The organism is Halomonas sp. TP35 (genome assembly GCF_052375975.1).
In the GTDB taxonomy this organism is placed as follows: domain Bacteria; phylum Pseudomonadota; class Gammaproteobacteria; order Pseudomonadales; family Halomonadaceae; genus Vreelandella; species Vreelandella citrativorans.
In genome coordinates, this window is sequence record NZ_JBQSUZ010000001.1 from 517066 (window position 1) to 573373 (window position 56308).

Consider the following 56308-nt stretch of genomic DNA (forward strand, 5'->3'; position numbering starts at 1 on the left):
CGCATGCCGCCGCGTACCAGGTTATTGGCAAGGTCAGTGGCGCCGGTGAAATCGTCGGCGATAGCGCCCAGTACGATGGTCATAGCATTCTCCAGGATACGGGCTTCAGGTAGTGGCCTTACGACGTGCGCGTTTGATCAGCGGCGTAATCAGCGTGACGGCCAGCAAAAGGAAAGCAATACTCAGTAGCGTGGCGCTAATAGGACGCTCAATAAAGATGCTGAAGTCGCCTTGTGACATGGATAGCGCACGGCGCAGCTCGCTTTCTGCGATAGGGCCCAATACCAGTCCCAAAATGATGGATACCAGAGGGAAGTTGATCTTCTCAAGCAGATAGCCCAGTACGCCAAAGCCCATCATCAACCATACATCAAACATGGAGTTGCGCACCGAATAGGTACCCACGATGCAGCACATGATAATAATGGGGCCGAGTGCGGAATAAGGTACATTCAGCAGCTTGGTAAACAGCACGATGAACGGCTTTGAGAAAAGCAGAATCATGAAATTGACGATAAATAGCCCGGCAAACACCGCATAGATTAAGTCACTGCTAGTCAGCATAAACATTGGTCCAGGCTGCAGGCCGTGCATGATAAACGCGCCCAAAATAACGGCCGTAGTGCCGCTACCCGGAATACCCAGTGCAAAAAGCGGTACCAGTGCACCCATGGCCGCTGCGTTATTGGCAGACTCAGGGGCGGCAATACCTTCCGGCGCACCCTTGCCAAATTTCTCGGGATGCTTGGACCAGCGGACCGTTTCGCTATAACTCACCATCGCCGCGGTGCTGGCCCCGATACCCGGCAGGATACCGATGACGACCCCGATAATAGATGAACGCGACAGGGTCATGCCGATCTGGCGCAGGATAGGAAGATCGAAAATCTTGACCTTCACCTTTTTCAAGGGCTGATGGCTTTCATGGTCCAGTGTACGTTTCATGACTTCTGAAACGGCAAACAGACCCACAATGACCGGAATCAAGCCCACGCCTTCGGTCAGATTAAGATTGCCAAAGGTAAAGCGGCTGGTGCCGGTGAGCGGGTCAATACCAATGGTCGCAATGAATAGGCCTAGCGCCGCACCAATCAAGCCAAATATGAGGCGACCGCCTAGTGAAGCCACCACTGTTAAACCGAGTACCGCCAAGGCAAAGTACTCAGGAGATGAAAACTTCAAGGCCATCTTGGCAAGCATGGGCGTGAATATAATAAGCGCGACGGTACCCACAAGCCCGCCGATAGCCGAGCTTAAAACGCCGATGCCCAAGGCTTTGCCTGCCTCTCCACGCTGAGTCATGGGATAGCCATCAAACGCCGTCATTACCGCTTCAGGCGTGCCTGGGGCACGGTATAGAATGGCCGTAATCAAACCTGAAAAGACCGTTGCGCCATAGATGGCGGTCAGCACCATAAAGGCTGTGGTCGGCTCCATGCCATAAGTAACTGGCAGCAGGATAACCACTAGAATAACGCCGCTAACGCCGGGCAGTGCACCACCGATAAAGCCGATAAACACGGCAGAGGTTAAGAGCAGTAGATTGAGTGGCTGCATCACCACGGCTAACCCGGCCAAAAAATGTTCTAGCATGGTCGACTCCCTGGAAGGTTGGGTCTGTTATGGATCAGCCTTACGGCATGGGAATGCCAAGCAGCGACACGAAAACGCCCTGCATCAGTACAGCGGCAAGAACTAACGTAATGGCAATGTTCGTCCACGAACGGGCGCCCAGCAACAGCGTACCGATAAACGTAAATATCAGGCTGGCGATTAAAAAGCCGATGCTTTGTATCAATAGCGTGTAGGTGATAGCCGCTGCTATAAACCACCAATGGCGGGTGCGGCCAAGGGAGAAGCATGATGAGATTGGTGCCGTTTCAGTTGGGGGGGGCGAATCAGCTTGGGGGTCGCTGACCAGTGCCTGTTTGCGGTCACGCCACGTAATGGCGAGCAGGACAATTCCCAGCACAAACAGAACGATCAGCAGGGTCAGCGGCCAAACGCGAGGGCCGATAAACGTGGACACCTGCGCAGAGCTTGGGAATTGCAGCGTGGGATAAAGACTCACCATCGCGAGTGACACGACCCCAAGCGCAAAAAGAGTGATCCTAGCGTGCATGGTAAACCTTGATGGGGATAGTGGAAGAACGGCCCCGCGAGGCCGATCTTTCAGATGGATATAGGAGGGGACATGCCCTTCCACCAACCAGTAGCTGCTGGTTTAGTCGTTTTGCAGCAAACGCGAGTAAAGCTCGTAGTTGTTCTCAAGCCGCTGACGATACTCGTCGCTACTCATCCAGCCTTCACGGTAATCAAGGTTTACGCGCTCTGCGTAGCTTTGGTACTCCTCAGAGTCATATACGTCTTTAAAGGCATCTTCCAGACGCTTCATGATCGGCGCAGGCGTATCAGCATGCACAAATATGGCGCGATCGTTACCGTCTGTCAGGTCCCAGTCGTTTTCAACCGTGGTCGGCACATCTGGGTAGTCTTCAAGGCGTTCATCGCTGAAGACCAAAATTGGCATCATCTGGCCGGCTTCGATGTAGCTTAATAGCGGGCTTAGCGAGGTGGTGGTCGCATCAATATTGCCGCCCAGCACATTGGCAGTGGCGTTGCCGGTACTGTCGTAAGGGATAAAATTTATGTCTAGCCCAGACGCATCACGCAGCGACAGGAAAGCTACATGATCTGGGCTTGCCGTATGGGTGCCCCCAACGGTGACTTTACCGGGGTTTTCCTCAGCGTATTTCACGAAAGAATCAAAATCAGGAAAACGCTCAGGATTAACAAAAAGCGCCATTACGTCAGACTGCATGCGCGCAACCGGCGTTAACTGATCCAGACCCACGGGGTTTTGGCCCGCCGCAAGTGAGGTCACAAGCGTAGTGGACGCAAAGTCTAGAGTGTGGCCATCAGCCTCGCTCGTGGCGGCACGCTGATGGGCTAAAGCACCGGACGCGGCTGGCAGGTTAACCACTGTAATACTCGCGCCGCCAATGGCTTCTTCAAACATCGGGCGAACGACCCGAGCAAAGTTATCAGTACCACCGCCAGCACCTGCGGCTACCAGGAACTGGATTGGCTTGCTGGGGAAGTTGTCGGCATCGCTGGCGCTGGCACTGGTAGCCGCGCCGAGCATGGCAAGACCTAAAGTGGCGTATTTAACATTATGTTTGATAAGCATAATTTTCTCCAAGGTGATTATTGTTGCTTTTAGGGTCCATCAATATGCGAAGTAGAGCACCTTAAAGGCACTCTACCGTTAGTTACTGGCTGTCGCCTGCGTAAAACAGCTTGTCCTGTTTAAGTCGCAGCTTATGTAGTCGAGAAGGTGGTAACGTGACATCGGCTAAAGTAATGGGTTGGTTAGGTGCGATATCGCGAATAACTTCGGCGCCTGGTAACAGATAAAAAGGGACTTTGGCGTCATCTGAAAGCGCCGCAGCGGGGTGAATCTCCGGACGCAGCCCTTCGATGTGCCGATGATGGCCCTTCATCTCGAGCCGCTGGCCCGCCTTGATCGCTTGGGTGGCGCGCGCAGTCAGGTCGAATTTAGGGGTGGTGGCATGGCCGCCACCGGACGTTAAGCCGTTGAGTACCACATCCAGCAGCGAGATGGGCGCTTCCAGGCCTAGCAAATGGCGTGGCAGATATACCATGGCGCTATTGCCGCTGCGGCTTAGTACGTGACCTTTATCGCGCAGCAGTGTCCAGACATGCGGGTCTTCACAGCGCACCACTACAAACACACCGCCAGCAAAGCTCAGCTCATCTGGGCGGCGCAGGCAGTTAAAGACTTCAAGGCGCTCATTACCTTTTAGAACACCGCCTTCTGCTTGGGTATCCAGAAGCGTGGGCACTTCTATGGTTCTGAGCACCATGGCATGAAATTCAGGCAGATCTGGCTGTAGGCCTGTAGCGTTGGCAACATTGACCATCTCACACAGGTCAGGCACGGAAATCTGCGGAATAGCTGACAAGGCCTCGCCGCGGGATTTGACTGTGGTGCGTGCATCGCTATCGTCAAGCTTCCAGAGGGCGGCAATTTCAGTGGCATCGTACTGGGTGCCATTACAGGTCACGGTGCCTTGCGCTTCATCCCAGATAAAGTCGTATTCGCTACTCTTGCCAGCAGAAATGATCTCAAACCCCAGCGTTTTGGCCCATGTGACAAGGCCAATCAGCAGGCTTGGCTGGTCGCCATCCAGCGGCGTGAAAAGGCGTCCTTGGTCTTCGGCCAGGCGAGTCAGGTAGGGTCCGACAACCGACTCGGTTTCCTTGGTGGCAATACCGACATGCTTACCCGCCAGTAAGGCCGCTTCTGCATAATGGGCGCCGACATCAGGAATGCCGGTAGACTCAACCAGAATATCGAACGGAAGTGCCGCGACCGTATCGAAAGAAGCTGTGGCAATGAAAAAGCCTTTCTGCCAAGCGTCTTCGGCATCGCTCGTAGAGTGGCATACCATTATTTTTGTGCTGGGAAAACCCGCGTGGCGAAAGGCTTCAGCCGCCTTTTCAGGATTGATGTCGATCGCAATACGCGCTGACAATCCTGGCATCTGGCGGGCTTGACGCAATACGCCACGACCAAAATCACCAGCGCCCGCGATACAGACTTCAACTATTTTGGTCGTATGAAAGTGTTGTAAGTAATTCATAAATAATGGCATTCCATGTTTGGCAAAAGTATTTTTACAGTGGCCATGAACTTATAGATGCTTCTTTTTTCAACGTAGGCGTAATATATAGATGTGAAATTTAGTGGTATACCATTAGAGAGGTCAACGCTAGAAGGATGATACTTTAGTCGTTGGTAGATTTGTTTTTCTTTAAATCAATGGCTTAAGTGTTATTGAGGGAGTGTTTTTTTATATGTGATTATTTGAAAAGAGTTTTTTGGTATGCCATTATTAATAGACGCTAATCAAAGTGAACAACTCCATGGAAGATATCGCTCCAACCCATAACGCCGGGCTTGTTGAAAAAGTCGCGCATTATTTGCGCGAACATATCGTCATGGATCATTTCCAACCGGGACAGCGGTTACCCGAGCGCACGCTGGCAGTTGAGTTACAAGTGTCGCGTACGCCGCTACGCGAGGCGCTCAAGATTCTTGCGACAGAAGGTTTAGTGGTGATTTCCCCCAACCGCGGGGCTGTGGTTGCGGATGTCAGCGCTGCGGATATGAAAGAAAAGGCCTATGTATTAAGCGTCCTTGAGCAGTCAGCCGCGCAACTGGCGTGTGTCAGGGCTAGCGACGAAGATATTGCTGAGTTACAGGCGCTGCATTACGAAATGAAAGCTTCGTTCTTAAGAAGGGATCGGCAGAACTACTTTCGGCTTAACCAGGATATCCACAACCGGATCGTGGCGCTTTCGGGGAACACGACCCTAATTGATATACACGCCAACCTCAGTCGGCAGCTTTATCGGGTGCGCTATCTGTCCAATCAAAAGAACGATAAATGGGCGAAAGCCATGGAGGAGCACGAGGCCATCATGGCGGCCTTGGAGGCCCGCGACGCCGCACGCGTCGGCGATGAACTGCGCAACCATCTGGGTAAAACGTGGATAAAGTACACGAACGGTGAGGAAGATATCGGTCAGCCGGAAAACCTGACCCTCTAGTCTCGTCCTGGGCAATCTTTATTGCCACATCAATCCTGCTTGGTGGGCTCTGGGCGCGTTGCCAGCCATACCGCCACCCCGGCCAGCAGTGCGATGATGGCCCAGCGCAACCAGCCTTCCCCCAAATGCCAGAGCAGCAGCATGGCGCTGGCGATGATGCTACTCACCGCCACGTACTTGGCGCGACGTGAAATGGCGCGCTCGCACTCCCAGTTCTTGATCAATGGCCCCACGTAGCGCCGCGAACGAATCCAGGCTTCGAAGCGTGGCGAGCCCTTGGAAGCACAGTAGATCGCCCCGAGCATGAACTCGGTAGTCGGCAGTAGTGGCACGAAAATACCTACGACTCCAATGCCGAAGCTCAGCGCGGCCAGTGCTACCCATAGGGCGCGGGCCAGCGGGCTGCGTGCAGGCTCACGCTGGGGCGATGTCGATGAAGGGGGCGTTTCTTTCATGTGTCGTGGCTCTCTAGGCTTCGGCAGTATCGCCGGAAATCGTTTAGAAATAGTTCGCTACCTGGGCGATATCGCTGTCGTCAAGTTGCCCCGCTTGCCAGCGCAGGCTCAGCCAGGCCACTAGGTAATCGTAGCGAGCCCGCGCCAGATCGCGCAACGCCTCGAAGCGTTGGTGTTCGGCATCCAACACGTCCAGATGGGTACGCTCGCCGCCTTCCAGGCTACGCTGTGTCGCTTCCACGCGCTGGGTGGCGGCCTCGACGGATTGCCGGTACGCCTCTTCGCGCCGCTGGCTGCTACGCACCAGCCGGTACTGGCGTTCTACGTCGTTGAGAATTTCTGCTGTGGTCGCATCCAACTCGTGGCGATGCTGTTCGAAGGTGCTCTGTGCCTGGCGGCTGGCGGCCACGACCCGCCCACCCGAATAGAGCGGCAGGTTGACTTCGACGCCGATGCTGTTGGTATCGTAGCGCTGGCCGATGGTGTTCTCGCTGCTGGAGTCGGAGATCTGGCTGCGGGCATAAAGCTGCACCGTGGGCAAGTGGCCTGCGTACTGGGCATGCACCTGATGGCGCGAGGCATCCAGGGCGCTGCGCTGTGCCGCAAGCTCCGGGTTGTAGGCCAGTGCCAAGGTTTGCCACTCGTCTAACGTGGAGGCACTGGCTTGTGCCTGCTCCGCCAGCACTGCCCAGGCGTCTGGGCGAAGCGGTGCCAGGGGGGAAGCAGGCCGTTGGCCGATGAGCAGGTCGAGTGCGTTGAGTGCGTCCTGCAAGCGGTCCTCGGCTTCGATTAGGCGCGCTTCGACCAGTCGCATCTGTGCGGCAATTTCCAACTGATCGGTACGCGTGCCCTCACCATAGGCGACGAACTGGGTGCTTTTCTCCGACTCCTCTTCCAATGCCCGCAGGTGCGCTTCGGCCAAGGCGATGTCGTCCTCGGCGTAGAGGGTATCGGTATAGGCTTGGAGCACACGAACGGCCAGTGCTTGATAGGCGCGGTCGAGCGTTGCCTCGGCAGCTTCGGCACGCGCCCTGCCTGCCTGATACTGGGCGAAAGCCGCCGCATCCAGTAGCGGCTGGGTCAGAGTCACTGCCGAGGTGTGGCTTGAGTAGCGCATGTCGTTGGTGGTCGTGCCCAGCGGGGTCGACTGCTCTACTTCAGAGTGGTTATGCGCGTAGGAGTAGCGGTAGCCGAGCGTAGGCAGCAGCCGCGAGCGCCCCAGGGCACGCTCCTGCTGCCCGGCATCGCGGGCGTTTTGTGCAGCAAGCCAAGTAGGATCGTATTGGCGGGCGTAGTCGTAAGCGGTCTGGAAATCCAGTGCCTGGGCAGCCAGTGGTAGGCAGAGCCAGCAGCCGATGCTAAGTTTCACCGCCGTTGAACGTAACAACCTCATGCATCCCCCCATGCCATGCGTGCCCGGTCGAACAGGGGCTTGAGCAGATAGTTGAGCAGTGAGCGCTCGCCCGTACGGATGAATGCTTCCACTGGCATGCCCGCCTTTAGCGGCGCTGTGCCCAGCACTGCCAGGTCGTCGTTGGCGACCTCGACCTCCAGGCGGTAGTAAGGCAGGCCGCTGACCTCGTCGACCAAGCGGTCGGCGGAGACCTGCGTAACCGTGCCCGGAACGCGCGGCGTGCTGCTGCGCTCGAACGCGGTGAAGGCAAGCTCTACCGGCAGGCCCGGTGCTACGCGGTCGACCTGGTCGACGGGAAGCTGCCCCTCCACGCGCAATGGCTCGTCTTGCGGGACGATCTCCATCAGCAGACTGCCGGGCTGTGCCACGCCGCCCTCGGTGTGCAAGGCCAAGCCCACCACGCGGCCCGAGCGCGGGGCACGAATCACCGCGTGCGCTTGTTCGTAGGCGTTGTTGGCCATGCGCCCGGCGGCTTCTTGGCCGCGCAGGCGGGCTTGAGCCAGCGCTTCGCCCACTTCGCGCTGATACTCCTCCTGGCGCTGGGTCAGGCGCAGCTCAAGCTCGTCGATCTGGCGTTGGGTTTGCTGCAGGGTGCCGTTGGCGCTGGCAATGTCGCCTTGCAACTGGACGTAACTGCCTTCGAACTCCAGCATTCGGTTGCGTGGTATGTAGCCTCCCGATGCTAGCTCGCTCAGGTTGCGCCGCTGCTCGCTGAGCACGTCAAGGCGTGTTCGCTGCTGACTGAGCGAAGCTTCGAGACCGGTCACTTGAGCGCGTTGCCCGGCAAGGCTGGCCGCAAGCCCCGCGAGTTCGGCGTCGAGGGCACTGCGGCGGCTGGCAAAGAGCAGGCGCTGCTGGCTGACGAGAGTATCAATATCGGCATCGCCCGAGGGCATGAGTTCGGGTGGGAAGGTGATGCTCGCTTGCCCATCGCGCTCGGCTTCCAAGCGCGCCGTTTCCGCCAGCGCCGAGGCGTGCTGCAAGCGCAGCACCTCGGCCTCGTTTTGCAGCTGCGTGGTATCCAGGCTAACCAACGGCCGCCCTTGATCCACTCGATCACCATCGCGCACCCAGAGCCTTTCGACCGTGCCCCCGGTAGGATGCTCGATCGCTTGGCGGTTCCCCGACACCACCACCGTGGCAGGCACGGCGATACCATTATCCAGCGGTGCCCAGGCTGCCCAGGCCACAAACAGTGCTAAGCCTCCCAGTAGCAGCCAACTCCCTATGCGAAGCGGTCGTCGCTTACGGCGCATGGCGAGTGCTTGCCAGTCCGGTATGGCTGAGGAGGTGTGTGGTTTTGCATCAGGTGGCGACTGCGAGATATCGCGAAGGGTCATGCGCGCTGCTCCTGACGATTGATGGAAACATTGCCGTAGCTATAAGCGCTTTGCGCATACGGAGTGGCCATCGCGCCATTGGCAGGAGCTACCGCTTGGCGGGCAGTGTTCAAGGCTTGCAAGATCTCTTCAGTGGGGCCGAACTTCTGCAGGTGGCCTTCACGTAGTACTAGCAAGTGAGAAGTGGCCTTGAGTACCTGAGGGCGGTGGGTAATCAGCACCACCGTAACGTGGCATTCACGCAGTCGCTGTAACGCTTCCAATAGTGCTTTTTCACCGGCGTCATCAAGGTTTGCATTGGGTTCGTCCAACACGACGAGTGCTGGGGGGCCGTAGAGCGCCCTCGCTAGGGCAATACGCTGGCGCTGCCCTCCCGAAAGGCCGATCCCACTATCTCCTAAGTAGGTGTCGTAGCCATTGGGTAGGGCCAGAATCAGTTCGTGTACGCCCGCGGTTTTGGCGGCCTCGACGACCTTCATGGGGTCCGGTTCGCTGAAGCGAGCGATATTCTCCGCCACGCTACCTGCAAACAGCTCGACATCCTGAGGCAGGTAGCCGATATGTGGCCCCAGTAGCGCTCTGTTCCAGCCCTTGATATCGGCACCATCCAGCCGCACGGTGCCGACCTTCGGCTTCCAAACACCCACTAGCAGTTTGGCCAGGGTAGATTTGCCTGACCCCGAAGGCCCGATAACACCGAGCACGCTGCCCGCTTCCAATTGGAAGCCCACTTGAACCAACGTGGGTATCTTTCCGCCTGGCGGCATGGCGCTTACCGGCTCCACATTAAGCTTGCCCAGCGGGGCAGGGAGGTCCATGCCTGGCTGGCGGGCCGGGTGTACTGTTAGCAGGTTACCCAAGCGCTGGTAAGCCAGCCGTGTAGAGGTCCATTGCCGCCAAGCGTTGATCACCTGATCAATAGGGCTGAGCGCACGGCCCATTAAAATAGACCCGGCGATCATCGTACCAGGACTGATCTGCCCGCCAATCGCTAGCCAAGCGCCCAACCCCAATACCAGTGACTGTAACGCAATGCGCAGGCTCTTGGAGATAGAAGTAACCAGCGCGGTACGCTCGCTGGCCAGCCCCTGCAGCGCGACAAAGCCATCGTGCAGGTGCGACCAGCGGCGGGTAAAGGCCAACAGCATACCCATCGACTCGATGGCATCAGCATGGTGCAGTTGCGCTTCTGCCATGGCATTCGCCTGTACGGAAAGCTTGCCTGCTTCACGTAGCGGCGGCTGGGAAAGTCGCTCGTTGAGCCATGCCAGACCGATCAGCACGATGGCACCCACTAGCGCTAGGCAACCAATCCACGGGTGGAACATAAACATCACCAGCAAATACAGTGGGAACCAGGGGGCATCGAAGAACGCAAATACCGCGTGGCCGGTGATAAATTGGCGCAGCGAATCAAGATCCCGCGTGGCTTGCCCCGCCTGGGCTGCCTGGCCGCTTAGCCCGCGCTCGAAGGCCGCCGCGTAAACCCGCTCCCCCAGTTGTTCATCGAAGCGTTCGCCAATATGAATGACTGCCAGGCTGCGTATGTACTCCAAGGCACCCATTAACGCCAACAGCCCCAGCGCCATGCCCGTTAGCATCATTAGCGTGGTGGTATTGCCGGAAGCCAGTACGCGATCATAGACCTGCAGCATATACAGCGGCGGCACTAGCATCAGCAGATTGATAACCGCACTGAACAGCCCTACCGAGCGCAGTGTGCCGCGATAGCGGCCGAGTGCTTGATTTAGTTCATTACCTGACTGGCGGCGAGGGGGCGCGGGCATGGTGGCGTGTCCTGAAAATGACATGACAAAACAACGAATGTGCTTGAACCTTGAGGCCCAGCCATTCGTCTCGAATTCGTTCTCTCATTAGTGCTTTGGTCACGTCTCTGCTTGACTTCTCGTCTTATCTGGCGAGAATGCCGAGGCACCGCGCCAAGGCATAACGCCCCTGACGCGGTGTTTGAACGTTGCGGCAAGGGGATTCCCCTTTCCTTTTTTATTAGGTGTTTATAGCGATGGCGTTGTTCACGCAGCCAGGGCGAAATCGAATTCGCTGGTAGATACGCCAGTGACGGAAGCTGGGATGGCATCGCCGAGAAGGCCTGCATCGTCCAGCACCGCCAATAAGCCGCCGTTGGTGCCAGTGCCAGCGCTGTCATCGGCACCTTCCACCGAGCCGTTCATCAAGCCCCAGATGATGTCGTGCACTTCGTTGCCACGACCGTTATGGCTGGCGACGATGGGATCGTCGAAGGTGAAGGTAATGAAGTCATTGACGACTTCGCCATTGAGGAGATGTGAGCCCAGCGTGAGGCTCTCTAGGGTGCCGGTCAGAGCATGATCAGCGAAGTTATAGGAGAGATCCCCGGTGGCTGAGAAGGCAAACGCACCTTCGTTATTGGCCATGGCATAGGTATCACCCGCTAGGCCCGAGCCTACTCCGTTGGTGAAGAATCCACCTTCATTGATACCGCCCGGGTTATCGTCACTATGCTCGCCGGGTGCGCCTGATTCCTCAAATTCAAGTAGTAGGCTTTCCAATGATGAGCCAGGGATGAAAAGCTCTGGGAAGTTGTTTTCATCGTAGGTATAGCTAATAGACATTTTCAATCTCCTTTATATAACAATGTTGGCCTTGAGGCCGTGAGTTGGCAGGCAAGGTGAGTTACCTGCCCTGTATGCCCGCTTGGCGGGCATATTCGTTAACAGCACAATAGCGCTGTCATGAAATTAAAAACGCAGTTCTGCCCCGGCCATTAGGGTGCGGCCTGCCCCATAGCTCTTGGAGAAAATATCCGAGTAGCCGGTCACGTAGTTGCGGTCGCGGACGTTGAGCATGGTGGCGCGCAGCAGCAGGTTAGGGTTGACCTGATAGCTGGCGTAGAGGTCCCAGGTGACGTAGCTGGGCCACAGGTCAAAGTCGAAATCCTCCGGGCCGCCCGCGGCGCTGTAGTTAAGGCGGGTGCCTACATCCAGGCGCTGGCCGAACCAGCGGGTACCGAAGGTGAGGCTGCCGCGATCCATCGGCAACTGACGGGCGCTGTTCATACCGATCACATCAATGCCGCAATAGGTTTGGTTATCGAGTTGATCCTCGCGGGACTCGTAGCCCGCTTCGATTGCTTCATAGTGAGCGTCAGGGTAGCTGCCATCTTCATTGGGCATATCTTGTTGAATCCATCCGCTTCCCAGCGGGTAGATCCTCTGACAGAAGGCATTGTCGCTGCCCAGAACATGGGTATAGTTGGCCTGCGTGTACCAGCGCTCGGCGTCATAATCGATCTCCAGCTCCAAACCACGGAAGTCCATGGGCAGCAAGTTGGGCACGAACATGGTGTGGCCCAGCCCCGTACCCGGCTGCCCCGGCATTACGTTAACCATGGAGGTAATCAGGTAGTTGTCCACCCGGGTATCGTAGTAGGAGAGCTTGCTGAAGAAACGATCTCCACCCTTAAACAGATCCTGGGCAGTAAAGTTGGCGCCTAGATCCCAACTGCGCGAGGTTTCCGGTTGTGCATGGGGGTTAGGGAATAGCACTGCAAAAGGGTCACCAGGGTGGCTGCCCTGCATCAGAGTTTCGGTGAGTGCCGGTGGTCGCCAGCCTCGGCCCCAGTTGGCAAATAGCTCGATGTTCTCATTAGGACGGTAGGCTGCGGATAGCGTTGGCAGAAGCTTGTCCATGCTGTTATCGACGTCATAGTCATGCAGCACGGTTTCTGATTGCCACATTGGATTGAAGTTGTTGCTGGTCTGATAGTTAGGAAAAGTGGTTGGATCATTGACGTATGCCTGCTCTTGAGGAATTCGATCACACGCTCTTTGGCGTTGCGCCTCTGAAAGATACGGACTGCGACACTTACTTTCTGCGCTATTTAATCTGGACTGCGCGTATCTCAGCGCCATTGCATAGCGATCATTATATGTCCACTCCGCCCCCGGCAGTTGAGTTGAGCCCTTGAGCTTGTAGTAGTCATAGCGCAGCCCCGCTGCCAGAGTAAACGTCTCATCTTCCCACTGTAAGTTGCCAAAGGCGCTGGCAATACTGCGTTCACCGTTGGGCTGCATGGTGTTGTCGTTGGCACCAAACTGCCGCCCGCCGCGTTCTTGCGTCGTCGTCGATTCGCCTTTGTCGATAAAGTATTCGACCCCGTGATTGGAAGAGAAACCATCAATCCCGCCGAGTGCAAAATGTGCAGTATTTTCCAGCGTAAAGCCGTAGGTATCGATTTGAGTGCGGTTATTGTTGTCAAGCCCCGCCCGGCAGGCGCTATATGCATTATCTGGGATGGGATTCTGTTCACAGACGCCCATCATCCAGTTAAGCTCGGTCATATCGGTGCCGTTTAGCACCACGGGCCGGCCAGCTTCGGTATAACGCTGCCCTTCTGTTGAAACGAAGTAAGCGTTAGCCTCCAGGTTGATCAGAGGGGAGGAGGGGTTAAGGTTATAGCGCAGGCTGACCGAGTCGGAGGTTGTACTGGCGTCGCCAAAGCGGCGCCAGGCATCATCGCCGTCGACCACCTCACCAGCCCTCATTATCTGCCGATCCGAGACGTTGTTGTAAGAGAGTTCGGTACCCAGGTAGGAAAACGTCAGTGACTGGTCGTCATCGATATGAAAGCGTGCCTTGAACAGGTTTGAGTCCTGCTCGTTGTCGGTGAAGCGGACTCGGTCGACATCCTGAACGATGTCTTTATGAAACTCATCCTGAACACCTACCGTAAGAAAATCGTAGTTTGGTCGACGGCGGCCGGGGGCGAATTCGCCAAAGTTGCGGTTGCTGCGTGCCGCCAAGAGCTCCAAACGGTCGCCAAAGCGTCCCGCCACGGCTGCGCTGCCGATGAAGTTGACCCCATTGCTGCGGCCACCGACGCCAGTCATGCCGCGTAAGCGCACGCCGATATCTTTACCCGGTAGAAGAACATCATCCACGTCGATGGTGCGGAAGTTGGCACTGCCGGCGATGGCCCCCGCACCATGCACGCCCGTGCTGGCCCCCTTCTCGACCACCACGTCCGAGAGCAGCTCGGAATCGACATACATGGTGCCGTTACGCTGTTGGTGACCGTTGTCGTTGAAGTTCTGGCGCATGCCGTCGACCATCATGTTGACGCGCCCAAAGTCCTGCATGCCCCGAATATTGACCGAGAGCCCCGGGTCCTGGGCGTTGACGGCACTGTAGACACCAGGGGTCTCCTGCAGCATATCGGCGGCGTGGCGCGGCGGCGTGCGATCAATCTGTTCGCGCGTGATCACGCTTACCGAGCGTGGCTCATGATAGACCCAGTCGTCACCGATACGGTCTGCCGATACGGTCAGAGTGCTAAAGGCTGTTTGGTTGCCCACGGTGATTGAGGTGGTTGGTTCCAGTAGTTCTGCCGTTCTGCCATTGCGGTATGAAAAGGTCAGTGATGAGTCGGCTAGCAGTGTGCGAAGTGCTTCATCGGCAGTCATTTCGCCGCGTAAGGCCGGTGCGGTACCGTTGATGGGCTGGCCATCCTGACGGACGACAGCAATCTGCGTGGTAGCGGTAAATTCACCCAGCGAGTAGAGCAGGTGCTGTTCGGGCAGGTCGAACGTGTAGCGCTGCTGCAAAGGATTTTGCTGCAGCGCCTTGGATGAGTTCGGTACAGAGGGCTGGGCCTGTGCCAATACCTGAGTTTGCGCGGCAAGCAGGCCCAGTATCACAGCGGCAGTGATTGGGGATCGGGAAAAAACCTTAAAATGCATTGAAATAAAGCTCCCTTGTTACGCTAATAATAATCGTTTGTATCTTAATTAACGATTGGGATGAGAATTTCCCTCATCTGAAATAAATTTTTTGCCAAATTATTTTGTGGGGCCGTGGTATGGGACGCGATGCGTGGCATGCCATGCATGCAGGTTTCCCTCTGGGCATACGAGCATGCGTTATATACCCCTCGTTCAACTTCGGGGTTAATCATAATCAATTGCAATTGATATTTGCTTATATTTGAGATTGTTTATATTTTATGGTGATCAAATCAAAGGCAGATTAGGTACATTCAAGGGGGGGATGGTATGGCTCAGGAAATCGAGTGGGATGATATCACCGTATGCCTCCCTCCCGGTATGAGGGAGCGGGCATGGTTCAGGCGTTTATCTTGGTGGAGGCTTCACCATAGACGGTATGCGAATGGGTGGCATGGGCGACGATATTTTTGTCATTCATGGCGGAAGTAATTGTATCGTTTTTAACGATGGTGGTTTTATAACTCCCAATGAAGAGGGTATAACACGAAAAGAAGTGCACGGGTTGGTGACTATTCATGAGTCCAAGGTGTTTAATTTCCGCAATTATGTGCCTTATCTCGGCGTACATTACCGCTTGGCTGCAAAAACTGAGTGCAACACCTGAGCATTTCGCTAAGGTGTTGCGCTCAGTTTCTGCAGCCGCCGTTTGTAGTTGAGCGAACTGCATCAGCAGGTTTGTTCGGCGGTCACGGCAATCGTCAATGCAACTGCGATCAGCACGCTATGCAGAAAAACGCCGCTTGCCAAGGCGATCATTAGCGAAATCCATACGCTAGGTGTTTCTGTCATTAGCCCATAGAGTGAGCCTAAACACCCGCTTATCAGTGAAATCATGAATAAGCTGGCTGCCCACCAGTTGAGCAACAGAGAGGCGGCAGGAAAGGCGTATACAAGCAATCTGGACGAGTGTCCCTGTAGAGTCTGGTTCACTAAAATTCCCCGTTATATCGTTTTAGTAACGCTTCTTTTGGCGTTATTTTTGGTTATTAGTTAGTACGTTAGAGGCCAGCGATTTAACGAAAGTAAAGGCCGCTCTGGCGCCGTTTAAGGCTTCGTTTGCCTGTTCTTCAGAGAGCGGGATGGCGTCTAGCTGTGCAGTGAAGCGGCGCCAGTGCAACCCACGTCCTGCATCGCTGGGGGCGAGGTGACGGGCACCAAAATTGATGGAGAGGTTAAGTTGGCTGGCGTATTTGAGCAGAAAAGCCGCACCCAGGTTCGAGCCTTCATTGACATAAAGCCAGCCAACCGCAGCCGCTTGAGATTCGATAGCGGGTACTGAGAGAGCATCGTCAGTCAAGTCATCGAGGTTGAGGGCAAGATCCTGGCAATCTCTGATCACTGCTTGGTAACGACTGCGCTCGGCCAGCCCTTCCAGCCAGTCGTTCAGCTCAGGCTGAAGATAAAGCACTTCAGTGTGACGTTGGAACTGATATTGAACCGTTAGAAATCTCTTGTAGCCTTCCAGGCTGGCAAAAGGGGCGAGTTCCATAATGGCTTTATCAACATGTTCATGAGCAGTATGGGTATCCAACTTTAGACGCTTGCTCAAGGGGAGAGTATTCGTCTCTCTTGAAGGGGAAAGAAGTGTTTCCATGAGTCGTTCTCTTTAGTGAGATGAATGAAATCAGGGACGTAAATGGAGGCGCAATCCCCGTGTGTGCGTGTATTACCTATGAGTACTTCACCCCGTGCGTAGCCACAGTAAATCGCCGGGTAAGCGATGAACCTCAATGTCAGATACATGAGTCAAGGCTGAAAGCAGAGCCTCCGGCTGGTCGACAGGGAAGCTTCCGGAAAGACGTACGTCAGAAAAAGCGTGAGTATCGAGTAGTAGGCGGCCTGGTAGCATGCGTTCCAATTGAGCAACGATCTCACTCATTCCTGCGTCATCGAATACAACTCTTCCTTCCTTCCAGCCAAGTGCTACAGGCAGAGCTACCGGTGAGACAGGGCCAAGTTCGCCATTGATAAGTGCCACTTGCTTACCGCCACCCAACAGGGCTTGGTGTCCTTGACTGTCTGTAATGGCTACTTGCCCCTCTGCCACCGTCACGGTGACACTGTCAGTGCTATGCATCACAGCAAAGTGAGTACCGATAACCTTTATCGATGCTTCGCCAGCGGTAATGGTGAAGGGGCGCTGGGCATCTTGCGTAACATCAACCCATAATCGCCCGCGTCTTAGCGTTAGTCCTCTGTAGGTTTCGTCAAACTCAATGTCCAGCGCGCTATTCCCATCCAGTAAAAGAGACGAGCCGTCTGCCAGTAGAAGTTGTTTCATTTGCCCTGGTGTCGTGACGGCATCGGCTGTCAGTCGATCCCAGTTGGCTGGTTCACGCCATAGTTCAAGGCTCAACAGCAAGCCGAGCATGCATAGGGCAGCGACTGCCCATCCCCACGGTCGTTCATTCCGCCGTTTGGATGGCGTGGCAGACTGTTGAAGGTGAAACAGGCGAATGGGGGCTTCAATATCCTGCCAAAGCTGTTTCGCTTCTTGATACGCAAAGTGGTGAAGCGGGCTTTGTTGTAGCCACGCGTTGAACGCCTGTTGATCATGTTGGGTGACGCTTGCATCCTTGAGTTTAAGATACCAAGCGATGGCATCATCCATGGTGGCGTCATCTATTGCAGGCGATGGCGCTGGCTGGCTCAAAGGTTCGTTTGGTTTAGTCACGGTCTAACCCTTCCTGGGAACGTGGCCTGTTGTTATTAATACAACGAGTGGACTGAATGTTTTCCTCATTGATTGATTGTTTTTTCCATTTACGACACTGGCGCATCGCGTGCATCATGTCTTTTTCAACCGTGCTAACAGAAATGCCCAAGCGCTCGGCAATAGCCTGATAGGTCTCACCGCTAATTCGATTGAGTAGGAATACGCGTTTAGTTCTGGGGGGAAGGGTATTTAATTGATCGATTAGTTTCTGCCACTGTTGAGTCTTATGAGCAATTTGTTCTGGACTTGGCTCCTGAGGGGGCTCATCAATAGTGGCATTAAATTCTTGAGTTTGATGACGCTTACGCACCCCTTGGGATCGTAAATAGTCCAGCGCTAGGTTGTGCGCCGTGCGGTGTAGCAAGCCAGCAGTATCTGTTTCTTTAGAGGGGCGTTGCCACAGCTTAACAAAGGTGTCTTGTGCCAGATCCTCTGCAACACTAGTGCTACCAACAACCTGCTTGATACGTTTTATAAGACGATGCCGCTCGTTAAGAAACATGCGAAGCAGAGCAGAAGAAGTTTTGGTCATGCGAGGCTTGCTCATCTCATTAATAAAAAAATCACGGCGCAAGGGTAATAAGAGGAGCCAACGCCATGTCGCTTTGGATGCAGTAAAGTTCCGCTCCATACACCTTGGCGATGGTCGTAGTCTTTAAAACGTGTCGGGGTTTACCATGCGCTATACGCTGTCCCTTTTGCAGTAACCAAACGCAGTCGGCGTAAGTGCCGGCCAGGTTCAGGTCATGTAGGACGCATACGATGGCCATATGATGCCGTGTGGCCCAAGTGCGTAGTTGACGCATTAGCCGCTGCTGCTGGCCGATATCCAAGGCGCTGGTGGGTTCATCCAGCAGAAGTAGGCCGCCATCCCTGGCAGCGTCTGAGCGCCGCGAGAGTAACTGGCAGGCGCCGCGGGCGATCATCACTCGCTGGCGCTCGCCGCCCGAAAGCGAGAGTACGCTGCGCTTGGCGAGCGGGACGAGGTCCAGGTCATCGAGTAGTTCGGCGATGAGTGCTTTATCGGGGTTGCTCCCCAGACACACCAGTTCTTCCACTCGCCAATCGAAGCCGACAGGCTCCTGCTGAGCGACAAGCGCACGACGGTTGGCGAGCGCGGTGATCTCCCATTTATGTAGCAAGTGGTCATCCAACTGTACGGTGCCCTGCTCGCAGCGGCGATAGCCTGACAGCATGCTGAGCAGCGTGCTCTTGCCTGCGCCATTAGGCCCTACAATCGCGAGCAGTTCGCCTGGATGGATCTCACCATTCATGGGCGCTAGTGCGGGAATTGAGGTTAGCCCCGCGTGATGCAGGGTCAGCATGACGGGCTCCGGCGCATAAGCAGATACAGAAAGTAGGGCCCGCCCAAAAGGCTCGTTAGCAGCCCGACCGGGATCTCGGCAGGAGCGGCTACCGTGCGCGCCAAGGTATCGGCGACCACTAATAACAAAGCACCGCCCAGCATTGAGGCAGGCAGGAGTAACCTGTGTCCGGGCCCTAGCCAAAGCCGTAGGCAGTGGGGAACCAGCAGGCCAAGAAAGCCAATGACACCGGTGAGGGCTACGCACAGCCCGACGCCAAGTGAGGTGGCCACGACAATGCGGCGTTTGAGGCGGTTGGCGTCCAGCCCCGCCGCATGGGCCGTGGTTTCGCCTAGTTGAAGCAGGTCAAGCTCGCTGGCGCTGCGCATTAGCATCCATAGTGCCAAGCTAATCAGTACCAAGGCGATAGCGGTGGTTCGCCATAAGGCATGGGTTAGCGTGCCCATGCCCCACAGGCTCAGTTGGCGCAGCTGTTCATCGCTGGCGATAAACGCAAGGACGCCACCTGCAGCGCCGGCCAGAGTGTTAATCGCCAGGCCCGCTAGCAGCAGGGTCATAACGGCGGCACTCCCACCCTGACGTTTGGCCAAGCCAAACACGATGACACATACGCTCAGCGCGCCCAAAAAGCCAGCAGCAAACTGGCCGTAAAGGCTGTTGACGGCGCTATCCTGAAAAATAACGATCCATAGCGCCACAAATAGCCCGGCACCGCTGGCAAGGCCGAGCAGCGTTGGGTCGGCTAAAGGATTACGAAATAGCCCCTGCATGGCAGCGCCGCTGCCCGCAAGCATGGCGCCTACGACAACCCCCAGCAGCAAGCGCGGTAAGCGCAGCTGCCACCAAACCTGTGTGCTGAGTGTATCGGCATTGCCGCTTAGCAGTGCCCATGGGGAGAGCCCTAACGCTCCCGACGCCGCGCCCCATGCCAAGGCAAGTAATAGCGCAAGCGTTAGACCGATAAGGACTCGTGGGGCGCGCCCCATCGGTTGCATCGTACGCTGACGATAAGCCGTTAAGCTGACCATTACGGCGCAGCCAGTGCAGTGGGCGAGGCGTTGAGCAGCGCTTCAACATCCTGGCGTAAGGCTAACAGCTGGTCGGGCGCCCGTGGCCCAAAGCCCAGCAGTGCCTGATCATCGATAACGATTAACCGCTGCGCTTGGCCTGCCGGAGTAAGAGCCATGCCGGGTAATTGCCATAAGGCTTCTGGGCCACCCATGGCGTCTAAACCGCGCGCTGACATAATGATCAGCTCAGGTGCCTCGCGCACCAACGCCTCGGCGCCAACACTGTGGTAGCCCTCCATCGCTGCAAAGGCGTTTTCCATCCCGACGGCTTCAAGTGCCGTATGCGCCGCGGTTTGGCTTCCGGCAGCGCGCGGCGTTAAGCCACTATGCTGGAGAATAAACATCGCCCGGGTTGAAGGTAAGGGGGGCAAATCGGCCAGGTATTCAAGCTTGTCAGTCAAGGTTTGCGCTAAAGCGTTGGCTTGTTCACGCCGGTCAGTGTAGCTACCCACCGCGCGAACCTTTTCAGCAATGGCCGCTAGCGTCGCGGGTGCGCTAACCACATCCAGCGTAACGCCGACAGCGTTCAGCTGTTCAAGCACTTCTTTAGGGCCGGCATGCTGATTGGCAAGGATACGGTCAGGCTGAACCGACAGTACGCTTTCGGCCGAGAGCTGGCGTAAATAACCCACAGAGGGCAGCGCTGTCAGGGTCTCAGGATAGAGAACCGTATCGTCACGGGCGACCAGGTTAATGTCAGCCTTCAAGGCTGAAAGCGTTTCAGCAATATCGCCGCCCAGCACAACCCAACGTTCGCTGGCGCTTGTTTCCAGGCTGAACAGCAGCGCAAACAAAACGCCGGGCAGCAGTCGAACAGGCTGCTTCATGCCACGGCCTCACGCTGATGCAGCTCATTCAATAACTGTCGCCAGGCGCTGGATTCGGGATTGCCCTCTCGGCGCTCGGCGTATATTTGCAGGACTAATGCGCCTTGTGCGTCAAACGCTTCAATGCTGGTGACGCCTCCATCACGATTGGGTTTAGACACTTGCCACACCTGATCAATGGCGGTGTCGTCCAAGTGCAGGGTAAAGCTATCGCCAAACAGATTCAGCCAACCCCGTGCGCGCTGGGGCGTAGGCAGCGTCCCCGTGCGGATTTGTACGCAGCCGGGGCTGGCGACAAACAGCATGAGCGGCAAGGCGTGTTGGCTTGCCTGATGGAGCAGGTTTTCCAGTATGTTAGCCGGTAGCGCCCGGGTGTAGTGGCCCTCCATCAGCTGGTTGGCCTCAATACGCTCCAGGCGATGGCGCTGCAGCAGAGCGAAGAATTGATGCACGTCCTGCATCGCTCCCCATTCGCTCGCAAGGTCGGGGGCGTTGGGAAGCGGGCGTTTAAGGCGTGGTGCACTCTGGGTGAACGCCGGAGTGTCCTGGGTGCCGAGTGCTGCTAACGCGTCCCAGGCGCTGGGAAGCGGTGTTTCTAGCGCAAAGCATTTGTGCACGGCGCAGCCATGCTGGTTAAATATTTGCAGGCTCCAGCGCCACTCCTCCGAGCCATCTTGTGAAGGCATGGCATCGCGAATCAAGCACACCCAGTGCCAGTGGGAATACAGCAAGCGAAGATCCAAACCGCAGGGGTCGAGCAGTAGTCCCGTTTGGGCTCCACCGCGCAGTTCAGGATAGTCCCCGGTTTGTTCAAGGACGGCCAGGCGCGAGCGGGTCAGCGATTTTACGCGGCCAAGCGTGGGCAGATAGCTTGCGATCTCACTGGGTGGCAGGGGCAGTGTCCATACATCACGCCCCAGGCGAGCCGCCTGTAACTCGCCTTCGCTAATAGCCAGACGCTCGGCAATGTCGATGGCGGGCAGGCGCGGCTGGGCCGCCCGCGCAGCATCAAAGGCTTCCAGAATAGCGATCTGTTGGGATTGCGTCATGAGCTCACCTCCATCGGGTGCATGGTGTGGCATTACCACTGCCAGTTGAGGGTGGCGAACAGGCTGCGCCCATCGCCTAAGCTGCCATCGGGGCGGTACCACACTTTATCGCCCAGGTTGGCCAGGCGTAGCGAGGTATCAATGGCGGGAGTGAGGCGCCAGGCCAGGTGTACATCGTGTAGCCCGTAGCCTGGCAAGCGCTCGTCATCGCCTTGTTTGTCGAAATTACGGGCAAACCGACCTTGCCAGCCCAAGCGAACATTACCGTTGTACAGTGCAATATCACTGCCTAAGGTCGCTTCCAGCGGTGTTTGATTGCCTAGCGGCGCGCTGGTGTCGCGGTCTTTGCCGGAGACCTCGGAAAGGCCTGCAAAACTGGTAAGGAAAGAAAAAGCGCTGGGCTGCCAGAAAACGCGGGCATCATAGCCCCACAGCTGGGCGCGCTGAACGTTCACGGCTTGAGTGGTGCCTGCCATAATATCGACCTGAGTGTCGATAAAGTCATTGGCACGGGTATCAAAGTAGCTGGCACGCACTTGCCAATCTCCCTGATGCCAAACCACGCCGCTCTCCCAGGTATGACTGGTTTCAGGGACAAGATCCGGGTTGGGTATCCAATAGTTGTCGGGCGTACAGAAGAACGGCCCGGCACAGAAACCCGCAAAGTGGCGTTCATTAGCATATAACTCAGAAAGGCTCGGGGCGCGGAAAGCCTCGGCGTATCCGGTAAATAGCATCAATGCGTCGTCGGGCCGCCAGGCAACGCGAAAACGTGGGGAAATCTGGTCATGTACGCTGTTGGCCTCGCCTTGGCCGGTGGCATCGTAACGGTCATAGCGGGCGCCTAGCCCAATGTCGAATGCTCCCGCGCCGCCCTCCGTCAGGTAACGGCCGGCGGTGAGCGTTGTATCCAGGTAGGCTGCTTGCGTATCAATGTTGGCATGTGGGAAACCATTCGCATCGCCTTCAGGACGTTGGCGGGCCTGCTCCAGTTCAGCACCAAATACCAGCGTTTGAGAAAGCCAGCCATGCTCCATTCGGTGATAGCCGTCGCTTTGCAGCCCCGCATGCTCCAGAGTGCGGCTGGCCCTTGGCTCATCAATATCTTGCTGGCTAAAGGTGAGTCGTGAGGTGATCTCGGTAGCCGCATCTGGCTGCCAGCGGTGGCCGAGCTGCACATTGTTGCTCTGAACGTCGCGGTCGCGCAGTGGGTTGCTGGCATCTGTAGAGCGCTGTTGCGGATTAGCGGGTTGGGTGGTGTGCTCGTCGTAATGTTGCCAGCTAACAAACACCCGCTGGTCGTCATCCGGCTGCCAGCCACCTTTTAGTAACAGGCTGTTGAGCGAGGCATCTTCATCGGCCATCTCGCCACCGGCGCGACGAATATCACCGGACTTGCTACGGCCTATGGATAGAAGACCATCGACGCGGCCACTTGATGTATCACGACGACCAAAAGCGGTAAGGCTGCCACGTAACTCGTCACTGGCGCTTGCGCCACCGACAGAAAGCCGTACACCGCTTTCCTCGTCGGGCGCAAGCAGGTCATCGGCATCTACGCTGTTAAAACTAACCACACCGCCCATCGCGTTACTACCGTAAAGGCTAGAGAGCGCTCCGCGAGCAATCTGGACATTTTGAATCAAGGCGGGATCAAGGAAAAAGTTACCGATATGACCCGTGGAAATATCTTGCCGAACACCATCCAGGCGGACCAGTACGCCCTCACGGCCAAAGCCACGCAGGCTCAGCGTTTGGCCGTTGCGGCGCCCTTGTCCTGCAACGTGTAGGCCAGGCTGACGGCTTAGTATGTCTTCCACTCGACTTGCGGTGGCCAACACAGCATCATCGCGCTCAATAATATCGATGATGAGTGGGGCACGGGAAAGATCCGTGGGCGCTCGTGTACCGGTGACAGTGACAGGATCAAAGGAGTGAGGCTCAATCTCTGGTTGCGCCAAGGCAGGTGCTACCAATAGAGGGCAAAACGTAAGATAAAGCGGGCAAAGCGAGTAAGCGCGTTTCATGGGCCAGACCATTCCAGCAAGAAGAAGGTAATAGGTGCTGGCTGGGTGCGTCGGCTACCTGGCTGGCATTAAGCTTGGGACGTACTAATAGCAAATGCTAAGGGGGCGTAACGGTCAGTTGTTAAGCCGTTAAAATAAGTTTTCCGCTTTTGGTAAAACGTAGCAGATAGCGCCGGTTTTCGTGATGAATCACCAACTGGCCTTCTGACCCCAGTAGCTCTCGACTTTCCACTTCACGTGGTGGCGGTGTTTTCTCCCGCGAAGTGCTTTTTTCCATGCTGTACATGAGATGAAATTCCCTATGCTAATGATAGTTATTATCGATAAGATATCAGCCTGCTTGCGTTAACTCAAGCATCGACTATGGGTTGGCTAAGGCCAAACCAGGGCAGGCAGAGATCAAAATGGGAATCGTGCGGAGTTACCCCGCTTTTTTGTTAACGTTGGCTTCTGCCAGTTTCCTTAAGCTTTAAATTGAAAATCAGTTGGTACGTGGTTAAACGTTTTATTGTAGAAATAGTATTAACCTGCGTTAAAACTTCACAGATACTTATTGTATGAAGGGGCTACAAACCACTTATCATCAGTTGGATGGCAACTGTCGACATCATCATCGCAACCCCAATATCGATTAGCCGCCAGGTAAGAGGGCGTGACAGCCAAGGCGCCAGCCAGGCAGCGCCTAGTGCCAAGGCAGTAAACCAGAGTGCTGAGCCACTGGCAGCCCCCATGGCATAGGCGCCGGGAATAGGTTGCTGAGCACCGAGTGAGCCGATCAGCAATACGGTATCAATATAAACATGCGGGTTGAGCAGCGTTACCGCAAGTGTCGCCAGTATGACCGCAGTAAGAGAGCGTGGCGGCGTACCGCCTGCCTCAAGTCCGTTAGGGCGCCAGGCACGGCGTAGTGCCTGACTTGCGTACCAAAGCAGAAATGCAGTCCCGCCCCAGCGAGCAATGGCTAATAGAAGGGGATTTTGAGCCAGCAGATTCGCCAAACCAAACACGCCTGCGGTCACCAGCACGGCATCGCAAACAATGCACAGCAGAGCGACCGGAATATGATGTTCGCGGCGCAGGCTTTGCGAAAGCACAAACGCATTTTGAGCGCCAATCGCCATGATTAACCCCATCCCAACCAGCAGGCCGTTGCTGTAACTCTGCCACATGCTCTCTTTCCTGTTATGAATATCGCTGGCCAGTGTGCAGAGATTACCTGTATAAGAAAAACGAATAATGCTGATGTCTCATTAGGAAAAGTGATTGCTGGATTACAAATTATTGGCGGCGTTGGCCGCCGTCATAGAGCAGGGTGGTTTTGAGCGAGGCGCGCAGGTGCTGGGGTTATCGCAGTCAGCTATCTCCCAGCGAATCAAGCTGCTTGAAGCGCGTATTGGTCAGCCCGTTCTGGTGCGTGCCACACCGCCTGCGCCCACCGAGGTAGGACGCCAACTGCTTAACCATGTGCAGCAGGTGCGCTTACTTGAACGCGACTTAAAGGGTCAGGTGCCGGTATTAAGCGAGGCCGTACCGGAACGCCTGCGCCTGGCGATTAACGCCGATAGCCTGGCGACGTGGTGGGCATCAGCGGTAGGGGATTTCTGTACCAACCAGAACGTGCTGCTGGAGCTGGTGGTGGAGGACCAAGAGGTAGGACTAAAGCGCATGCGCGCTGGTGAAGTAGCAGGATGTGTCTGTGCCGCCGAACGCCCGGTTGCGGGTGCCAATAGCGTAGCGTTAGGTGCCATGCCTTATCTTGCCGTGGCAAGCCCTGCCTTTATTCAGCGCTACTTGGCAAGCGGTATCACTGCCCAGGCGTTAGGCCGCGTACCCGCGATTGTGTTCGGAACCGATGATCAGCTACAGCATCGATTTTTGGCAGAACTTGGCGTAACGGGTGGGTTCGATTACCACCTGTGCCCCTCTTCCGAAGGCTTTGTACGGCTAATGGAGAGCGGTCTCGGTTGGGGGATGGTGCCAGAGCTTCAGGTACGTGATGAATTGACCAAAGGTACACTGGTGGAACTGATGCCGGGGCGCGCCATTAAGGTGCCCCTTTATTGGCACTATTGGCGCAGTGGAGGCCGCCTGCTAACCGGGTTAACGCACCACCTTTGCCGTGAAGCAAAAGAGGCGCTGGTGCCGATTTTATAATCACTAGCGCTGTCAAACGACTGTCATCATTTTTGGTTAGGATAGTTTCCTTTGATGACGGTGCTAACCCTATGCCCATTCCTGCGCTTGCTATTGAAGGTTTGCATAAATCGTTTGGTGATAAAAAAGCGCTGGATGGTATCGACCTTCACCTATCGAGCGGCAAAGTGCTGGCCCTGCTAGGCCCCTCCGGCTGTGGTAAAACGACATTACTGCGCTGTATCGCTGGGCTAACCGGCATCGATAGCGGGCATATTTCCCTGAATGGGCAGCTTGTGGCTCAGCCTCAGCGTCATTTGAGCCCCAACGATCGAAAGCTCGGCATGGTCTTTCAGGATTATGCACTCTGGCCGCATATGAGCGTGGCGCAAAACGTAGCGTTTCCTCTGGAAATGCAAGGCGTTAACCCCAAAGCGCGCGAAGAACAGGTAGCCTGGGCGCTGTCGCTGGTCGGCCTTGGCGACTATGCCGACCGCCAGCCGGGGTCGCTCTCCGGCGGGCAGCAGCAGCGCGTTGCGCTGGCACGCGCCATCGTGGCCAAGCCCAGGCTTTTGCTAATGGATGAGCCGCTCTCCAATCTGGATAAAGGGCTTCGCGACAATCTGGTACTGGAAATCCGAGCCCTAATTGAAGAGCTCGCCCTGACGGCCGTGTTTGTCACCCACGATCAGCACGAAGCCTTTGCTCTGGCCGATGAGGTGGCAGTGTTGCAAGAGGGGCGTTTGCAACAGGTGGCCTCCCCGGAAGCGCTTTATCAAGCGCCCGCTACCCCCTCGATTGCCGCGTTTATCGATGCCGGTGCGGTGCTTGATGGACACTTCGATGCAGATGGCTTTCATGTTGCTGGCCAAACGTTACGCGTCATGGCTCACCGTGATTACACCGGCCTGGCACGCCTTCTGCTACCTCGCCGGGCACTTACACTGACGTCGCCAACTCAGGCTGATGTGATTGCCAAGGTAAAAGGTCGGCTGTTTCAGGGCGACCACACCGCACTAACGCTGTCGCTTAATCAACATACCCATATAAAACTGCGCGTACATGGCACGCTGGTGCCACCGGAATCCGTTGGCCTGACGGTAGACGTCACATCACTACGCGCCTGGCTACCCACTGGCGAGGCGCTTTCCTGTTCCCCTCTGCATGCTGCGGAGCTTTGCTAACACATTTATCCCACTATAAGGAATGTCGCATGCTTTCTCGATTGCTTTCCCGCTCTGGGCTGGTGTCGCTTACGGGCGCCGCAATTTTTAGTCTGGGTAGTCAAGCTCATGCTCAGGCGTTGACGGTCTACTCGGCAGGGCCGAACTCGCTGATTGAACGTCTGGCGGCCGATTTTACCGAGCAAACCAATATCGATGTGAATGTGTTTCAAAGTACGACAGGCCAGGTAATGGCCCGGTTGGAAGCCGAGCGTGCCAATCCGTTGGCAGATGTCGTCATTTCTGCTTCTTGGGATAGCGCTACGTCGCTTTCGGAAGATGGTCTCTTGCACGCTTATCGATCTTCTAATGCGGCCACTGTGCCTGATTTCCTGCAGGCGGATGACTACGTCGCCCAGGGCGTTTCGGCGCTGTCGCTGGTCTGGAACCAAAATAGTGATACGCCGCCACCCAGCGACTGGTCTGATCTGGCTGACCCGGTTTACGCCGACCAGGTAACTATGCCTGATCCCGCTCAGTCGGGGGCCGCTTTTGAGCTGGTGGCCGGCCTTTTGACAGCGACGGGAGAAGACGCAACGTGGTCGCTGCTGGAAGCACTGATGGACAACGGTATGGTGGTGCCCGGGCCTAATGCTCGCGCGCTGAACCCCGTATTGCAGGGCGCCAAGTCTGTTGTGTTTGGCGCCGTCGACTATATTGCGCTTACCCAACAGGAAAGCGGCGAGGCGATTGAGGTCATTTTCCCCGAAAGTGGTACGGTTATCGCGCCGCGCCCGATGATGATTCTCGAATCCAGCGCTATGCAACATGAGGCCGAGCAGTTCATCGATTACGTGCTCTCTGATCAAGGCCAGCAGCGGGTTGCTGAAAGCTACCTGATGCCAGCACGTAGTGATATCGAAGCACAGCGCCCGACGCTGAATGAACTGACGCTGATTGATATCGATAGCGAAGCAATGAACGAGCAGCGTGACGTCATTCTGGAACGCTTTCGTGAGCTGACGGGCGGGTGATGAAATCGATCAAAGCCCTCAACCTGCCTCGTTTGGACGGGGCAGGTATCGTGCTGTTGCTCACGGTGCTGATACTGCTTTTATTAGTGGGCTTGCCGCTACTGTATATCGTTTTGCAGGCCATCTTTCCGCTATGGTCGCGCGGTGATCTCTCTGGTGCTTTTACACTGTTCGTGCCAACGCTTGTCGACCCTGCACTGCTTAAACTGCTGGGCAATACGCTGCGTCTGGGCCTTGCCGTGGTCTTGGTCTGTGCCGTGTTGGCCATACCGCTTGGCGCGCTGCGGGCGCTTACCCGTGTGCCGGGCGGCGCTATTTGGGATCTGATTTTTCTGATTCCGTTTATGATTCCGCCGTATATCGCAGCGCTTTCCTGGATGTTGACGCTTCAGCCGCGCGGCTATGCGCAGCAGTTAATGGGTATCGACGCGAGCCATTTTCTGTTCTCTTTCTACGGCATTGTGTTCGTGATGGTGCTGAACGTCTTTCCCGTGGTCTATTTTGCCGTTTCGCGCACCATGATGAGCGTGGGCGGGCGTTACGCGTCGGCTGCCCGCGTTTGTGGCGCGGGCAAATGGCAGGCGCTTTGGCGCGTCACTCTGCCACTCTCGACGCCCGGTATTGCGGCCAGCCTACTGCTGGTTTTTGCACTCACGATTGAGGAGTTCGGCACGCCAGCCACGCTGGGCGCTCAGGCGGGCTATCACGTTTTAGTGACCGGGATTCATCAGCGCTTTTCCGACTGGCCAATCGATATCCCCGGTGCCGCCGTGCTGTCACTGTTGCTTGTGATGCTGGCGATGGCCGCCTTCTACGTCCAGCACTGGCTGGTAACGCGGCGTTCGTTTATCAGCCAGACCGGCAAGCCAGCGACGGGGGAGCGCGCCGAGCTTGGAAAATGGAAGTGGCCGACCTTAGTGCTTTTTACAGCCGTGGCGTTTATCTCGGTTGCCGTTCCCCTGCTGGCCGTATTGGCGACAGCGCTGACGGGAACGCTGTCGGGCGGACTTACGCTGGATAACCTGTCGCTACGCCACTTCGAGGCGCTGTTTGCCAATCGTGGCGGTGCCATGCAGGCATTGGGGACAAGTTTGAGCCTGGCCGTTGGCGCCGCTTTGCTCACAGGCGTATTGGGAGCCCTGGTTGGCTATATGGTGGTGCGCGCTCAAGTACGTGGCAAAGGGCTGCTCGATTTACTGTCGTTGCTGCCCAACACCCTGCCTGGGGTCGTTGTCGCAGTAGGTTTGATTCTGGCGTGGAACCAGAGCCATTGGCCCATTCAGGTGTACAACACCGGGGCGATGCTGCTGCTGGCGTATGCGTGTCTGCTGCTTCCTTACCCTGTGCGCTATGCCAGTGCGACTTTCCGGCAGATGGGGGAGAGCCTGGAAGCGGCTGCCAGAGTGTGTGGTGCCGGGTTTGTCACGACGTTTCGGCGTATCTTGCTGCCGGCGCTGGCGCCGAGTCTTCTGGTATCCATGCTGCTGGTGTTTGCCATCGCTTCTAGAGAGCTGGTGGCATCACTGATGGTGGCGCCGGCAGGCATGAGCACCGTATCGACATTCGTATTTGGACAATTCGAGCAGGGCTCACCGGGAGTGGGAATGGCGATGAGCGCCGTGGCGATTTTTACCACCACGGCACTATTGGTCGGGCTAACGGCCTTCAGCCGCAAACGGTTGCCCATCGCCAGCTAGATACGCCTTTAAAAAACGGCGCGCACAGCAAGGTACAGCACTGAAGGGGCAAGCAGTGCGCCCAGCCCGGTATAGAAAGTGGCCGTCATGGCACCATAAGGCACCAGTTTCGGGTCGGTGGCAGCAAGGCCTGCCGCCACGCCACTAGTGGTGCCCATCAAGCCACCGAAGATCATCGCAGAGCGCGGGTTGTCCAGACCGATATGGCGGGCAGCGATGGGGGTCAGCACCATCACCAGAATCGATTTGAAAAGGCCTGCTGCAATCGAAAGCGCAATAATGTCGGAAGAGGCGCCAATGGAGGCGCCGGCAATGGGGCCAACAATGTAGGTGACGGTACCGGCACCAATGGTGGTGAGCGAGACCGGGTCCCGATAGCCAAATGCGTAAGCCACGGCCACACCCGCCACGAAGGACACAATGACGCCCAAAAACAGCGCGATGATACCGCTGATTCCCGCTGCACGAATTTCCTGAAAGCGCACCCCGTAAGCTGTGGCGATGATGGCCAGGTCGCGCAGCATCCCGCCACCCATTAGCCCAAGCCCTGCAAACAGGCTGATATCGGCAAGCCCACGGCTACCGCCGGTATGAACGCCGCCAAAATAAGCGAGCGCGAGGCCCACCATAATCGCAATGGCTGAGCCGTGAACGCGGCCCTTGGTCAGCTTGTCGCTGACCAGATAAGAGATATACATTGCACCGCCTACCAGCGCAAAGGCGGCGATTAGGTGCTGTTTTTCGAGCTGAGTGACGAACGATTCAATCATAACGATAGCCTCAGGTTAGCGGGCCGTGCGCGTGCGCGCAGACGCCGGAGAAGATGAAGAGGTTTTGACCCGAGACTTACTGGCCTTACTGGCGCTTGAAGCAGACGCAACCGCTGTCGTGGATGAGGATTTCGGATGACCGAGACGAGTGAGGAAGGGCACCAATGCAAAGCTTGCGGCAACGGCCACCAGGCTTGCCAGGAGCGCGATCATCCCACCATCAAAGGCAGCGGCAACATCTTGACTCGCCGCCATGGCCACCACAATGGGGATATACATGCCGTTCCAGAAGGTGATGCCGCTTTCGGTACCGCTGGGCATTTTTCCCTTGTCCATCAGGTAGCCGCCCAGAAAAATCAGCATCAGCATGGCAATGCCGACGCCGCCTACGTTGGAATTGACGCCCAGCAGCATGCCCAGCACATCACCTGCCCATAGGCCAACCAACATACACCCTGCGAGCAGGGCAACTCCGTAAATCACCATGGCAATCTTCCTGTTTTATCGTTGTTGTATGGAGCTATCTTTAACCGCAGTCAGGGCTTAGCCCTTCCCCTGCGGCGCGGGATCCAGCATCAAGCGTTAGCGGCGGTGTGCTCCTTTTTAAAGGTGTCAGCGTAGGTGTCACGCAACTGATTCTTCTGCACTTTGCCCATAACGTTGCGAGGGAGCGCATCGGCAAAGAAAACCCGCTTGGGCTGTTTGTAGCGTGCTACCTGGTCCTTCAGCGCGGCCAGTACCAGTGCTTCGCTAACGGCGTCTGAAGCACTGGGGACCACCACGGCGACGACCCCTTCGCCCAGGTCGCTATGAGGCACACCAATAACGGCCGACTCCATTACGCCGGGCAGGTCATCAATCAACTGCTCAATCTCTTTCGGGTAGACGTTGTAGCCGCCGGAGATCACCAGGTCCTTATCGCGGCCCACGATATTCAGGTAGCCTTGGTCATCCATCAGGCCTAAATCGCCGGTAATGAAAAAGCCGTCATCACGAAACTCCGCCTTGGTCTTTTCGGGCATGCGCCAATAGCCCTGAAAAATGTTAGGCCCGCGTAGCTCAACCATGCCGGTTTCCCCTTGGGCAAGTGCGGCGCCACTTTCACGGTCGGCAATCCGTACTTCTACGCCTGGCAAGGGCTTGCCCACGGTGCCGGGCCGACGCTTGCCATTGTAGGGGTTGGAGGTGTTCATGTTGGTTTCGGTCATGCCGTAACGCTCAAGAATGGCGTGGCCGGTACGTGCTTCAAACGCTTCATGGGTTTCCGCCAGCAGCGGCGCCGAGCCCGAAATAAACAGGCGCATATTGGCAACGACATCGCGGTTTAAACGCGGCGAAGCGAGCAGGCGGGTATAGAAAGTGGGTACGCCCATTAGCACGCTGGCATGGGGCATCAGGTCAAGCAGCTCATCCACGTCCAACTTGGGTAGGAACGTCATTGACGCGCCGTTAATTAGCGTAATGTTGCACGCTACAAAAAGCCCATGGGTATGGAAAATCGGTAGGGCATGAATCAGGTGATCGTGCTCGGAATAGTGCCACGCCTCGCTCAACGCCTGGCTGTTGGAGGCCAGATTCTGGTGGCTTAGCATGGCGCCCTTGGAGCGCCCGGTGGTACCCGAGGTGTACAGGATGGCCGCCAGGTCGTCGGCCGATACCTCACACACCTGCTCGGTTTCGGAGGCCTTGTCGACCTTCTCCATCAGGCTGCCGTCGGCGTTGGTGCCCAGGCTTTCTACATGGGCAACGCCGCTGGCGATAGCGCGGGCATGTTGCAGCACCTCTGGGCGGCAAACATAAACGTGTGGCTCGGCATCTTCCAGAAAGTAGGCGATTTCGCTGTCGGTATAGGCGGTATTCAGTGGCAAATACACCGCGCCGACCTGAAGGCAGGCAAGATACAGCATCACGATCTCAGGGCTTTTGTCGACCTGTACGGCCACTCGGTCGCCCGGTGAAACGCCCAGCTCAATCAGGGTACTGGCCATTCTTCGACTGGTAGCGAGAACATCGCTGTACCGGTAGCGCTTGCCGTTGAGCGTATCCATCAGCACCTTATTGGGCTGACGTTCAAAATGCGGATAGAACTTGAGATAAAGATTGTGGTTCATGAAAGGGTCCTTTTTATTATCCAAAGCGCTCGCTGTTAGGCGTTCGCTTCACTGTTGAAATACTGGCCTGCCTGATTGGCTAAACGGCGAATGTCATTGGCACATACCACGCTATGGTTGCGAGTATAGGCTTCGTGGTTTTGCTCAATACGCTCCAACTGATAGAGGTAGTTAACCATCAGGCCGTGGGCCTGTTGCAGACCTTTGGATGAGGTGTCACCCAGCCAATTCAGCCGATGAAGGCTGGCACCATTGCCTAAATGAAAACGCGCGACCGGATTGAGCGGTTGGCCACTACGGTGCTTGGCCTCGGTTAAGTAATAGGCGGCCAGGCGCATGAACTCTTTATGCGCGGCGGCGGGCAGCTCGGTTGCTTCATGGTCCTGTAAAAAGGTGCCTAGCGTCTCTGGCAGTACCAGTGACTGCGAGGCACGCTGCTCGGCGAGCCAGTCGGCGAAACCGGGTACCGGCGAAAGCGTGACAAAGTTCTTCAACTGCGGCAGCTCGCGGCTAAGCTCCTGTACGACTTGCTTGATCAAAAAGTTGCCGAACGACACCCCTTTAAGTCCTGCCTGACAGTTGCTGATGCTGTAGAACACCGCAGTGTCGGCTACCTCCAGCGGCACTTCTTCGCCATGTTCCAAAATACGCTGAACGTTGTCGGGGATACCTTTACAAAGCGCCACTTCCACAAAAATAAGCGGCTCGTCGCCGGTGGCCGGGTGGAAAAAGGCGTAACAGCGGCGATCATCTGGATCAAGGCGGCGGCGCAGGTCGCGCCAGTCGCTGATGGCATGCACCGCCTCGTATTGAATGAGCTTTTCCAACACGGCGGCGGGCGTATTCCAGTCGATGCTTTCCAGCACCAGAAACCCCCGGTTAAACCAGGAATTAAACAGATGCGAGAAGTCGCTGTTGAGCGCGGCAAGCTCTGGCGTATGGCGCAATTGCTTGAGCAAGTCGGCACGCATCTTGACCAGCTCGAAGGTGCCGCCTGGGCAAAGGTTCAAACGGCGCAATAAATCCTGACGACGCGGTTCACAAGCGTTAAACAGTTGTTCCAGCGCGGCGTTATCCTCCGACGCACAGTACGCTTTGTAGGCGCTATGGATGGCGCTAGGCTCAGCGGAATAGTCGCTGGCCAGCAGCGAAAAGAACGCCAGTCTCTCTTCAGGCGCCAACTGCTGATAATGAGTGAGCGCACGCTGGGCGGTCATTATCTGGGAGGCTTCACCGCCACGCTCCATCAGCGTTGCACAGGCTGATGAGAGAGCTTGCAAGTGCGCACCACTGCTTTGTGCGGTGTTAGACGCGTTACCCAAGAGACGTGTACGCGTACTGATATTGGAGAGTAGCCCTTGAAGAAACGTCATGTTCACATTCATGCACATCGACCTCTGGATGGGCGGTCCCTTGGCAGGGCACGCTTGACGGCGTAGAGAAATTTATTAGGCGCCTTGTTATATATAACAAATAGAGGTTTAAAATATTTAGGTCAAGCGTGGCAGGGGTAGACATAAGGTGAAGGCTTGGAGAAAAGCGCGTGAGAATAGCGGGTTAGCCAGCAAAAAAGGACAGGCAGAGAAGCCTAATAAAGGGCTGCTGTACGAGTGAATACTGGTGAAGGAGAAGCGTTGTATCACCCGTGCAGCAGCATAAAAAGCAGACGCGTGTTAACGGGTTGAGACGTTATTCAGGGTCGCGGTCAACATTAAGCGGCGACCATGCCTGGCGCACGGGCATGATTTCCAAGCGATTAATATTAATATGCGCGGGCAGTGTGGCGAGATAGTAGAGCTGCTCGGCAATGTCTTCGGCCTGAAGCGGCGTAGTACCGCGATACAGTGCATCGGAGGCTTCCTGATTGCCTTTCGTGCGTACCAGGGTGAATTCGGTTTCCGCCAGGCCCGGGGCAAGGTCGGTAACCCGTACGCCAGTGCCTAATAAATCGCAGCGCAAGTTGTAGCTAAACTGTTGAACAAACGCTTTGGAGGCGCCGTATACATGGCCGCCAGGGTAAGGCCACTGGCCTGCCACAGAACCAAGATTCAAGATGCTGGCACCTTTACCATGCGCCAGTAGCAGTGGCATCGCGGCGTGAGTGACGTTGACCAGCCCGGTGATGTTGGTATCAATCATGGTATGCCAGTCGTTGAGGTCGACCTGCTGCGCAGGCTCGGGCGCCAGTGCCAAGCCTGCATTATTGATCAAGCAGGTGAGCGGCAAAAAGCGCTCAGGTAAATTGCTGATAGCGTTGGTGACCGCGTCGCTATCGCGTACATCAAGTGTCAGGGTTAATACCGGCACCTGTTGTGAAAGCTCGCTCTCAAGCGCTTTCAAGCGCTCTTCCCGGCGGCCAGTCAAAATCAATGACCAGCCTGCTTTTGCAAAACGCTGGGCGGCGGCCTTACCAAAGCCGGACGTTGCACCGGTAATTAAAACGCTGGGCATTGCGAAGACTCCTTTATTGGGCGGACACAATAGATTCAGCCCTAATGTAGCCTGTTTTGCTTGGCTTCTTGAAGGCTTAATGGTGGCCTGATGGCTATTTTGCTCTGTATCTTCGCGTCAGATAAGGGCGCTGTCAGCGGCTCAACGTCGTTGGCATGTGCACGTGCCGAGCGCATTATTTTGCTCGTTGCTGGGTTTTAGCTGACAATGCCAACCAACACGATGGTTACGTTTGGGGACATTGCATGCAGGCAAACGGTTTTTTTGACAGGGTGGGGGAAACCATCGGCGATGTAATTCGTACAGTGGTTGAGTTCCTATTGGCTATTTTTACCAACTTCTTCGGTGCCCTTGAAGAGTTTGTCGATGGGCTCAGTCGTTCGCTGGGGATCAACGCGTCATTTTTTAGCCTTCTGGTGTTAATCATAGGGCTTTATCTATTGTGGGGTGGTGTGCAAGCGCTGTTACGCGGATCGCTGTTTGGCGCCATTGTACGGATTTTACTGGCGCTATTTATTCTTTCTTGGCTCATTATGTGATTAGCGTCATCATAATGATGATGCAAGTAAGCTTGCTAAGTATCTGTATTGATGGCGTTAATCAGTCCGCCCGATAATGTTTTGAAACGCATTCATAACGCTATGACCATTTATCATTTGCCTATTTGGTGCAATTTGCCATCATTTCGCACTTCTTTAGTGCAATGAGAGCGAGATGAAAACGTATCTTGGCAAAATGCGGGGCGAACGTATTCAGCGCAATCGGGTAGGTTGGCAGGATGCTGTATGGTCATGGGTGGGCGCATTTACCGGTATGGCGGTGATTTGCTGGTTAAGCTCGGCATGGCTTTCCCAGCAGCTGCTGATTGTGGGTTCGTTTGGGGCAACGTCGGTACTGATCTATGCCGCACCGGAAAGCCCGTTTGCGCAGCCCAGCCATGTGCTGTTTGGCAGTGTCCTGTCAGCGTGTATTGGGGTGGGCTGTTACCAGCTCTTGGGCGCAACGCCTCTTTCCATGGCGCTTTCGGTATCGCTTTCCATTCTGATTATGCAATTAACCCATACGGTGCATCCGCCCGGCGCTGCGGCGGCGCTTATTGCGGTAGGTGGCGGTGCCAGTGTGCATAATCTGGGCTGGTGGTACCCGCTGCTCCCTATTGGTATGGGCAGCGTGGTGATGCTGGCGATCGCAATTTTGGTTAATAACCTGGCACGCCATCGCCGCTATCCGCGCTATTGGTAGTGTCCGTACGATTGATAGTGCAACTAAAGGCGGTTTAACTGCTGCTCCAACGCGAAAATATGCGCATCATCGACGTTTAAATGCCGCAGTGCCTGGGCCAGGTTAACCAGGTAGTCACGGTTGGGGCCGCTAGGGCCAGACGCGTGAGCAATCTGGCGGGCCATATCATCAAGCGGCGCTGGGCCTAGAAAGGCGGGATTATCGTCGGTTGCCAAATACACCAGCCCTTGCGTTTGATCACCCTCGTTAGTGCTTGAATCGTTATCTGTAAAATTGTCCGTAAAAAACAGGGGCGTTAACTCGCGCAAGTAGCCATTTTTCTCACGATGATCCAACGGTGCTAATGTCTCGGGAGTAATGCGGTAGGCCATGCCGTGGCAAATAGCCCCTGGGACAGGCGTGAGGGTGACAACGCGACCAGGCGCTTCCAGCGTGCCACGGTGATCATGCGAACCCTGCCAGAAGCGGCGCTCCCAACCGGTAATATAAGCACTGCGTTTTTCCAGGAAGGGAAAATCCGCTTTCCAGATCAGCGATCCGTACCCGAAAATCCAGATTTCCGCATCTGCATCGAAGCAGTGGCGCTGCTGGTTGATGGCAGTAGTATCGATCAACATGGGCCCAACAAACTCTACATGGTTATAAAAAATGTCGTTTAAAATGCCATGGTAACATGATCGGGCACTCTCCCCTGGAGCACTCATGCGCGCTATTTTTCTGGTCGATAATGGCTCATTACGCCCGGCCGCCACCCGCAATTTACGCCGTGTAGCGGCTCTGCTCAGCCAACAGGCAGGTGAGACGGTGCACGCCGCGTCACTGCTTCACTCCCATAAAATCCCGGCTGATGAACTGGAGGGTATTCCCGCACTTACCCTTGGGCCAGCTGCCGAGTGCAGCGCTGAGCAAGGGGCTACAGAGATCATCGTTTTGCCGTTCTTTTTTGGGCCAAGCAAGGCCTTGACCGGCTATCTACCCGAACGTATGGCGACCCTACAAGCGCGCTTTCCTAACGTGAGTGTGCGAGTTGCCCAGCCGTTGGTGGACGAACGGGGGGATAACGATCTGCGGCTGGCCAGGCTGTTGGCTGACAACGTACGCGAGCATCTTAATGGCACGCCCCCCCGGATTGCGCTTGTCGACCACGGCAGCCCTATCCCTGAAGTGACTGCCGTGCGCAATCGGCTGGCTGGGCAGTTGAGTGTGCTGTTAGCGGATGAGGTTGCCTGCGTGGCCGCGGCGTCCATGGAACGGCGTGAGGGTGAGGCGTATCGCTTTAACGAGCCGTTGTTGGAAAACCTGCTGGATAACCCCGATTTTCACGATAGGCCGGTCGTTCTGGCGATGCTGTTTCTCTCGCCGGGCAGGCATGCTGGGGAAGAGGGTGATATTGCCGAGATTTGCCAGGACGCTCAGCAGCGTCACCCTACGCTTAGTGTTGCGACCACAAGGCTGGTCGGTGAACATTCCGGTATTGTCGAAATTTTGCACTCTCGGCTATGCCAAGCGCTTGATGGGCAACGCTTTCTGCTGGAACTACCCGCGCCCGATAACACGCTGCGTTAGGCGAAGGGTGTAACGTTGCCCAAGAGCGCGTAGAATCGCGAGCCTTTGTACGCGCAATTACTCCGCTAACCAGGGTCACCATCTTGATCGCAACCGCCAATATCACCATGCAGTTCGGGGCCAAGCCTCTGTTCGAGAACGTCTCCGTCAAATTCAACAACGGCAATCGCTACGGGCTGATTGGCGCTAACGGTTGCGGCAAGTCGACCTTTATGAAGATTCTGGGTGGCGAGCTTGAGCCAACCTCCGGCCAGGTCATGCTGGATAACAGCACGCGGTTGGGCAAGCTGCGCCAGGACCAGTTCGCCTATGAGAATGAGCGGGTCATCGACACTGTGATCATGGGCAATACCGAGCTTTGGAAGGTTGCAGCGGAACGCGAACGCATCTACAGCCTGCCGGAAATGAGCGAAGAAGACGGTATGGCCGTGGCCGACCTGGAAGTACGCTTCGCTGAGCTGGATGGCTACACTGCCGAATCCCGTGCCGGTGAGCTGCTTCTGGGCTTGGGGATTCCCATTGAGCAGCATACCGGCCCAATGAGTGAAGTGGCTCCCGGTTGGAAGCTGCGCGTGCTGCTTGCCCAGGCACTCTTTTCAGACCCTGATGTATTGCTGCTCGACGAGCCTACCAACCACCTGGATATCAACACGATCCGTTGGCTGGAAGATATTCTGACGGCGCGTAACAGCACCATGATTATCATCTCTCACGACCGCCACTTCCTGAACAGCGTATGTACGCATATGGCGGACCTGGATTATGGTGAGATCACTCTGTTCCCGGGTAACTATGACGACTACATGACGGCAGCAACTGCCGCGCGTGAGCGTCAGCACTCGGATAACGCCAAGAAAAAAGCCCAGATTGCTGAGCTTCAACAGTTTGTTAGCCGCTTTTCGGCGAACGCCTCGAAAGCCAAGCAGGCCACCTCGCGGGCGCGCCAGATCGATAAAATCAAGCTCGAAGACATCAAGCCTTCCAGCCGGGTAAGTCCGTTTATCCGCTTTGACCAGAACAAGAAGATTCACCGTAATGCGGTCAATGTTGACGCGATTACCAAAGGCTACGATGACGGTGCGCCGCTGTTTGAGCGCTTCTCCATGACCGTCGAAGCCGGTGAGCGTATTGCGATCATCGGCCCCAACGGTATAGGCAAAACGACCCTGCTGAAAACCCTGGCAGGTGATCTGCGCCCCGATAAAGGCGAAGTGAAGTGGACCGATGCGGCCGAAGTAGGCGTCTTTGCCCAGGATCATGCCGACGACTTTGCCGTCGATATGACACTCTTCGAGTGGATGGGACAGTGGACCCAGGGTGGCGAGCAGGTCGTACGCGGCGCGCTGGGGCGCATGCTGTTCTCAAGCGACGATATTGGAAAGTCCATCAAGGTCATTTCCGGTGGTGAGCAGGGGCGCATGCTGTTTGGCAAGTTAACCCTGACCAACCCCAATGTACTGCTGATGGATGAGCCGACCAACCACCTGGATATGGAGTCCATTGAGGCGCTAAACCTGGCGCTGGAAAACTATCCTGGTACGCTGATGTTTGTCAGCCACGACCGCGAGTTCGTGTCGTCGCTCGCCACACGTATTATCGATATGCAGCCCGACGGCATTGTCGACTTCAGCGGCAGCTATGACGATTACCTGCGCAGCCAGGGCGTGGTGTAAACAGCGCACTCATCAACGGCTAAGGTATTGAGCGTGAACTCATCAGCCGATAATGGTGGCGTAGGTCGCTTCCGTTACCGGCTGGTGGTGGATATCCAATACATCCGCGTTTAAAAGGCTGCCTACTTCTTTGGCAAGCTCCACATACACGTGCATCTGCTGATTACGGCGTTTGTGCAGCGGTGGTTTAACGATCAAGCTGATACCCCGAACCGCTTCAGTGCCTTGCTCATCCCGGTACAAGTCGGGCAGCTCACCCGGCAAAAAAGCATTCGTGACGGTGATGGGGTTGGCAGGCTGTTGGCCACTAATCAAAAACACGTGCTTGAGCGAATCGTACTGGGCATTATGGCTTTTCAGCCACTCGGCCAAACGCTGGTCAGTACTCTCTCCCGGCTGATTAAAAAGAATAAACAGCGAATGCTGTTTAAACGTTTGGGCGGGCTTAGCTGCTGCTTCTGGCTCAACGATAGGTTCAGGCGTTGGCGGGGTTGCGGCGGCTTTAGCCGCTATTTTGCGTGCGATAGCGCGGGCGCGCCGACGCTTATGCCAAGGCACCACAATGTAGATAAAAATAGCGGTAGCAATGCCAGCCAGTAGCAATGAGGCCACAGAAAGTAGTAATACAGTGGTGTTATTATTATCCATCGGCATTCAAACCTGTTTAAAAAGCAGCGGTAGTTATGACGTTTAAGTGAACTGGTAACCAGAATTTGTATATTAACAGCGTTCTAGCACTAAGATATATGCAAAAAGCACCACACAAGTGGTGCTTTTTGCTGTTATGAACACGCAATTTACGTCGGCATATTAACCAATACGATCATAACCGTTATCCATAAATGGGTAATCGGTATAGCCTTTCTCGTCGCCACCGTAGAAGGTGGCGTGATCAGGCTCATTCAATGGTGAGTTCTTATAAAAACGCTCAGCCAGGTCGGGATTGGCGATATACGGACGGCCAAAGGCGGCGGCTTCCGCATTACCTGAATCGAGCAGGGCCTCGGCACGTTCGGCGTTATAGTTACCGCAGTAGATCAGGCTGCCGCTAAAGCGCTCACGCATCTGCTCGCGAAAACCGTCAGGGAACTGAATGTCGCCACCGGCCCAGTTAGGCTCGTTAAGATGCAAATAGGCAAGGCCACGCTTGGAAAGCTGATCCGCCATATAGAGCGCCATCGCTTCAGGCTCGTCGTCGGTTAATCCAAACAGCTCGATAAACGGCGTCATACGAATGCCAACTCGGTCAGCGCCAAATACGCCAACAACGGCATCGACCACTTCCAGCGGGAAGCGCGCACGGTTTTCCAGCGAGCCACCGTATTGGTCGGTACGCTGGTTAGTGCCGGTGGCCAGGAACTGATTCAGCAAATACGCATTGGCCGCGTGCACTTCGATCATGTCGAAACCCGCACGCTTGGCACGCACCGCCGCTTGGCGGTAGTCATCCACAATGCCGGGGATCTCGTCGGTTTCCAGCGCGCGCGGTGTGCTGGTGGGGTGCTGGCCTGCGCTACCGTCTTCAAACTCAACAAAACACTGGGCGCCTTCACCTTTAAGCGCACTGGGCGCGACCGGCTGTTCGCCATTGGGTTGCACCATCTCGTGGGAAACACGCCCAACGTGCCAAAGTTGCAGAGCAATTCGGCCACCTTTGGCATGCACCGTGTTGACGACCTCCTTCCAGCCCGCTTCCTGCTCATCGGTCCAAATGCCTGGGGTGTAGACGTAACCACGGGCAGTGGGAGAGATATTGGTTGCTTCACTAATAATCAGGCCTGAACCAGCCCGCTGCCCATAGTAGGCTTGCTGCAGTTTGCCAGGCACGCTATCCGGTGTGCGTGCGCGAGTGAGCGGCGCCATGATGACGCGGTTAGGAATCGACAGACTACCGAGTTGGGCCGGGGTAAAAAGTGCTTCAAATGCCATTCAGCTAACTCCTGTTGCGTGCACTGCTTCAAAGTGATGACAGAATAGACCAGTTTACTAGTAAGCGCCAACCACTCTTCTGTGTGGTTTGTTATGAGGCCACCAGGCACAAAACAAAACCCCACCTTGATAAAGATGGGGTTTGAATGACTCATTGATGGCGCAGTCGATTAACAGCGTGGCGGACTAATGAAGTGTCTGAGTAGTGATGTACTCAATCTCGTTGCCAAGGCCAGCGCCGCTTAGGAGGCATGACGATTAGCTGAAGGGCATTGTTGAGCGGGAGCATAATCGCGGCTAACTGCCGGTGGCAGATAGCGCTACTGAGTACACCAGGGCACTGTTTCAGCAGTAGCTCGCACTGTTGGGCGGCGAGAAAAATTTGCTCAACTACCTGAGGGGAAAATAGCGGTTTGGCCTCTTTGCAGCAGCGGTTAAGTTCTCCGGCCAGCATCGAAAGCATCCCTGTATCCAGCCAGCAGGGCAGCGGGTCGTTTAGGCGGCCTGCAATTGAGTGTTGAATCGCCTCGAACGAGGTTCGTAAGAACCCAAGAGTTTGGCGAAGCTGTCGCTGCTCACTGGTCATGTCATTTGCCTGCACTTCGTCAACAAGTCGTCGATAAGAGAAAGAGAGTGTTTCTCATTTTCATCTATCGAGACGATAGCGCCAGTTAATGGAGGTGTCAATAAATGGTATGCGCCTTAATGTACTCACGCCGGAACGGTCAATTTACTGACTCAACAAATATGCCCCCTGGGCAAAATAGAAAATGCCAATACCGGTCACAATCCAGCGTGTCCATGTACGGAAGTTGGCATCGGTAAGGCGATGTAACACATGTGTCCCTACTTGAGTGCCCAGGATAGCCAACGGCGCAGCCAGCAATACCATGCCCCAATCCCCAGCGCCCAGTGCCAACGCAGCACTCAGGTAGAAGAGAATCTTAATACTATGGGCGACCACCTGAATCATTGCTTTAGTGGCCACCACTTCACGACGGTCCATTCGAGAGCGTACAAAGAAGATATCGATCAGTGGTCCGGACACCCCAGCGGCAATGGTTAACCCACCCGATGCCATGCCGCAAAGCAGTGCGTGGCTCGTTCGGTTGGCGTTGAGATGGAACCAACGTTTGGGCATCCACACCAGAATGGGCATCAAGCCAATTAACAGTGACACCGTGGCGGCATTAGCACTATAGCCGAGCAGCATCAGTAGCCCGGCGGCGCTTATTACGCCTAGCGTCATAAACGCGACCGTTCGCCAGACAATAAACCGCCGCGATAACCATGCCCGCGACCCGTTAGCGGTCAGTTGAATGGCCCCATGCACGGCCATGGCACTGGCCGCCGGGAACGCGAGCAGCAGAAACCACATCAGTACCAGCCCGCCCGCCATGCCGAAGATACCCGATAACATCGAGGTAAAAAAAACTACAAAAACAAAGAACGAACCGATTAGTAGGGACATAATAAAACTTCTTAGCTACGGCAAAAGGGCCAGACTTGATAAAAGCGGCGGCATTGAAACTCGGCTTCACAGGCATTGAGCTGGGATTGATAACGGTTTGTGCGAGTGACGATTTGCCGTGCTGCGTTGATTACCTGAGGCTTATTTCGGTACGTGCCACGTCGATACCCGCCTGCGCCCTCGTGGTAGGCGTAATAGAGATGCTCAGGATTGGTTAATGAAATGCCAGCTTGTTGCTGAGATCGGTGGTTGTACCAGCCGATGAAGTCGGTGGCGTGCTTCATGCTGGTGCGGCGCGCAAACAAGCTACCTGCCTGCTCCCGGTACTCTCCCCATACCGGGTCTTGCGCTTGGGCATAACCTTTTGCCGAAGAGGGGCGGGGGCCGGGGATAAAGCCCAGGTAATACTTGCGGTCAGGACGAATGTGGCTTTTAAAGGAAGACTCCTGCTGAATAAACGCCATTTGTGTCGCAATGGGTGTTCCCCACTTCTCCTGAGAGTCGCGCGCGTAGTCGTACCAGGTGGGCTGTTCGCGGAAAATTTCGCAAATATTACTCTGGTCTTGTGGTGGGTTGGGGGCAAAGGTCGCACAGCCAGAGAGCAGCAGAACGATGCCTACCAGTCCCCAGGTGCGTAATATTATGCACCAAGATAAAGTCGCAGCGGAAAAACTATCAACAGGGCGCAGCATGATGAGTTCCTTGTGGATAATATTGTCGTCACTGACTTTTTTATGATTATTAATATCAGGCTTTTATAAGCGGCTAGGGTAACAGGTTTTCCAGACAGCGGCGCAGCCGCTGCGCCTCGCGGGCCAGCGTTTCACCTGAAAGCATACCCACTCCCATTACCAAGCCAGCGCGTGAATCATTCGCGGCGCATACCGGACTTAAAGGACGCACGATCAAATGCTCCTTAAGCAGCGCTTGGGCAAGCTGTACGTCATCAATAGGCGGTTCAAATTCTACACACAGGCTGATGGCACTACTGGGCGGTGAAATACGCTTCACTTGCGGCAAGGTACGCAGTTGATCATGCATCACCTGCTGGCGGCCTAGGTAGTCGCGCTGAATACGGCGGCACCAAGCGTCAAGATCACCATCGAAGATAAACTGGGCAAGCACCGCCTGGTCCAGCATGCGCCCCTCACGAAACAGCTCGCTACGCAGACGATTCATGGGTTCGGATAGTTGACGCGGTACTACCAAATAGCCCAGCCGTAGTCCGGGGAACATCATTTTGGAAAAAGAGCCAACCAAAAAGTGACGCTCAGACTGTGGATCAAACAGCAGATTGGTATGGTCGTCGCGGCTGAACTCGTAATCATCTTCAATGATGTACGCAGGCGCTAATGCATCGCATAGGCGCTGCTTGTCGTGGGCACTGGTAGGCACACTGAGCGGATAGTGGTGGGAGCCAGTGAGATAAGTAAGCTGCACAGGGCCAGACGTTGCGGGCAGGCTATGGCCCTGGCCGGGCTGCCACGGCAACATTTCAATGTTTAAACCCGCGGCGGTAAATACGTTGCGTGCCCCCCAGTAGCAGGGCGATTCCATTACCACGGTATCCCCAACATCCGCCAAGGCCATGGCGCACAGTTCAATACCGTTGTGCGTACCATCGGTAATAATAATTTGATCAATGTCGCAGCGAATATTGCGCCAGCGTTCCAGAAAATCACGTATCGCACGCTTTAACGGCCCATAGCCGCCGGTCGAGTAGGAGAGCAGCAAAGCGTTTTGCGGCACGGTCACGCTGGCATACAGCTGGCGCCACTTACGCATGGGGAATTGGGCGATATCCGGGATGCCGGGCACAAAAGCCCCGCTTTGGATAAGGCTGGCTCCTGGGCCTTGGAGCACTTTCTGTGCGCGTTGGGAAAGTGGACGCTCCTGAGTAAAAACAGCAGGTTTGGTTGCTGGTTTGCGGGACCAGGTGCCTTGGCCGTGGGCCGTTTTAAGCAAGGCTTCGTTAAGTAGCGTATTGATCGCTAATGCCAGTGTCTGACGGGCGACACCTAGGCCTTCCGCTAGCTTGCGGTGAGCCGGTAAGCGCATCCCCGCAGGCCACTCCTGGGTAATCGCATAGCGCAGTGTCTGTTCGATACGCACCTGCTTGCTTAGCCGTTCGGGCTGGAGTGCATAAAGATGCACAAGTTGGTGCACGACCTGTTCACGCTCCATGAAAAGCTCCTTTACCTCCTCCAAAAGCCCTAATAGCGCAAGCTTTCAAACGATTAACGCGAGTCAATTGCGCACCAAGCTGGTGCGCGTGAAAAGTGGTCTAGTCAAACACGAAAGTGGTGTGTACGCGTTCTGCGTCCAGCCTGCTAGCGTGTTTAGATACCGTTGAAACGGCATCAGGATACTGCGCCATAGAGCGCCAACGACAACATCCAATAACCTGCAGGAATCTTGCCATGAACACTCCCTCTTCTGAACAGGATAAGCTCGTACGGGTACTCGCCCGTGGCGATGTATTGGCACTCGCCTTTGGAGCCATGATTGGCTGGGGCTGGATCGTTCTTACCGGCACGGCGATTCAATCGGCTGGCAGCTTGGGCGCTATTCTAGCCTTTATCGTGGGCGGTTTAGCCATTGTACTCGTGGGCCTGACCTACGCCGAACTCGCCTCCGCCATGCCCAAAGTGGGCGGCGAGCACGTTTATAGCTATCGCGCTCTGGGTCATTTGCCCTCCTTTTTATGCACCTGGGCGATCATTCTTGGCTACTTAAGCGTGGTGGCGTTTGAAGCCGTCGCACTGCCCACGGTTATCGAACACTTAGCGCCTAACTACGCCGTCGGGCACCTGTGGACGATTGCCGGCTGGGAAGTAAAAGCCACCTGGGTGGCCGTAGGTGTGGGTGGCTCGCTTGCCATGATGCTGATCAACTACTTTGGCGTTACTACCGCCTCGCTGGTACAGAAAGTCGTTACCGGCATGATTCTCCTGGCAGGCGTGATGTTTGTGACCGGTGCCTTGTTTGAAGGCGAAACCATCAACATGCTGCCGCTTTTTGCCCATGGCGATAACGGTACCGTAGCCGGAATCATTGCAGTGCTGGTCATGGTGCCCTTTCTGTTTGTGGGTTTTGACGTGATTCCCCAGGCCGCAGAAGAGATCAATCTGCCTTATAAGGCCATCGGCAAGGTGCTGATGCTCTCGGTCATTCTGGCGGTCGTGTGGTATGCGCTGATCATTCTGGCGACCAGCCTTGCGCTTGACAGTTCTGAGCTTGCCGCAAGCTCCTTAAGTGTACCGGACGCCATGGGCGCGCTATTTAACGCTCCCTGGGCCAGCAATCTGATGGTCATGGCCGGTATCGCGGGTATCATTACCAGTTGGAACGCGTTCTACATTGGCGGCTCGCGGGCCATCTATGCGCTGGCTAAAGCCGGCATGCTGCCGGCCCCCTTTGGCAAGCTGCATCCACGCTATAAAACGCCTACCAATGCTATCTTTCTGATGGGCTTTCTTTCCTGCATCGCGCCATTCTTCGGCCGCCCGGCGCTAGTGTGGATCGTTAACGCCGGAGGTCTAGGCATCGTGATCGCGTACCTCTTTGTAGCCATCTCCTTTATGGTGCTGCGCGTTCGCGAGCCGGATATGCCGCGACCGTTCCGCATCCGTCACGGCAAGCTTTGCGGCACCCTGGCCATCATTCTGTCCTTCGGCATGGCCTGTCTCTACTTGCCGGGCAGCCCGGCCGCGTTGAGTGGTGCAGAGTGGAGCATCTTCGCTGGCTGGTCGGTACTGGGCATCGCGCTGTATATCCATGCGCTCTTCACCTATGGCCGCGCCTATAGCGACCGACACATGATGGCGGATCTGTAAGCCGTCCTACGACATTCACAGGAGCATTGCATGAGCTTTATCGAACAGTGGTTGCACGAAGCCGTCCCCGCCCTGGTAGGCGGCGAGTGGCGCAAGGGCACAGAGACCTTTGCCGTGGATAATCCTGCCACCGGCGAAACCATCGCCCGTGTGGCAGAGCTTGGCGCGGAAGATACCCGTGATGCGGTCGCCGCTGCTTATGAAGCAGGTAGCGCTTGGCGCGCCACCCCGGTCAAGCAGCGCTCAGCCCTGCTGCGTCGCTGGTTCGAACTGATCATCGAGCACGCCGATGATCTCGCCCGCTTGATGACGCTTGAGCAGGGCAAGCCGCTGGTAGAGGCCAAGGGTGAAGTCACTTACGGCGCCTCGTTTATCGAGTTTTTCGCTGAAGAAGCCAAGCGCATGGCCGGGGAAACCCTGCCTAGCCACGGCGCCGACAAGCGCTTGTTAGTACTGCGTGAGCCGGTCGGCGTTGTTGCTGCGATCACGCCGTGGAACTTCCCGCTGGCAATGATTACCCGCAAGTGCGCCCCGGCTCTTGCCGCCGGCTGCACCGTGGTGATTAAGCCCGCTGAAGCGACGCCCTTAACCGCACTGGCGGCGGCTTATCTGGCGCTGGAAGCGGGCCTGCCCGCGGGCACCATCAACGTGGTGACCGCCTCCAAACCCGCAGAAGTCGGCGAAGTGCTGACCACCGACCCACGCGTGCGTAAGGTGTCGTTTACCGGCTCCACGCCGGTGGGCAAGCGTCTGCTGGCCCAGTGCGCCAGCACCGTGAAGAAGACCGCCATGGAGCTGGGCGGCAACGCGCCGTTTATCGTGTTTGACGATGCCGATGTGGACGCTGCGGTGGACGGTGCTATCGCTTCCAAGTTCCGCAATGCCGGGCAAACCTGCGTGTGCACCAACCGTTTTCTGGTCCAGGACGGCATTTACGATGCGTTCATCAGTAAGCTCACCGAGCGCGTGAAAGCGTTGAAAGTAGGCGATGGTCTGGCAGACGGCAGCGTGATTGGTCCGCTGATCAATCAGGCCGCGGTCGATAAAGTGCAGCACCACGTGGACGACGCTATGCACAATGGCGCCCGCCTTATGTGCGGCGGCGAGCCTCATGCAGCCGGCGAGCGCTTCTTTACGCCTACGGTACTCGCCGATGTGACCACCGCCATGGCCGTGGCCGATGAAGAAACGTTTGGCCCCGTCGCGCCCGTGTTCCGGTTTACGCGCGATGAAGAGGCCATCCAGATGGCCAACGATACGCCGTTTGGCTTGGCAGCCTACTTTTACGCCACTGACTACCGCCGTATTTGGCGCACCATGGAAGCGCTTGAGTACGGCATGGTTGGCGTTAATGAAGGCTTGATCTCGACCGAGCTGGCGCCGTTTGGCGGCGTGAAGGAGTCTGGCCTTGGCCGTGAAGGCTCCCATCACGGTCTCGATGAATTTACTGAATTGAAATACGTCTGCGTCGGCGGCTTATAAGGGGAATGAACATGACTAATCACGAACTGAACGAACTCAAAAACCGCTATGTGGCCAACGGCGCAGCGACCCCGAATACGGCCTTTGCCGAGCGTGCTGAAAACGCCGAGCTTTGGGATGCCGACGGTAACCGCTGGATCGACTTCGCGGGCGGCATCGGCGTGCTCAACCTGGGTCATCGCCATCCGAAAATCGTTGCCGCCGTTGAAGCGCAGTTGCACAAGGTCATGCACACCAGCGCTGCGGTCATCTCCTACGCGCCTTATGTGCAGTTGTGTCAGAAGTTGTGTGAACTGACCCCGGTACGTGGCCCTGAACGTAAAGCCATGCTGGTCAACACCGGTGCCGAAGCGCTGGAAAATGCCGTGAAAATCGCCCGCGCCGCCACTGGCCGCACCGGCATCATCACTTTCGATGGCGCCTTCCACGGCCGCACCATGATGACACTCGCTATGACCGGCAAGGTGCTGCCCTACAAGAACGACTTCGGCCCGATGCCGAGTGACGTATTCCGCGCCCCGTTCCCGAACCCGCTGCACGGCATCAGCGAAGAAGCGTCACTTGATGCCATTCGCACGCTGTTCAAGACCGATATCGCCCCGCACCGCACGGCGGCGATCGTGATTGAGCCGGTACAGGGCGAAGGAGGTTTTTACATTGCCTCACCGGATTACCTGAAAGCGCTGCGTGCGCTGTGCGACGAACACGGTATTCTGCTGATTGCTGACGAAGTGCAGTCCGGCTTTGCGCGCACCGGCAAGCTGTTTGCGCTGGAACATAGCGGCATCGAGGCGGATATTCTGACGACTGCCAAGAGCCTGGCCAACGGCATGCCGCTGTCTGCCGTAGTGGGTAGTGCCAAGGTGATGGATGCCTCTGGCCCCAACTCGCTCGGCGGCACCTATAGTGGTAACCCGCTCTCCTGCGCCGCGGCGCTGGCGGTCATTGACGTGATCGAGGAAGAAAATATCCTTGAGCGCAGCGCGCAGATGGGCCGCCTGCTGGCTGAACGTTTTGGCGTCTGGGAAGAGCGCTTCCCCTCCGCGGCGCACGGCCGCCAGCTGGGCGCCATGGCCGCGTTCGAGCTTTTGGATAGTAACGGCAAGCCCGACACTGCGATGACCCAGCAAGTTTGTGCGAAAGCGCGCGAGAAAGGGTTGATCCTGCTTTCCTGTGGCTTCTATGGCAACAGCATCCGTATTCTGGTGCCGTTGACCGTGTCGTCCGAGGTGCTGGAAGAAGGCTTAAGCATTATCGAGCAGTCGCTGGAAGCGCTTAGCTAATACGCCGCGTTAGGTATCTATAGCCTGCCCCCGCCAACAGCATTCGCTTGCTGGGGGACGGGCTAGGGCATCAACAAGCGACAGCCAATCCACTGGCTGCCGCCTGCCGATCAGGCAACGAGAAGGTTAATCCAGCACTTCAAGCTTGTTGGCATCCGCTGGTGTTGGCAGATAATAGAGCGTGGGCACTATCAGCAGCGCAAGCAGCTTTCTTCAAAAGCCTAAGCTGTTCGTTACTTGATGGTGACGTTACCATCAAGTTGTCGCCGGGTAACTAACTTGGCAGGATCAACCCAGCAGGAGAGTTGTCATGTATATCGCCATGAACCGTTTTCAGATTGCCCCAGGCCGCGAAGAGGATTTTCTAGAGGTGTGGCGTAAGCGTGATTCGCACTTGAGTGAAGTACCCGGCTTCAAGCAGTTCAAGATGTTGCAGGGCGCAAGCCAGGAAGAGCACACCGTATTTATTTCTCACAGTGTATGGGAGTCGGAAGCGGCTTTCCGCGCCTGGACCCAGTCAGAGGCGTTTCGCAAGGCTCATGCGGGCGCCAAGTCACCGGAAGGTATCTATCTGGGCCCGCCCAAATTTGAAGGGTATGAGGTCGTGCTTTAAGCACGGGGCAAGCGGCTTGGCCTCTTTAATAGAGCGCCAGGCCGAGCGAGAGCAGTACACTGTAAATCAGCGTCGATAGCGCGGTTTTTTTCAGCATGCCGGTAAGCGTTTCACCGTCGGTGGTGTGGTGTAGCGTTCTGGCAGCGTCTGTTAACGGTTTGGCAACCAGCAGGCAGCTCCAGCTAAGCCAGGGGGCGGGCAGTGCGACCAGATAAATCACGGTGAGCAGCAGCGCCATTGCCAGCAATATCCAGTGGTAGGTAATGGCGTTAGCGCGGCCCAAGCGCACCGCCAGGGTGATCTTGCCGTTGCGCGCGTCGCTTTCGATATCGCGCACGTTATTCACGTTCAATACAGCGGTTGCCAGTAACCCGCAAGCGGCCGCGGGCAGTAGTGTAAGCCCGTCCAGTTGTTGTGCATGCAGGTAGTACGTGCCGAGTACCCCTAACAAGCCGAAGAAGATAAAGACCGCAATATCTCCCAGTCCACGATAGCCATACGGCGTACCGCCCAGCCCTACGGTATACGTGACCGCGGCCAGCAGCGCGGCAGCACCCAGAAGAATAAAGATGAGAATGGACGCCCACTGATTGCCAAAAGCCGTCAGCAGTAGCAACAGCCCACACAGGGCGGCAACGACTGCCATCACCACCATTCCACCGCGCATAGCGCGAGGGCTCAGTAACCCTGACGAGACAGCGCGAACAGGGCCTATGCGCTGGTGATCATCCGCTCCCGTCGCCGCGTCGCCGTAATCATTCGCCAGGTTTGAAAGCACTTGCAGGGCAATCGCCGTTAGCAGGGCAAGTAGTAGCACGCTCGGATTAAACCCCTGTGCGTGCGCCGCAAGGCCTGAACCAAGTAGGATAGAGGCGCATGCCAAGGGAAGCGTACGAGGCCGGGCCGCTAATAACCAAACCTGGAACGGGCGGTGCTTGTCGGGTTGATCCATTGCTTGGGTGTCCTGGTCGTGATGACGTTAAATGACTAAAAGGGCGTGCGTGTCACTGTATTATTAAGTGCTAAAAAGCAGACCTGCGTCAAAAGAAGCAGCGGTGTCTTATCGCAAACTATTGTTAATCCCTCTTAACAGGAGTTAATTTGATGATCGGCGACTTATTTAGACAAAGCAAATATGCAGCGCTTGTTTGGCTAGCCTTCCGGCTTTATCTTGGGATTACTTGGCTCAGTTTGGGAATCGGCAAACTGACGGGCGGTTTTGATGCGCAAGGGTTCCTGAGTAACGCGGTGGCGAATCCTGTGATGCGGGAAGGGAGCATGGTGTATCCCAACTACGTTGCTTTTTTGGAGCATTTTGCGCTGCCCTATGCGGGTATGTTTAATGTGGTGATCCCACTGGGCGAAATACTCGTGGGGTTGGGCTTGATCGTGGGGGTGCTGACCTCCTTTGCAGGCTTCTTCGCTATTGTAATGAATATGTCGTTTCTGATGGCGGGTACGGTCTCCACCAATCCATGGATGATTGCGTTAACCTTTTTCTTACTGGTAGCGGGCGCGAACGCTGGCCATTTTGGGGGGGACCGTTGGGTTCTGCCCTATATCAAGCAGAGGCTGGGCATTGCGCGCCGCATCCGGTTTACCTGAGACGCGGGGCCACTGATTGTCTGAACATATGCGCTGGGTAACAGGCAGCAGCGTCGCTTACGGGTTGGCGCATATGAACAGCCAAAGCGCTGTCGCTGAGCTTATGGACCGGCTTGATGCATTGTCTGTGTCGTCCCTTCAGGGTGTTATACGTCTGAGCGTGCCTTACCGCGTTGATAGCCTGATGGGATGGTTGGAAGCGCAAACGGTTTTTCCGCGCGGCTACTGGAAAGCGCGTGACGCCGGTGCACCTGAGTACGCTACGTTAGGTGTGGTCAGCGCGGCCGACTCGCTTGAGATGCTGCAGGCCGACCTTGCCAAACTCGCGACCTTGCCAGGTGAGCAGCCGGACTATTTCGGCGGTATGGCGTTTGATGCTACATCACCCGGCTGGGCGCATTTCAAAAACTGCTGTTTTATATTGCCGCGTGTTGAGCTCAAGCGCTCACAACAGGGGACGCTATTGACGCTCAATCTGCGTTTTGACGACCGCTGCGGCGATCACGAAATAGCCGAAGCCCGCGCCTTTTTAGCCAGTCTCCAGCAAGAACAACCGCTACCCCCTCTGCGTCCGCATGCCTATTTACGTTATGACGCCCCTGCCCAGCAGGCGTGGTCAGCATGGGTGTCCCAAGTGACCCACGCTGATCAGCTGTGCCATACGCCCAAAGTGGTGTTATCACGAGAGACACGCTTGGTCATCGCGGACGACGCATCGAAAACACCCTCGCCCTGGGCACTGCTGGGCCGCTGGCAGGCAGAGGCGGCGGCGTGCTTTCAACTGGGCATTCAGTGGAATTCAGAGACCGCCTTTATCGGTTGCCCACCGGAGCGCCTTTATCAGCGAGAAGGTACGCAGCTGGTAACCGAGGCGCTAGCAGGTACCACTCATCGTGGCGCTGATGCACAGCAGGACCAATACCTTGCCGAGGCACTGCTGGCAGATACGAAAAATAGCCTGGAGAACCAGTGCGTTTATGAGGATATTCTTGCCCGGCTTGAGCCCTTGTCTCACGTTGTTCAAACCGGGGAGGCCCATGTTCTCAAGCTGCGCTCTGTGCAGCATATCCGCCGCCTTATTCATGCTGAGTTACATCACACGGTGACGGACCAGGCGCTGCTTGCCAGTTTGCCGCCTACTCCAGCGGTAGGCGGTGTTCCTCGCGCATTGGCGCTGGCGTTTATTCGACAGCACGAACGCCACCAGCGGGGCTGGTACGCCGGTGTGTTTGGCCGGGTGAGCCTGGCCAGTACGGAGCTTGCGGTGGCGATCCGGTGTGCTCATATCGGCGCTAATGAAATTCGCCTTTATGCCGGTGCGGGCCTTGTCGCGGGCTCTCAGCCTGATGCAGAGTGGCGCGAGCTGGACAACAAAATTGCCGACATTATGTCGCTGCTCAACATGGGGTAATACCAATGACCGCGAACGCCATGCCGCGCGGCTTTCCGCTTCAGCACGCTACCTTTAACCATGTGTGGGCCGCGCTGCTGCTTGAGGAGCTTTACCGCTTGGGCATGCGCGACATTGTGCTGGCGCCTGGCTCGCGCTCGTCGCCGCTCACCATGGCGGCCAGCGAGCATGCCGGACTTCGCTGCCACTGCCATTTTGACGAGCGTGGCCTGGCCTTTATGGCACTGGGTCTTGCGCGCGGAAGCGGCCGCCCGGTAGCGGTTATCACCACCTCGGGTACGGCGGTTGCCAATCTGTATCCTGCCGTTGTGGAAGCCAAATTAATGGGTGTGCCGCTGGTAGTGCTCTCAGCCGACCGTCCTATTGAGCTACTGGATAACGGCAGTAATCAGGCTATCGACCAGCGCGATATCTTTGCTCGTCATACCGTGGTGCATCACGACCTTCCGCCCCCAGGCCCTGAACTGAGCGCCGCGTTTCTACTCAGCACTATTGATCAGTCCATTGATCAACAGCAGCGTACGCCAGGCCCTGTGCATTTTAACTGCCGCTACCGCGAGCCTCTTTACCCCGGCCACCAGAGAGAGGATGCCTCGGATTATCTGGCGCCTCTCGGAAGCTGGTTGGCCTCTTCAGTGCCGTGGAGCCAGTGGGTATCCAGTACGCAAGCGCCTGTGTTTTCTACCGAGTGGGCAGATTTTTCGTGTCAGCGAGGCGTTATCGTGGCGGGATGTATAGATGACCCGCACCAGGCGCAGCAGGTGGTGACGTTATCACGTCGATTAGGCTGGCCACTGTTGGCGGATCTACAAAGCCAGATACGTTTTGACCGCCAAAACGTGATTCATTTTGACCTGGCGCTGCACGATCCACATTTTGTCGAGGAGTTGGAGCGGGCCGATGTGTTGCTGCAATTTGGTGGGCGTCTTATCTCCAAGCGCCTGACGCAGTTTATTGCTCGCCATTCGTGGCAGGATGTTTGGCTGGTGGACTCGCGCCCCCAGCGGCTCGACCCTGATTACAGCGTTAAGCGCCGCTTCGTTTGCCCGCCCGAGGCTGTGGTGGCCGCGCTTGAACCTGAAAATAACCATGAGCGTGAGACTGGGACAGGTGCTGAGCGCACGCCTTGGCACCAGCTTAACCAGTGCCAACAGCGCATCAGCGATATCGTGAATCAACGCTGTAACACCTTTTCAGAGCTGGGCATTTGTCATCGGTTGTTGCAGCAGGCAGCCGGGCAGCTGTTTGTCGGTAACAGTATGCCCGCAAGGCTGATGAACATGCTGGGTACGTACCGCACAGCGCCTTTGCGGGTATTTACCAACCGCGGGGCTTCCGGTATCGATGGGCTGATCGCCACGGCCTACGGCGCCAGTGCTACCAGTGACCAGCCCACCACACTGATCGTGGGCGATATCAGCGCGCTGCATGATCTTAATAGCTTGGCGCTGTTGAAGCAGGCCGTTCAACCGCTGGTGGTGATCATTCTTAACAATGACGGCGGCAGCATCTTTCATATGCTGCCAGTGCCTAAGGAAGGTGAGCTACTTGAGCATTATTTCCGTCAGCCACACGGTTTGAACTTTGAGTACGTGGCGCAAATGTTTGGGCTTGCCTACGCTGCACCTGGCTCGCTGGAAAGTTTCGATGCGGCCTATGCCCGAGCCTTGGAAAGTGGCGTTACACTGATTGAGATTAACGTGCCGCATCAGCAGGTTGCAGACGATCTTGTGGCGCTGGCGGCAACGCTGGGTAGGCTCGATAACCATGAAGACTGAACATGAAGAGCACGCCCAGCCATGCCCAACGCTGGTTATGCTGCACGGCTTGTTAGGTGATCGCTACGATTGGGCGGAGGTCATCGCCGCGTTGAAAGATGTGCCGTGCCTGGCGTTGGATTTACCGGGCCACGGCCAAAATCACCAGGTGGCGGTCAACTCTTTCTCCGCTTTTCATCACTGGCTAACCGATACGTTGGCCGCGCAGGATATTCGCCGCTATTGCTTGCTGGGCTACTCGCTGGGAGGGCGTTTGGCGCTTGATCACGCCAGCCGCCAACCTGCGGGGCTTGAGGCGCTTTGGCTGGAGAGCGCTCATCCAGGCTTGCCGGAAAGCGAGCGCGATGAGCGTATTGCTCATGATGCACGCTGGGCACAACGTTTTGCACTGGAACCTCTTGAACGCGTGCTTACCGACTGGTATCGGCAATCCGTCTTTGCTGACCTTACGCATACGCAGCGAGCGCGGCAGATTGAACGACGGCTGGCCAATCATGGCCCGTCCGTGGCGACAATGCTGCGAAGCACGTCGCTCGGCAGGCAGTCATCTCAGTGGCCGTGGCTGGCTGAAACGTCACTTCCCATTGGTTACTTTTCAGGTCGGCAGGATACTAAATTTCATGCACTTGCCGACCGCTTGGCTAACGTAGCCCCTCGTGTGCACCTTATGGCGCTGGAAGGTGGGCATAACCTGCATACAGAGCAAGCGAAAAGCATCGCCGAACCGATTAGCCGATGGTATCAACGCCTCGGCTAAACGGCTCGCTCACCTGGATTCAGTTAATCAACAGCAGCCACGGCAAACCGATAGCCAGCCAGGCCACTAAGAACAGCAGACCAAAAATAGCCCCAAGCCGCCAATAAAGGGCGCTTGGCAGATAGCCGCTGCCATAGTAAACCGGGCTTGGGCCGGTGCCGTAGGGAGTAATAATGCCCATAAAGCCCAAGGTGGGGAGCAGCAGCAGGATAAACATCTGCATATCCAACCCTGCAATACCGGAAGCCGCCGCCAGCATCACCGGCAATAGGGCGGTAACGTGGGCCGTGACGCTGGCAAACAGGTAGTGCAGGAGATAGAAAATCACCGTGAGCGCCACCATCGCCATGACGGGGTTAAAGTGACTGATTTGTTCACCCACCATGCCACCAAACCAATTGACGAACCCGACCTGGCTCAGCCCGCCTGCCAGCGCCACCAGTGTTGCAAACCACACAAAGGTATTCCAGGCAGCTCGATTGTCGAGGATATCGTTCCAGCTCACGATGCCGGTCAGCAGCATGCAGCAAATCACCACCAGGCCTACCAGGGATGCGGACACAACATCGCCCGCAAAAATCCACAGCAGTAGCGCAGTGACGACCATGATGACCAGCAGTATCTCGTTGCGAGTAAGCGCACCCAGTTTGTTCAGCTCAT

General features: G+C 56.2%; 54 protein-coding genes (2 of these 54 running past the window's edge). 18 read left to right on the forward strand and 36 right to left on the reverse strand.

The window, feature by feature from the left end; genetic code table 11:
• The 5 genes from otnK to ACT3RU_RS02395 form a co-directional block, all read right to left on the reverse strand.
• Window positions 1-83, reverse strand: partial view of a 3-oxo-tetronate kinase gene (otnK, locus tag ACT3RU_RS02375; RefSeq protein ID WP_444621598.1) — the 5' end (the start) only. Its footprint begins 1204 nt before the window's first position; 83 of the gene's 1287 nt are visible here — the first part of the coding sequence; its start codon is at window positions 81-83; the stop codon falls past the left edge of the window.
• A gap of 22 nt (window positions 84-105) precedes the next feature.
• Window positions 106-1593: a tripartite tricarboxylate transporter permease gene (locus tag ACT3RU_RS02380; RefSeq protein ID WP_193053379.1), complete on the reverse strand. Its 1488-nt coding sequence runs from the start codon at window positions 1591-1593 to the stop codon at window positions 106-108.
• A 40-nt stretch (window positions 1594-1633) separates the two neighbouring features.
• The gene (locus ACT3RU_RS02385; RefSeq protein ID WP_444621597.1) at window positions 1634-2122 is read right to left on the reverse strand and encodes a tripartite tricarboxylate transporter TctB family protein; all 489 of its coding nucleotides are present in this window, start codon (window positions 2120-2122) and stop codon (window positions 1634-1636) included.
• A 102-nt stretch (window positions 2123-2224) separates the two neighbouring features.
• The gene (locus ACT3RU_RS02390) at window positions 2225-3190 is read right to left on the reverse strand and encodes a tripartite tricarboxylate transporter substrate binding protein (RefSeq protein ID WP_444621596.1); all 966 of its coding nucleotides are present in this window, start codon (window positions 3188-3190) and stop codon (window positions 2225-2227) included.
• 82 nt (window positions 3191-3272) lie between these two features.
• Entirely contained in the window at window positions 3273-4667 is a 1395-nt protein-coding gene (locus ACT3RU_RS02395) for an NAD(P)H-dependent oxidoreductase (protein ID WP_193053382.1), read from the reverse strand.
• Between the two features lie 283 nt (window positions 4668-4950).
• On the opposite strand from ACT3RU_RS02395, the gene ACT3RU_RS02400 reads away from it, so the two are divergent.
• Window positions 4951-5637, forward strand: a complete 687-nt coding sequence (locus ACT3RU_RS02400) for a GntR family transcriptional regulator (protein ID WP_193053383.1) — start codon at window positions 4951-4953, stop codon at window positions 5635-5637.
• Between the two features lie 29 nt (window positions 5638-5666).
• Here ACT3RU_RS02400 and ACT3RU_RS02405 read toward each other — a convergent pair whose 3' ends face one another.
• The 6 genes from ACT3RU_RS02405 to ACT3RU_RS02430 all read right to left on the reverse strand — a co-directional run bounded on the left by ACT3RU_RS02405 (window position 5667) and on the right by ACT3RU_RS02430 (window position 14584).
• The gene (locus tag ACT3RU_RS02405) at window positions 5667-6092 is read right to left on the reverse strand and encodes a YbaN family protein (protein WP_193053384.1); all 426 of its coding nucleotides are present in this window, start codon (window positions 6090-6092) and stop codon (window positions 5667-5669) included.
• A 43-nt stretch (window positions 6093-6135) separates the two neighbouring features.
• Window positions 6136-7485: a TolC family outer membrane protein gene (locus ACT3RU_RS02410; protein ID WP_193053385.1), complete on the reverse strand. Its 1350-nt coding sequence runs from the start codon at window positions 7483-7485 to the stop codon at window positions 6136-6138.
• Complete coding sequence (locus tag ACT3RU_RS02415; RefSeq protein WP_483392492.1) at window positions 7482-8846, reverse strand: HlyD family type I secretion periplasmic adaptor subunit; 1365 nt, start codon at window positions 8844-8846, stop codon at window positions 7482-7484. The genes ACT3RU_RS02410 and ACT3RU_RS02415 overlap by 4 nt, the downstream gene beginning before the upstream one ends.
• A complete protein-coding gene (locus ACT3RU_RS02420) occupies window positions 8843-10633 on the reverse strand; it encodes a type I secretion system permease/ATPase (RefSeq protein ID WP_193056657.1) in 1791 nt (596 codons plus the stop codon). The genes ACT3RU_RS02415 and ACT3RU_RS02420 overlap by 4 nt, the downstream gene beginning before the upstream one ends.
• A 246-nt stretch (window positions 10634-10879) precedes the next feature.
• Window positions 10880-11458, reverse strand: a complete 579-nt coding sequence (locus tag ACT3RU_RS02425) for a heme acquisition protein HasA (RefSeq protein WP_096655132.1) — start codon at window positions 11456-11458, stop codon at window positions 10880-10882.
• A 126-nt stretch (window positions 11459-11584) separates the two neighbouring features.
• Entirely contained in the window at window positions 11585-14584 is a 3000-nt protein-coding gene (locus tag ACT3RU_RS02430) for a TonB-dependent receptor (protein WP_483392493.1), read from the reverse strand.
• Between the two features lie 436 nt (window positions 14585-15020).
• Between ACT3RU_RS02430 and ACT3RU_RS02435 the strand changes: the two genes are divergently transcribed.
• Entirely contained in the window at window positions 15021-15233 is a 213-nt protein-coding gene (locus tag ACT3RU_RS02435) for a hypothetical protein (protein WP_192535744.1), read from the forward strand.
• A 62-nt stretch (window positions 15234-15295) separates the two neighbouring features.
• Here ACT3RU_RS02435 and ACT3RU_RS02440 read toward each other — a convergent pair whose 3' ends face one another.
• The 11 genes from ACT3RU_RS02440 to ACT3RU_RS02490 all read right to left on the reverse strand — a co-directional run bounded on the left by ACT3RU_RS02440 (window position 15296) and on the right by ACT3RU_RS02490 (window position 24812).
• Window positions 15296-15463, reverse strand: coding sequence for a hypothetical protein (locus ACT3RU_RS02440; RefSeq protein ID WP_444648738.1), 168 nt, complete (start codon window positions 15461-15463; stop codon window positions 15296-15298).
• A 139-nt stretch (window positions 15464-15602) separates the two neighbouring features.
• Window positions 15603-16223 carry a biliverdin-producing heme oxygenase gene (locus tag ACT3RU_RS02445; protein ID WP_192535742.1) on the reverse strand — a complete coding sequence of 207 codons (621 nt, stop codon included), beginning with the start codon at window positions 16221-16223 and terminating at the stop codon, window positions 15603-15605.
• Between the two features lie 87 nt (window positions 16224-16310).
• Window positions 16311-17303, reverse strand: a complete 993-nt coding sequence (locus ACT3RU_RS02450) for a FecR family protein (RefSeq protein ID WP_193054573.1) — start codon at window positions 17301-17303, stop codon at window positions 16311-16313.
• Window positions 17296-17877, reverse strand: a complete 582-nt coding sequence (locus ACT3RU_RS02455) for an RNA polymerase sigma factor (RefSeq protein WP_192535740.1) — start codon at window positions 17875-17877, stop codon at window positions 17296-17298. Before ACT3RU_RS02455 ends, ACT3RU_RS02450 begins: the two co-directional genes overlap by 8 nt.
• Before the next feature lie 31 nt (window positions 17878-17908).
• Entirely contained in the window at window positions 17909-18670 is a 762-nt protein-coding gene (locus tag ACT3RU_RS02460) for an ATP-binding cassette domain-containing protein (RefSeq protein ID WP_192535739.1), read from the reverse strand.
• Window positions 18664-19698, reverse strand: a complete 1035-nt coding sequence (locus tag ACT3RU_RS02465; protein WP_225734175.1) for a FecCD family ABC transporter permease — start codon at window positions 19696-19698, stop codon at window positions 18664-18666. Before ACT3RU_RS02465 ends, ACT3RU_RS02460 begins: the two co-directional genes overlap by 7 nt.
• Window positions 19698-20567, reverse strand: a complete 870-nt coding sequence (locus ACT3RU_RS02470; protein ID WP_444621594.1) for a heme/hemin ABC transporter substrate-binding protein — start codon at window positions 20565-20567, stop codon at window positions 19698-19700. Before ACT3RU_RS02470 ends, ACT3RU_RS02465 begins: the two co-directional genes overlap by 1 nt.
• The gene (locus ACT3RU_RS02475; RefSeq protein WP_444621593.1) at window positions 20564-21616 is read right to left on the reverse strand and encodes a ChuX/HutX family heme-like substrate-binding protein; all 1053 of its coding nucleotides are present in this window, start codon (window positions 21614-21616) and stop codon (window positions 20564-20566) included. Before ACT3RU_RS02475 ends, ACT3RU_RS02470 begins: the two co-directional genes overlap by 4 nt.
• A gap of 32 nt (window positions 21617-21648) precedes the next feature.
• Window positions 21649-23643: a TonB-dependent receptor domain-containing protein gene (locus ACT3RU_RS02480; RefSeq protein ID WP_444621592.1), complete on the reverse strand. Its 1995-nt coding sequence runs from the start codon at window positions 23641-23643 to the stop codon at window positions 21649-21651.
• Between the two features lie 121 nt (window positions 23644-23764).
• On the reverse strand, window positions 23765-23929 hold the full coding sequence (hemP, locus tag ACT3RU_RS02485; RefSeq protein ID WP_444621591.1) for a hemin uptake protein HemP: 165 nt from the start codon (window positions 23927-23929) through the stop codon (window positions 23765-23767).
• Window positions 23930-24209: 280 nt separating this feature from the next.
• On the reverse strand, window positions 24210-24812 hold the full coding sequence (locus tag ACT3RU_RS02490; RefSeq protein WP_444621590.1) for a LysE/ArgO family amino acid transporter: 603 nt from the start codon (window positions 24810-24812) through the stop codon (window positions 24210-24212).
• A gap of 94 nt (window positions 24813-24906) precedes the next feature.
• Here ACT3RU_RS02490 and ACT3RU_RS02495 point away from each other — a divergent pair, with 94 nt between their 5' ends.
• From ACT3RU_RS02495 to ACT3RU_RS02510, 4 genes are all read left to right on the forward strand, one after another.
• The gene (locus tag ACT3RU_RS02495; protein ID WP_444621589.1) at window positions 24907-25797 is read left to right on the forward strand and encodes a LysR family transcriptional regulator ArgP; all 891 of its coding nucleotides are present in this window, start codon (window positions 24907-24909) and stop codon (window positions 25795-25797) included.
• A gap of 71 nt (window positions 25798-25868) precedes the next feature.
• Entirely contained in the window at window positions 25869-26960 is a 1092-nt protein-coding gene (locus tag ACT3RU_RS02500) for an ABC transporter ATP-binding protein (protein ID WP_444621588.1), read from the forward strand.
• A 29-nt stretch (window positions 26961-26989) separates the two neighbouring features.
• Entirely contained in the window at window positions 26990-27973 is a 984-nt protein-coding gene (locus ACT3RU_RS02505) for an ABC transporter substrate-binding protein (RefSeq protein WP_444621587.1), read from the forward strand.
• The gene (locus tag ACT3RU_RS02510) at window positions 27973-29670 is read left to right on the forward strand and encodes an ABC transporter permease (RefSeq protein ID WP_444621586.1); all 1698 of its coding nucleotides are present in this window, start codon (window positions 27973-27975) and stop codon (window positions 29668-29670) included. The genes ACT3RU_RS02505 and ACT3RU_RS02510 overlap by 1 nt, the downstream gene beginning before the upstream one ends.
• A gap of 8 nt (window positions 29671-29678) precedes the next feature.
• Here ACT3RU_RS02510 and madM read toward each other — a convergent pair whose 3' ends face one another.
• From madM to ACT3RU_RS02535, 5 genes are all read right to left on the reverse strand, one after another.
• Window positions 29679-30440: a malonate transporter subunit MadM gene (gene madM / locus ACT3RU_RS02515; protein ID WP_172117866.1), complete on the reverse strand. Its 762-nt coding sequence runs from the start codon at window positions 30438-30440 to the stop codon at window positions 29679-29681.
• Window positions 30441-30455: 15 nt separating this feature from the next.
• Window positions 30456-30926, reverse strand: a complete 471-nt coding sequence (gene madL, locus ACT3RU_RS02520; RefSeq protein ID WP_087110906.1) for a malonate transporter subunit MadL — start codon at window positions 30924-30926, stop codon at window positions 30456-30458.
• Between the two features lie 89 nt (window positions 30927-31015).
• Window positions 31016-32551 carry a malonate--CoA ligase gene (locus tag ACT3RU_RS02525; RefSeq protein ID WP_444621585.1) on the reverse strand — a complete coding sequence of 512 codons (1536 nt, stop codon included), beginning with the start codon at window positions 32549-32551 and terminating at the stop codon, window positions 31016-31018.
• A gap of 35 nt (window positions 32552-32586) precedes the next feature.
• Window positions 32587-33924: a malonyl-CoA decarboxylase gene (locus tag ACT3RU_RS02530; protein ID WP_444621584.1), complete on the reverse strand. Its 1338-nt coding sequence runs from the start codon at window positions 33922-33924 to the stop codon at window positions 32587-32589.
• 316 nt (window positions 33925-34240) lie between these two features.
• Complete coding sequence (locus tag ACT3RU_RS02535; RefSeq protein WP_483392494.1) at window positions 34241-35002, reverse strand: SDR family NAD(P)-dependent oxidoreductase; 762 nt, start codon at window positions 35000-35002, stop codon at window positions 34241-34243.
• 245 nt (window positions 35003-35247) lie between these two features.
• Between ACT3RU_RS02535 and ACT3RU_RS02540 the strand changes: the two genes are divergently transcribed.
• Complete coding sequence (locus ACT3RU_RS02540) at window positions 35248-35541, forward strand: hypothetical protein (RefSeq protein ID WP_192528248.1); 294 nt, start codon at window positions 35248-35250, stop codon at window positions 35539-35541.
• Window positions 35542-35716: 175 nt separating this feature from the next.
• Window positions 35717-36244, forward strand: a complete 528-nt coding sequence (locus tag ACT3RU_RS02545) for an HPP family protein (protein WP_087110917.1) — start codon at window positions 35717-35719, stop codon at window positions 36242-36244.
• A gap of 23 nt (window positions 36245-36267) precedes the next feature.
• Here ACT3RU_RS02545 and ACT3RU_RS02550 read toward each other — a convergent pair whose 3' ends face one another.
• Window positions 36268-36861 (reverse strand): gamma-glutamylcyclotransferase, encoded by a 594-nt coding sequence (locus ACT3RU_RS02550; protein WP_192528247.1) that lies wholly within the window; start codon window positions 36859-36861, stop codon window positions 36268-36270.
• 85 nt (window positions 36862-36946) lie between these two features.
• On the opposite strand from ACT3RU_RS02550, the gene ACT3RU_RS02555 reads away from it, so the two are divergent.
• Together ACT3RU_RS02555 and ACT3RU_RS02560 are read left to right on the forward strand one after the other, a co-directional pair.
• On the forward strand, window positions 36947-37810 hold the full coding sequence (locus ACT3RU_RS02555; RefSeq protein WP_192528246.1) for a sirohydrochlorin chelatase: 864 nt from the start codon (window positions 36947-36949) through the stop codon (window positions 37808-37810).
• A gap of 83 nt (window positions 37811-37893) precedes the next feature.
• Complete coding sequence (locus ACT3RU_RS02560) at window positions 37894-39483, forward strand: ABC-F family ATPase (RefSeq protein WP_192528245.1); 1590 nt, start codon at window positions 37894-37896, stop codon at window positions 39481-39483.
• A 42-nt stretch (window positions 39484-39525) separates the two neighbouring features.
• On the opposite strand, the gene ACT3RU_RS02565 is transcribed toward ACT3RU_RS02560, so the two are convergent.
• From ACT3RU_RS02565 to ACT3RU_RS02590, 6 genes are all read right to left on the reverse strand, one after another.
• Complete coding sequence (locus tag ACT3RU_RS02565) at window positions 39526-40131, reverse strand: cell division protein ZipA C-terminal FtsZ-binding domain-containing protein (RefSeq protein ID WP_192528244.1); 606 nt, start codon at window positions 40129-40131, stop codon at window positions 39526-39528.
• 162 nt (window positions 40132-40293) lie between these two features.
• Window positions 40294-41412 carry an alkene reductase gene (locus tag ACT3RU_RS02570; RefSeq protein WP_192528243.1) on the reverse strand — a complete coding sequence of 373 codons (1119 nt, stop codon included), beginning with the start codon at window positions 41410-41412 and terminating at the stop codon, window positions 40294-40296.
• A gap of 214 nt (window positions 41413-41626) precedes the next feature.
• Window positions 41627-41998, reverse strand: coding sequence for a hypothetical protein (locus ACT3RU_RS02575; protein ID WP_192528242.1), 372 nt, complete (start codon window positions 41996-41998; stop codon window positions 41627-41629).
• A 144-nt stretch (window positions 41999-42142) separates the two neighbouring features.
• Entirely contained in the window at window positions 42143-42883 is a 741-nt protein-coding gene (locus ACT3RU_RS02580; protein ID WP_192528241.1) for a sulfite exporter TauE/SafE family protein, read from the reverse strand.
• A gap of 11 nt (window positions 42884-42894) precedes the next feature.
• Window positions 42895-43575, reverse strand: coding sequence for a transglycosylase SLT domain-containing protein (locus ACT3RU_RS02585; protein ID WP_192528240.1), 681 nt, complete (start codon window positions 43573-43575; stop codon window positions 42895-42897).
• A 73-nt stretch (window positions 43576-43648) separates the two neighbouring features.
• Window positions 43649-45067, reverse strand: a complete 1419-nt coding sequence (locus ACT3RU_RS02590) for an aminotransferase-like domain-containing protein (protein WP_087110930.1) — start codon at window positions 45065-45067, stop codon at window positions 43649-43651.
• A 236-nt stretch (window positions 45068-45303) separates the two neighbouring features.
• On the opposite strand from ACT3RU_RS02590, the gene ACT3RU_RS02595 reads away from it, so the two are divergent.
• From ACT3RU_RS02595 to ACT3RU_RS02610, 4 genes are all read left to right on the forward strand, one after another.
• Entirely contained in the window at window positions 45304-46719 is a 1416-nt protein-coding gene (locus tag ACT3RU_RS02595) for an APC family permease (RefSeq protein WP_192528239.1), read from the forward strand.
• A 30-nt stretch (window positions 46720-46749) separates the two neighbouring features.
• Window positions 46750-48201, forward strand: a complete 1452-nt coding sequence (locus tag ACT3RU_RS02600; protein ID WP_192528238.1) for an NAD-dependent succinate-semialdehyde dehydrogenase — start codon at window positions 46750-46752, stop codon at window positions 48199-48201.
• An 11-nt stretch (window positions 48202-48212) separates the two neighbouring features.
• Window positions 48213-49484 carry a 4-aminobutyrate--2-oxoglutarate transaminase gene (gabT, locus tag ACT3RU_RS02605; protein ID WP_192528237.1) on the forward strand — a complete coding sequence of 424 codons (1272 nt, stop codon included), beginning with the start codon at window positions 48213-48215 and terminating at the stop codon, window positions 49482-49484.
• 310 nt (window positions 49485-49794) lie between these two features.
• Window positions 49795-50097 carry a heme-degrading protein HmuQ gene (locus ACT3RU_RS02610; protein WP_192528236.1) on the forward strand — a complete coding sequence of 101 codons (303 nt, stop codon included), beginning with the start codon at window positions 49795-49797 and terminating at the stop codon, window positions 50095-50097.
• A gap of 25 nt (window positions 50098-50122) precedes the next feature.
• On the opposite strand, the gene ACT3RU_RS02615 is transcribed toward ACT3RU_RS02610, so the two are convergent.
• Window positions 50123-51049: a 1,4-dihydroxy-2-naphthoate polyprenyltransferase gene (locus ACT3RU_RS02615; protein WP_192528235.1), complete on the reverse strand. Its 927-nt coding sequence runs from the start codon at window positions 51047-51049 to the stop codon at window positions 50123-50125.
• A gap of 152 nt (window positions 51050-51201) precedes the next feature.
• On the opposite strand from ACT3RU_RS02615, the gene ACT3RU_RS02620 reads away from it, so the two are divergent.
• The 4 genes from ACT3RU_RS02620 to menH are packed head-to-tail and all read left to right on the forward strand — an operon-like array spanning window position 51202 to window position 55648.
• Window positions 51202-51702, forward strand: a complete 501-nt coding sequence (locus ACT3RU_RS02620) for a DoxX family protein (RefSeq protein ID WP_087110942.1) — start codon at window positions 51202-51204, stop codon at window positions 51700-51702.
• A 16-nt stretch (window positions 51703-51718) separates the two neighbouring features.
• Window positions 51719-53113, forward strand: coding sequence for an isochorismate synthase (locus ACT3RU_RS02625; RefSeq protein ID WP_225733896.1), 1395 nt, complete (start codon window positions 51719-51721; stop codon window positions 53111-53113).
• Window positions 53114-53118: 5 nt separating this feature from the next.
• A complete protein-coding gene (menD, locus tag ACT3RU_RS02630) occupies window positions 53119-54891 on the forward strand; it encodes a 2-succinyl-5-enolpyruvyl-6-hydroxy-3-cyclohexene-1-carboxylic-acid synthase (RefSeq protein WP_192528234.1) in 1773 nt (590 codons plus the stop codon).
• The gene (menH, locus tag ACT3RU_RS02635; RefSeq protein WP_192528233.1) at window positions 54881-55648 is read left to right on the forward strand and encodes a 2-succinyl-6-hydroxy-2,4-cyclohexadiene-1-carboxylate synthase; all 768 of its coding nucleotides are present in this window, start codon (window positions 54881-54883) and stop codon (window positions 55646-55648) included. Before menD ends, menH begins: the two co-directional genes overlap by 11 nt.
• Window positions 55649-55667: 19 nt before the next feature.
• On the opposite strand, the gene ACT3RU_RS02640 is transcribed toward menH, so the two are convergent.
• Window positions 55668-56308, reverse strand: partial view of an anion permease gene (locus ACT3RU_RS02640; RefSeq protein WP_192528232.1) — the 3' portion only. It continues 829 nt past the right edge of the window; only the last 641 of its 1470 coding nucleotides appear in the window; its start codon lies beyond the right edge, outside the window; it ends in the stop codon at window positions 55668-55670.

Coding starts and splice junctions, on each gene's coding strand:
- ACT3RU_RS02600 (WP_192528238.1), top strand. CDS start 46,750: ATGAGCTTTATCGAACAGTGGTTGCACGAAGCCGTCCCCGCCCTGGTA.
- ACT3RU_RS02620 (WP_087110942.1), top strand. CDS start 51,202: ATGATCGGCGACTTATTTAGACAAAGCAAATATGCAGCGCTTGTTTGG.
- ACT3RU_RS02475 (WP_444621593.1), bottom strand. CDS start 21,616: ATGACGCAATCCCAACAGATCGCTATTCTGGAAGCCTTTGATGCTGCG.
- ACT3RU_RS02565 (WP_192528244.1), bottom strand. CDS start 40,131: ATGGATAATAATAACACCACTGTATTACTACTTTCTGTGGCCTCATTG.
- hemP (WP_444621591.1), bottom strand. CDS start 23,929: ATGTACAGCATGGAAAAAAGCACTTCGCGGGAGAAAACACCGCCACCA.
- ACT3RU_RS02570 (WP_192528243.1), bottom strand. CDS start 41,412: ATGGCATTTGAAGCACTTTTTACCCCGGCCCAACTCGGTAGTCTGTCG.
- ACT3RU_RS02545 (WP_087110917.1), top strand. CDS start 35,717: ATGAAAACGTATCTTGGCAAAATGCGGGGCGAACGTATTCAGCGCAAT.
- ACT3RU_RS02445 (WP_192535742.1), bottom strand. CDS start 16,223: ATGGAAACACTTCTTTCCCCTTCAAGAGAGACGAATACTCTCCCCTTG.
- ACT3RU_RS02435 (WP_192535744.1), top strand. CDS start 15,021: ATGGGCGACGATATTTTTGTCATTCATGGCGGAAGTAATTGTATCGTT.
- ACT3RU_RS02420 (WP_193056657.1), bottom strand. CDS start 10,633: ATGCCCGCGCCCCCTCGCCGCCAGTCAGGTAATGAACTAAATCAAGCA.
- ACT3RU_RS02430 (WP_483392493.1), bottom strand. CDS start 14,584: ATGCATTTTAAGGTTTTTTCCCGATCCCCAATCACTGCCGCTGTGATA.
- ACT3RU_RS02390 (WP_444621596.1), bottom strand. CDS start 3,190: ATGCTTATCAAACATAATGTTAAATACGCCACTTTAGGTCTTGCCATG.
- ACT3RU_RS02540 (WP_192528248.1), top strand. CDS start 35,248: ATGCAGGCAAACGGTTTTTTTGACAGGGTGGGGGAAACCATCGGCGAT.
- ACT3RU_RS02480 (WP_444621592.1), bottom strand. CDS start 23,643: ATGAAACGCGCTTACTCGCTTTGCCCGCTTTATCTTACGTTTTGCCCT.
- ACT3RU_RS02405 (WP_193053384.1), bottom strand. CDS start 6,092: ATGAAAGAAACGCCCCCTTCATCGACATCGCCCCAGCGTGAGCCTGCA.
- ACT3RU_RS02590 (WP_087110930.1), bottom strand. CDS start 45,067: ATGGAGCGTGAACAGGTCGTGCACCAACTTGTGCATCTTTATGCACTC.
- ACT3RU_RS02440 (WP_444648738.1), bottom strand. CDS start 15,463: ATGATTTCACTGATAAGCGGGTGTTTAGGCTCACTCTATGGGCTAATG.
- ACT3RU_RS02415 (WP_483392492.1), bottom strand. CDS start 8,846: ATGACCCTTCGCGATATCTCGCAGTCGCCACCTGATGCAAAACCACAC.
- ACT3RU_RS02400 (WP_193053383.1), top strand. CDS start 4,951: ATGGAAGATATCGCTCCAACCCATAACGCCGGGCTTGTTGAAAAAGTC.
- ACT3RU_RS02500 (WP_444621588.1), top strand. CDS start 25,869: ATGCCCATTCCTGCGCTTGCTATTGAAGGTTTGCATAAATCGTTTGGT.
- ACT3RU_RS02530 (WP_444621584.1), bottom strand. CDS start 33,924: ATGACGTTTCTTCAAGGGCTACTCTCCAATATCAGTACGCGTACACGT.
- ACT3RU_RS02465 (WP_225734175.1), bottom strand. CDS start 19,698: ATGGTCAGCTTAACGGCTTATCGTCAGCGTACGATGCAACCGATGGGG.
- menD (WP_192528234.1), top strand. CDS start 53,119: ATGACCGCGAACGCCATGCCGCGCGGCTTTCCGCTTCAGCACGCTACC.
- ACT3RU_RS02510 (WP_444621586.1), top strand. CDS start 27,973: ATGAAATCGATCAAAGCCCTCAACCTGCCTCGTTTGGACGGGGCAGGT.
- ACT3RU_RS02425 (WP_096655132.1), bottom strand. CDS start 11,458: ATGTCTATTAGCTATACCTACGATGAAAACAACTTCCCAGAGCTTTTC.
- ACT3RU_RS02470 (WP_444621594.1), bottom strand. CDS start 20,567: ATGAAGCAGCCTGTTCGACTGCTGCCCGGCGTTTTGTTTGCGCTGCTG.
- gabT (WP_192528237.1), top strand. CDS start 48,213: ATGACTAATCACGAACTGAACGAACTCAAAAACCGCTATGTGGCCAAC.
- ACT3RU_RS02505 (WP_444621587.1), top strand. CDS start 26,990: ATGCTTTCTCGATTGCTTTCCCGCTCTGGGCTGGTGTCGCTTACGGGC.
- ACT3RU_RS02555 (WP_192528246.1), top strand. CDS start 36,947: ATGCGCGCTATTTTTCTGGTCGATAATGGCTCATTACGCCCGGCCGCC.
- ACT3RU_RS02610 (WP_192528236.1), top strand. CDS start 49,795: ATGTATATCGCCATGAACCGTTTTCAGATTGCCCCAGGCCGCGAAGAG.
- ACT3RU_RS02455 (WP_192535740.1), bottom strand. CDS start 17,877: ATGACCAAAACTTCTTCTGCTCTGCTTCGCATGTTTCTTAACGAGCGG.
- ACT3RU_RS02460 (WP_192535739.1), bottom strand. CDS start 18,670: ATGCTGACCCTGCATCACGCGGGGCTAACCTCAATTCCCGCACTAGCG.
- ACT3RU_RS02535 (WP_483392494.1), bottom strand. CDS start 35,002: ATGCCCAGCGTTTTAATTACCGGTGCAACGTCCGGCTTTGGTAAGGCC.
- ACT3RU_RS02595 (WP_192528239.1), top strand. CDS start 45,304: ATGAACACTCCCTCTTCTGAACAGGATAAGCTCGTACGGGTACTCGCC.
- ACT3RU_RS02395 (WP_193053382.1), bottom strand. CDS start 4,667: ATGAATTACTTACAACACTTTCATACGACCAAAATAGTTGAAGTCTGT.
- ACT3RU_RS02525 (WP_444621585.1), bottom strand. CDS start 32,551: ATGAACCACAATCTTTATCTCAAGTTCTATCCGCATTTTGAACGTCAG.
- ACT3RU_RS02575 (WP_192528242.1), bottom strand. CDS start 41,998: ATGACCAGTGAGCAGCGACAGCTTCGCCAAACTCTTGGGTTCTTACGA.
- ACT3RU_RS02585 (WP_192528240.1), bottom strand. CDS start 43,575: ATGCTGCGCCCTGTTGATAGTTTTTCCGCTGCGACTTTATCTTGGTGC.
- ACT3RU_RS02385 (WP_444621597.1), bottom strand. CDS start 2,122: ATGCACGCTAGGATCACTCTTTTTGCGCTTGGGGTCGTGTCACTCGCG.
- ACT3RU_RS02490 (WP_444621590.1), bottom strand. CDS start 24,812: ATGTGGCAGAGTTACAGCAACGGCCTGCTGGTTGGGATGGGGTTAATC.
- ACT3RU_RS02550 (WP_192528247.1), bottom strand. CDS start 36,861: ATGTTGATCGATACTACTGCCATCAACCAGCAGCGCCACTGCTTCGAT.
- ACT3RU_RS02410 (WP_193053385.1), bottom strand. CDS start 7,485: ATGAGGTTGTTACGTTCAACGGCGGTGAAACTTAGCATCGGCTGCTGG.
- madL (WP_087110906.1), bottom strand. CDS start 30,926: ATGGTGATTTACGGAGTTGCCCTGCTCGCAGGGTGTATGTTGGTTGGC.
- ACT3RU_RS02580 (WP_192528241.1), bottom strand. CDS start 42,883: ATGTCCCTACTAATCGGTTCGTTCTTTGTTTTTGTAGTTTTTTTTACC.
- ACT3RU_RS02615 (WP_192528235.1), bottom strand. CDS start 51,049: ATGGATCAACCCGACAAGCACCGCCCGTTCCAGGTTTGGTTATTAGCG.
- madM (WP_172117866.1), bottom strand. CDS start 30,440: ATGATTGAATCGTTCGTCACTCAGCTCGAAAAACAGCACCTAATCGCC.
- menH (WP_192528233.1), top strand. CDS start 54,881: ATGAAGACTGAACATGAAGAGCACGCCCAGCCATGCCCAACGCTGGTT.
- ACT3RU_RS02380 (WP_193053379.1), bottom strand. CDS start 1,593: ATGCTAGAACATTTTTTGGCCGGGTTAGCCGTGGTGATGCAGCCACTC.